Genomic DNA, 57,671 nt, shown 5'->3' with positions numbered 1-57,671 from the left:
GCAATTACCACGACATCGCGGAGCCGGCCCGGGCCCTGGTCGAGCTCAAGCGAATCCTCAAGCCCGGCGGCATCCTCGGCATCGTCGACTCACGGACCGCGGCGGGGCGCGACGACAAGACGCACCGGATCGCGGACGACGTCATCATCCGGGAGGTGACCGCCGCCGGGTTCACTCTGGCCGGCGTGTCGCAGATGCTCTCGAACCCCCGGGACGACGCCGCGAAGGGGTTCTGGGAGGAACGCTTCATCGTCGATCAGTCGTGTCTGAAGTTCACGAAGTAACGGAAGTCCGGGCCCGGCGCGCGGAGCGCCGGGCCCGCTGGAATCAGTACTGGTCGAGGTACCGATCGGTCTCCCACGGCTGCACGCGGGAGATGTACTCCGCCCACTCGCCGCGCTTCGCCTCGACGAAGTGCGTCAGGATGTGCTCGCCGAGGCTCCCCGAGACGACCTCGTCCTTCTCGAGGTTGTCGAGCGCCTCGGAGAGGTTCGCCGGGAGCTGATCGATTTTCAGGCGGCGCTTCTCCCTCTCGCTCATCTTGAAGACGTTCTTGTCGACGGGCTCGCCCGGGTTGAGGTTCCGCTTCACCCCGTCGAGCCCGGAGGCGAGCATCACCGAGAAGGCGAGGTAAGGGTTGCACGAGGGATCCGGCATCCTCACCTCGATGCGCGTCCCCATGCCGCGGCGCGCCGGCACCCGCACGAGCGGAGACCGATTCCGCATCGACCAGGCGACGTTGACCGGCGCCTCGTACCCCGGCACCAGGCGCTTGTAGGAGTTCACGAGCGGGTTGGTGACGGCCACGAACGCGGTCGCGTGCATGAGGATGCCGCCGGTGTAGGCGAGCGCCGTCTTCGAGAGCTGGTACTTCGCCTTCGGGTCGTAGAACACGTTGCTCCCCTTCCTGTCGAGGAAGGACTGGTGCACGTGCATGCCGGAGCCGTTCACGCCGAAGATCGGCTTGGGCATGAACGTGGCGTGCAGCCCGTGATCCATCGCGACCTTCTTCACGATGAAGCGGAAGGTCGAGACCCGGTCGGCGGTCGTCACCGCGCCGGCGTACTTGAAGTCGATCTCGTGCTGGCCGGGGGCCACCTCGTGATGCGCCGCCTCGACCTCGAAGCCCATCTGCTCGAGGGCGAGGACGATGTCGCGCCGGGCCTCCTCCCCTCGATCGACGGGGGTGAGATCGAAGTACGCCCCCTGATCGTGGGTGTCGATGACCGGGTTGCCGTTGGCGTCGCGCCGAAAGAGGAAGAACTCGGCCTCCGGGCCCGTCACCAGCGTGTACCCCAGAGCCGCCGCCTTCTCCATCTGCTTCTTCAGCGTCATGCGGGGGCACCCGGGGAAGGGGTTCCCGTCGGGGTTGTACACGTCGCAGATCAGCCGGCCGACTTTCTCCCCGTTGTTGTGCGCCCACGGGTAGATGGCGAACGAGTTCAGGTCGGGGACGAGGTTCATGTCCGATTCTTCGATCCGCGTGAACCCCTCGATCGACGACCCGTCGAACTGGATCTCCCCCTCGAGGGCCTTGCCGAACTGGGAGCGGGGGACTTCGACGTTCTTGATGATGCCGAGGATGTCGGTGAACTGGAGCCTCATGAAACGGACGTTTTCCGCGTCGCAGACCTTCAGGATCTCGGGCTTGCTGAGACCCGGGCCGGCGGCGTCGAACTTCAGGACCTTCGCCCTGGCTGTCTTCGCCATCTTTGCCTCCGGAATGGGTTTTTTTGGGGTGACGGGGCTTCCGTGCGGGTTCGGCGCTATCTTAACGTCATTTTGCCGGAGCGCAAGCGTTATTTGCGGAGTGATTCGAGTCTGCTGCACATTCTGCAGAATTTCGTCGTCACTTCGACTACCCGGGCGGTCCGGGCCTCGGACGGCCCCTCAGCGCCGGAAGGGGTCGTCCAGGAGGAGCGCGGGAAGCTCCGCGCCCGCCGCGACGTCGCCCGCCGTCTCGTGGACGATGACCAGGGCGTTGGCGCGGCTCAGGGCCACGAGGTCGGCCGAGCCCATCGAAGGGAGGGGGCGGGCCGCGAGCCGGCCGGCGCCGGTGACGGCGACCCGCGCCGGGAGGTACGCCCGCCTCCCCGGCCTCCGGCGGATCGGGTCGAGAAGCTCGACGGAGACCGCGGGGTCGACCGGCTGGAGCGCCCCCATCATGAGGCGGAGCGCCGGGCGGGCGAAGACCAGGAAGTCGACGATCGACGAGATGGGGTTTCCCGGCAGGCCGAAGACGACGACGCGGCGCGCCCGACCCTCGACGAGGCCGAAGAAGAGGGGCTTCCCGGGCTGGATCGCGACGCGCTCGAAGATCGGGCGGCACCCCGCGCGACCGAGGGCGGCGCCGACGAGATCGAAGTCCCCCATCGAGACGCCGCCGGTCAGAAGGAGGACGTCCGACCCGAGGGCGCGCGCGATGAGCGCGTCGAGGGCGGCCGGATCGTCCTTCGCGATCCCGGGCCTCACGGGGTCGATGCCCATCCGGCGCAGCAGGGCGAGGAGCGACCACGAGTTGGTCTCGCGGATGCAGCTGCCGGTGGGGGTCTCACCGACCGGCACCAGCTCGTCGCCGGTCGAGATCACGGTCACGGACGGCAGAGAGCCGACGCGGAGGCGCGACCTCCCCTCGGAGGCGAGCAGCGCGATCTCGGGGGCCCCGACGAAGGCCCCCGCGGGAAGGAGAAGCGAGCCGCCGGCCAGATCCTCGCCGCGGCGCCGGATGTGCTGCCCGGGCTCGGCGCGATCGAGAATCCGAACCCTCCTCCCGCCGTCGAGGGGCTCCGTGCGCTCCACCATCACGATCGCGTCGGCGCCGCGCGGGATCGCCGCCCCTGTCATGATCTTCGCCGCCTGCCCCGGCCCGATCGTCGCCCGCGGGTCGCGCCCCGCCGCGATCGTCTCGACGACCTCGAGCTCGGCGGGGGGCGCGGCGGCGTCCGCGGCGCGAAGGGCGTAGCCGTCCATCGCGGTGCGATCGAACGGCGGCGCGTCGAGGGACGAGACCATCGCATCCGCAAGACAACGCCCCGGGGAATCCTCGAGCGCGATCTCCTCCGAAGGAAGAGGCGCCACCGCGGCGAGAACCGCCTGAAGCGCCTCGTCCACGCCGAGCATCCGGAGATCGAGCCTCCGGTCGCGCGGGGAGGCGGTGCTCACGGGTGGATCCCGGTCCGGCGCGCCGAGACGACCCGGGCGCGGCCGGCGAGATCGGGGACGATCTTCACGTCGGTCCAGAAGAGCGCCCCCGCGCCGCTTCCGAGGAAGCCCCTCACGGCGCGCTCCCGCGCCGGGGAGATCTCGAGCACGAGGTGGCCGCCGGGGGCCAGCGCCTTCGCGGCCTGCGGCACGAGCCGCTCGATGACCTCGCTTCCCTCGCGCCCTCCGAAGATCGCCTCCTTCGGCTCCGCGGCGGCGACCTCGGGGTCGACGGGCTCGTCGAGGCCCACGTAGGGAGGGTTCGACACGACGAGATCGACGCGCGGGGAGCTCCGGGCGAGGAGCGGCGCCAGGAGATCGCCTCGGTGGAAGTGGATGCGCGAGGCGACGCCGTGACGCTCCGCGTTGGCGCGCGCGACGGCGAGGGCGGCCTCGGAGAGATCGATGGCGAGGACCTCGAGATCGGGCCTCTCGTGCAGGAGCGAGACGGCGATGGGCCCCGCCCCGGTCCCGACATCGACCGCCACGGGCTTCGGGGAGGCGGTGGAGGCGAGCGCGCGCAGCGCCTCCTCGACGACCGTCTCGGTCTCGGGGCGCGGGATGAGGACGGCCGGGTTCACCGCGAAGTCGAGCGACCAGAACTCCTTCGAGCCGACGATGTAGGCGACCGGCACGCGCGCCGCGCGGCGCGTCACCATCTCCTCGAACCGCGCGGCCTCCTCGTCTTCGACGCTCGCCTCGGCGCGCGCGAGGATCGCCGCGCGGCGGACGTTGAGGATGTGGGCCAGGAGGAGCTCCGCGTCGAGGCGGTGGCTGGCGATGCCGGCCGAGGAGAGGCGCGCCGCGGCGTTCTCGAGCAGGCGGCCGATCGCGGGCACGGGGAGTCCCTCCGTCAGACCTGGATCTCTTCGTTGAGGCGCTCGGCCTCGTAGTGCGTGGCGAGGGCGTCGACGATCTCGTCGAGATCGCCGTCCATCACGCTCTGGATCTGGTGCACGGTCAGCTTGATGCGATGATCCGACACGCGCCCCTGCGGGAAGTTGTAGGTGCGGATCTTCTCGCTGCGGTCCCCCGAGCCGACCATCCCCTTGCGCGCGGCCGCGCGCTTCTCCGCCTGCTCGGCCTCCGCGATGGCGAGGAGGCGCGACCGCAGCACGCGCATCGCCTGGGCCTTGTTCTTGTGCTGCGATTTCTCGTCCTGGCAGGAGACGACGAGGCCGGACGGGATGTGGGTGATGCGCACCGCGGAGTACGTCGTGTTGACGCTCTGGCCGCCCGGCCCCGACGAGCAGAAAGTGTCGATGCGGAGATCCTTCTCGTCGATCTTCAGCTCGACCTCCTCGGCCTCGGGAAGGACCGCGACCGTCACCGCCGACGTGTGGATGCGGCCCGAGGCCTCCGTCGCCGGAACGCGCTGCACGCGGTGCACGCCGCTCTCGTACTTGAGCCGCGAGAAGGCGCCGCGCCCCTGGATGGCGGCCGTCGCCTCCTTCAGCCCCCCCTGGCCCGCGTGGCTCGAGTCGAGGATCTCGACCTTGAACCGCAGCTTCTCGGCGTAGCGCAGGTACATCCGGAAGATCTCGGCGGCGAACAGGGCGGCCTCCTCGCCCCCGGTTCCCGCGCGGACCTCGAGGATCACGTTCTTGTCGTCGTAGGGGTCCTTCGGGATGAGGAGGCGCTTCAGCAGCGCCTCGAGCGCGGCCTTCTTCGGCGCGAGCGCGGCGAGCTCGTCCTGGGCGAGGCGCCGCATCTCCTCGTCGGCGCCGCGGAGCATCTCGCGGGCCCCCTCCTCGTCGGCCAGCAGGCGCTTGTACTCGTGGAAGCGCTCGACGACCTCCTCGAGATCGGCGTACGCCTTCGAGTGCGTGCGGAAGGCGTTCGTGTCGGCGATCTGCGCGGGATCGGCGAGCCGGCGCGCGAGGTCCTCGTGCCTGTCCTCGAGGCTCTGGAGCTTCGAGAGGAGCTGGCTGTTCTCGCTCATGGGCGCGCCACCTCGGGACGGATCATTCCCGGGAGGGCGGGTGCCGCCCGGGTGAACGGGGACGATCTAGGAGCGGCCCGGCGAAGGAATGGGCCCGGTGGGCATCCCGGGACGCTTCGCGGCGGGCTTGTCCTTCTTCTCGTAGCGCCTGGTGAAACGCTCGACGCGGCCGGCGGTGTCGATGAGCTTCTGCTTGCCCGTGAAGAACGGATGGCACTTGGAGCAGATCTCGAGACGCAGATCCTTGCGGGTCGAGCGGGTGACGAACTTCTCGCCGCAGGCGCAGCTCACCGTGACGTCGTGGTACTCGGGGTGGATGCCCTTCTTCACGTCGATCCTCTCGTTTCTCCCGGGGTCAGGCCGCCCGTCGTGATTCCGTCGCGCCGCCGCCGGGCGCGTCGTCCGGCGGGCGGTTCGGGGGCCTCTCTCGGGAATCTGTGGAAAGGGGGCGATTATAGAGGACACCGCCCCCGGCTGTCCAACCGACGCGCCGGGCCGCTAGGAGATCGCCTCCGACATCGAGTCGAGGAACTCCTTGTTCGCCTTGGTCTTGCCGATCTTGTCGATGAGCAGCTCCATCGCCTCGGGGGGTGAGAGCTGGTTGAGCACCTTGCGGAGGACCCACGAGCGATCGAGGTCCTTCTTGACCAGGAGCAGCTCCTCTTTCCGGGTTCCGCTGCGGCTGATGTCCATCGCCGGGAAGACGCGCCGGTCGGCGAGCTTCCGGTCGAGGTGCAGCTCCATGTTGCCGGTCCCCTTGAACTCCTCGAAGATGATGTCGTCCATGCGCGACCCGGTGTCGATGAGCGCGGTCGCCATGATCGTGAGGCTCCCCCCCTCCTCGATGTTGCGCGCCGCGCCGAAGAAGCGCTTCGGCTTCTGGAGCGCGTTGGCGTCGATACCGCCCGAGAGCACCTTCCCCGACGGCGGGGTGATGGTGTTGTAGGCGCGGGCGAGCCTCGTGATGGAGTCGAGGAGGATGACGACGTCCTTCTTGTGCTCGACGAGACGCTTCGCCTTCTCGATGACCATCTCGGCCACCTGGACGTGCCGGGAAGCCGGCTCGTCGAAGGTCGATGAGATGACCTCCCCCTTGACGGTGCGCTCCATGTCGGTGACCTCCTCGGGCCGCTCGTCGATGAGCAGCACGATGAGGAAGACCTCGGGATGGTTCTTGGCGACGCTGTTGGCGATCGACTGGAGGAGCATCGTCTTGCCGGTGCGCGGCGGGGAGACGATGAGCCCGCGCTGCCCCTTGCCGATCGGAGTCAGGAGATCCATGACCCGGCCCGACGTCCCTTCCCGGTCGGTCTCGAGCTTGAGCCTCTCCATCGGGTAGAGCGGCGTGAGGTTCTCGAAGAAGATCTTGTCGCGCGCCGCCTCCGGAGTCTCGAAGTTGATCGCCTCGACCTTGATCAGGGCGAAGTAGCGCTCGCCGTCCTTCGGCGGCCGCACCTGGCCGCTCACGGTGTCGCCGGTGTGCAGGTCGAAGCGGCGGATCTGGGAGGGGGAGACGTAGATGTCGTCGGGGCTGGGGAGGTAGTTGTACTGCGGGGCCCTGAGGAAACCGAACCCGTCGGGGAGGCACTCGAGGACGCCCTCGGAGAAGATCAGGCCGTTCTTCTCGGTCTGCGCCTGGAGGATCTTGAAGATGAGATCCTGCTTGCGGACGCCCGTCGCCCCCTGCACTCCCATGTCGCGGGCGACCTTGGCGAGATCGTTGATCGCCATCGCCTTGAGCGTCGCGATGTTCAGGACGGGCTTGGGTGGCCCGGCGGTCCCGGCCTGGCCGTCGGCCGCGGCCTGGGCGGCTTCGGCCTCCGCCGCCTCGGCGGCGGCGTCGATGGCGGCGTCGTCGGGGAGGCCCTGGGTGTTCATGCGGCCTTCGCGCGTGTTGCCGTCGTGGGGCGTGCCGTGGCGCTGATGCTGCTGCCCCTTGTGGCGCGGGTGACTGTGGCGGGGATGGCCCCCGCCGCCGTCACGGTTTCCGTTGCGGGCGAAGTTACCTCGCGGCGCCGCCCCACGGTTGTTCACGTCGGGCTGCTGCCCCATCCGATTCGGTGCTCGATGATCTGCCACAGCTTCTTCCTTCCCTCTCCCGTCTTCGACGAGTGGACGACGGCGTTGTCTGCGCCGAGGGCCTTGCCGGCCCTGAGGCGCGTTCCCTCCCACGCACCACGCGAAAGCTTGTCGATCTTGGTCAGTACCACCTGGTATGGCGTGCCCCGCGCCGTGAGCCAGCGGCTCAAGGCCACGTCCGATTCCATCGGCTCGTGGCGCGAGTCCACGAGCAGGAAAACCATCCTGAGCCTGTCCCGGGCCGTGAGGTACGCGTCGATGAGCCCCGAGAGCTGCTCCCGGACCTGCTCCGGCGCGCGCGCGTAGCCATAACCCGGCAAATCAACGAAAAAAAACGCCCCGTTGATGAGATAGAAGTGGACTTCCTGGGTCCGCCCCGGCGTCCGGCTGACCCTGGCGAGGCCCGTGACGCCGAGAAGGCTGTTGATAACGCTCGACTTGCCGACGTTGGAGCGCCCGATGAACGCGATCTCGTGGCGCTCTCCCGCCGGAAACCGGGAACGATCCGCCGCGCCCGCAAAAAAGGCGCTGCTCGTGACCTTCATCGAGCCGCGCGTCGCGCGGCCGGCGCGTCCCGGCCGGCGCTCAGTGCGTCAGCGGCCCTTCCTCCGTCCGGGCGTCGTCCTTGGCCGCGAAGCCATCCTTCACGACGCCGACGGTCGGGGGGCGCTCCAGAGCGAACTTGAGCACCTCGTCCATCGTATCGACGAGCTTGAACGTCAGCTCGCTCTGAATCTCCTGTGGGATGTCCGCGAGATCCTTCTCGTTGTCCTTCGGGAGCAGGATCGTCCGGATGCCGACCCGGTGCGCGGCGAGGACCTTCTCCTTTACGCCGCCGATCGGAAGCACCTTGCCGCGCAGCGTGACCTCTCCCGTCATCGCGATGTCCGAGCGGACCGGGATGTGGGTGAGGAGCGACGCGAGCGAGGTGGCGATGGTGATGCCGGCGGACGGGCCGTCCTTGGGGATGGCCCCCTCGGGCACGTGGATGTGGATGTCGTACTTGCGGTAGAAGTGCTCGTCCGTGATGCCCAGGTCGGCCGCCCTCGAGCGCACGTACGAGAGCGCGGCGCGCGCCGACTCCTGCATGACATCGCCGAGCTTGCCGGTGAGGAGGAGCGATCCCTTCCCCTTCATGAGCGTCGCCTCGGTCGTCAGGATCTCGCCGCCGACCTCGGTCCACGCCAGCCCCGTCGTCACGCCGACCTCGTTCTTGTCGCGCGTTTCCTTGGAGCGGAAGCGCGGCACGCCCAGATAGTCCGAGAGCAGCGCCGGGCTGACCGTCATCGTGTACTCGGGCCCCTCCGCGACCACCTTGCGGGCGATCTTCCGGCAGACCGACGCGACCTCGCGCTCCAGGTTCCGGACGCCGGCCTCGCGCGTGAACTTCTCGATGATGTCGCGCACCGTCAGCTCCTCGATCTTGATCTTCTCGGCGTCGAGGCCGTGCTGCTTGAGCTGCTTGGGGACGAGGAACTTCTGCGCGATGGCCGTCTTCTCGTTGAGCGTGTACCCGGGAAGGCGGATGACCTCCATGCGATCCTTCAGCGCCGCCGGCACCGTGTGGATCACGTTCGACGTGGCGATGAACATGACCTCGCTCAGGTCGAGCTCGGTGTCGAGGTAGTGATCGAGGAACGAATGATTCTGCTCCGGGTCGAGCACCTCGAGGAGCGCCGCCGACGGATCGCCGCGGAAGTCCATGGACATCTTGTCGATTTCGTCGAGCAGGAAGACGGGATTGCGCGTCCCCGCCTTCTTGATCATCTGGACGATCTGGCCCGGGAAGGCGCCGATGTACGTGCGCCGGTGGCCGCGGATCTCGGCCTCGTCGCGCACGCCGCCGAGGGAGAGGCGGACGAACTTGCGCCCCGTCGCCCGCGCAATCGACTGCGCCAGCGACGTCTTGCCGACTCCCGGCGGGCCGACGAAGCAGAGGATGGAGCCCTTCATCTTCTTGACGAGGCGGCGCACGGCGAGGAACTCGACGATGCGCTCCTTGATCTTGTCGAGGCCGAAGTGATCCTCGTTGAGGACCTTCTCGGCGCGCTCGATGTCCTTGTTTTCGACGGACTTCTTGCTCCACGGCATCGCGAGGAGCCATTCGAGGTAGTTGCGGCTGACCGTGGCCTCGGCGGAGATGGGAGGCATGACCTCGAGGCGCTTCAGCTCCTGGAGGGCCTTCTCCTTGGCCTCCTTGGGCATCTTCGCCTGCTCGATCTTCTGCTTGAATTCCTCGACCTCGTTGACGCGATCGTCCTTGCGGCCGAGCTCCTGCTGGATGGCCTTCATCTTCTCGGAGAGGTAGTACTCCTTCTGGGCCTTCTCCATCTGCTTCTTCACGCGATGGTGGATCTTGCGATCGACGCGCAGCTTCTCGATCTCGGCGTCGAGCGTCTCGACGACCATCGCGAGGCGATCCTTGGGATCGAACGTCTCGAGGAGCTTCTGCTTATCCTCGATCGAGACCTGCAGGTGCGCCGCGATGGTGTCGGTCAGGCGCCCCGGCTCGGTCACCCGGATCGTGGAGATCATCGTCTCGTACGGCAGATTCGGGCTGAGCTTGACGTACTTCTCGAAGAGGGAGACCGCCTTGTGCATCTCCTTCTCGATGTCGGGCGTCACCTCGACCTTCCGGTCGATGACCTTGACGAGGCTCGTGAAGTACCCGTTCTCCTCGCGGATCTCGAGGACGCGGCCGCGGAACCCCCCCTCGACCAGGAGCTTGATGTTCCCGTTGGGCAGCTTGAGGCTCTGGATGACGTTCGCGATCGTGCCGATGGCGTTGATGTCGTCGGCGCCCGGGTTGTCGATCTTCGCGTCCTTCTGGGACGAGAGGAAGATCTTCTTGTGCTCGTTGAGTGCCTGCTCCACGGCGAGGAGGCTGCTCTTCCTCCCCACGACGAACGGGATCATCGTGTGCGGGAAGACGACCAGCTCCCTCAGGGGAACCATCGGCAGGGATTCGACGCTGTCGTTCTTGAAGCTCGCCTGGAACATCCGGGGGCACCTGTGATTTCGGGGTGATGGGGGAATTCTAGCCGGCGGCCTTGAGCACCGCGAGGGGGTCGACCTTCGACTCCACGACCTCGCGGTTGATGATGCATTCCGCGACGTTGGTCATGGAGGGGAGCTGGTACATGATGTCGAGCATGATGTCCTCGAGGATCATTCTCAATCCCCGGGCTCCAATCTTCCTCTCGATCGCCCGATCGGCGATGGCCGCGAGCGCGTCCTCCGTGAACTTCAGCGTGATGTTCTCGTACTCGAAGATCTTCTGGTACTGCCTCACGATGGCGTTCTTCGGCTCGGTGAGGATCTTCACCAGCGCGCCCTTGTCAAGATCGCCAAGCGTCGCGGTGATCGGAAGCCGGCCCACGAACTCCGGGATCAGGCCGAACTTGATGAGGTCGATCGGCTGGACCTGCCCGAGGATCTCGTCGTAATCCTTTTCCTGACGCGTCCTGACGTCGGCCTTGAACCCGAGGGTCTTGCGGCCGATGCGCTGCTCGATGACGGAGTCTAGACCAACGAACGCCCCTCCGCATATGAAGAGGATGTTCGTCGTGTCGACCGGGATGAACTCCTGCTGCGGGTGCTTGCGGCCGCCCTGCGGCGGCACGTTGGCGACCGTCCCCTCGAGGATCTTGAGGAGGGCCTGCTGGACCCCCTCGCCCGAGACGTCCCGCGTGATGGAGGGATTCTCTCCCTTCCGGCAGATCTTGTCCACCTCGTCGATGTAGATGATGCCGCGCTGAGCCTTCTCGACGTCGTTGCCGGCCGCCTGGAGGAGCTTCAGGATGATGTTCTCGACGTCCTCGCCGACGTAGCCCGCCTCTGTGAGAGTCGTCGCGTCGACGATGGCGAAGGGGACCGACAGCAGCCGCGCCAGAGTCTGCGCGAGGAGCGTCTTCCCGGAGCCTGTCGGGCCGATCAGCAGGATGTTCGACTTCGACAGCTCGACGTCGTTCTTGCGGCGCGAGATCTCGTTGCGCTTGTAGTGGTTGTAGACCGCGACGGCGAGCTTCTTCTTGGCGCGCTCCTGGCCGATGACGTACTCGTCCAGGAAGTGCTTGATCTCGACCGGCTTGGGGAGCCGGATCTTGGCCTTGGGATCCGGCGATTCCTTCTCTTCGGAGATGATGTCGAGGCAGATGTCGACGCACTCGTCGCAGATGTAGACGGTCGGGCCCGCGATCAGCTTCTTGACGTCGCGCTGGTTCTTGTTGCAGAAAGAGCAGCGAAGAACGTCGCCGTCTCCCTTCTTTCGGGCCATCGTCAGCTCCAGCCCCGGCCTGCCCGCCTAGTCCCGGTGGTGCAGCACCTGGTCGATGATGCCGTATTCTACGGTCTGCTCGGCCGTCAGGATGAAATCCCGGTCGGTGTCGCGCTCGATCACTTCCTTGGTCTGCTTCGAGTGCTTCACGAGGATCAGATTCAGCCGATCGCGGATGCGCAGGATCTCGCGCGCGTGGATGTCGATGTCGGAGGCCTGCCCCGAGTACCCTCCCATCGGCTGGTGGATGAGGATGCGGGAATTCGGGAGCGCGAACCGCTTCTTGGGCTCCCCCGCCGCGAGGAGCACGGCGGCCATGCTCGCGGCCTGCCCGATGCAGATCGTGGAGATGTCGGGCTTCACGAACTGCATCGTGTCGTAGATGGCGAGCCCCGCCGTCACCGAGCCGCCGGGCGAGTTGATGTAGATGTGGATGTCTTTGTCCGGATCTTCGGCCTCGAGGAACAGCAACTGGGCGATGACCAGGTTCGAGAGGTGGTCGTCAATCGCGTCCCCGATGAAGATGATGTTGTCTTTGAGGAGACGGGAGTAGATGTCGTAGGCGCGCTCTCCGCGGTTGGTTTGCTCCACAACCATCGGAATCAAAGGCATTTATGGCTCCCCCGGCGCCTCAAATATTAGCCGGTGTCAGGAGGAAGTCAAGGACTTTCTCCCGTAGAATCTGACGTTTGAGCGAATCCAGCCGTCCGTCTTTCTCCCACCGCGCCCGGAGCGCCTCGGGGCTCAGTTTCCTTCGCGCGCCCTCGTGGTCCAGGGCGGCGTCGACCTCGCCTGCCGCCACCTCGAGCCCCTCGGCCTCGCCGATCGCGTCGAGAAGCAGGATTCCGCGCACGAACCGGCTGGCCGGCTCGCGGTGCTCCTTCCGGATCTCGTCCCAGTCGACCCCGGCGTCTCTCGGATCCATCCCCTGCGACGTCATCGATCGGACCGTGTCCTCGATCTCCCCCTCGATCTGATCGTCGACGAGGGATTCCGGGACCGCAACCGACGCGTTCGCCTCCAGCACGAAGTCGAGAGCCCGGCGGCGCGCCTCGTCCCGCTCGCGGAGGTTCCCGATCCTCTGCAGATCGCCGCGCACGCGCTCGCGGAACGCGGCCAGAGTGTCGGTCGAGCCGACCGTCTTCGCGAACTCGTCGTCGAGCTCCGGCAGGAGCTTCGTCTTGATCTCCTTGAGCCGGATCGAGTAGACGACGCGCTTCCCGGCGAAGCCCGTGTTGGGATGATCCTGGGGGTACAGGATGCCGAACGTCCGCTCGACGCCGGGGGTCATCCCGCGGATCTCGTCCGTCAGCTCGGGGTGCGGGCCGGCGGAGCCGATCTCGAAGAACACGTCGTCGTTGCGGAAGGGCTCGTGGTCGCTCCCCTCCACGCTGCCGGTCACGTCGGCGAGAACATGGTCGCCCGGCTCGACGCCGCGCCCTTCGATCCCCTCGAACCGCGCCGCGCGCTCCCTGAGATCCTCGAGCGCGGCCGCGACATCCGTGTCCTTCACCTCGACCGTGCGCCTCGGCACGTTGAGGTTCCGGTAGCCCGTCGCGACGATCTTCGGGCGCACCTCGAACTCGGTGACGAACGAAAGGCCGGTCTCCCGCCCGAACTTGTAGTCCTTGAGGATGGGCGCGTGGAGGGGCGCGAGCCCCGACTCTTCGAGCGCCGACGCGGAGTAGTCGCGGATGAGGTGCTCGACCACCTCCTGCTCGATCTCCTTGCCGAAGCGCTGCTCCACGACGTGCTTGGGCACCTTGCCCTTGCGGAAGCCGTCGAGGCGCACCCCGCGCGAGAAGTCGCGGAAGGCCTTCTCGTACTCGTCGCGGATCACCGCGGGCGGCAGCTCGACGGCGAGCGATTTCCGGCAGGGGCCGAGGTCGGTGACGGATACTTTCACGCTGGTCTCACGGTCCTCTCAACTCGTCCGGTGCGGGGGTCGAGGCCGTCAGGCCCCGCGGCCGTCGCGCGTGGTGCGAAAGGGGGGAGTCGAACCCCCATGGGTTGCCCCACCGGATCCTAAGTCCGGCGCGTCTGCCAGTTCCGCCACTTTCGCGGCGCGGCCGAAGCGTCCGGCGCCCTCCGCGGGATCGCGTTCATCCCCGGGGCACCGCGCCGCTTCCGGGTGTGCGGCGCGAGTATACAGCAGGATCGGCGGGGTCTGTCTTCAAGATTTCAGCGGCCGGGGGCTGGTGAGCCGAGGAGGAATCGAACCTCCAACCCGCAGATTAAGAGTCTGCTGCTCTGCCAATTGAGCTATCGGCCCGACCCACCGCAAGCGCTTTGTGACTTGAGGCGCGGATGCTAGCCCGATGGCGCGGCGGCGTCAAGACGCGGGCCGGAAGGCGCGAAGCTCGGCTACGGACAGCTCCTCCCTGGCCGCGGCGTGCCGTTGGAGTACGCCCCGAGCGTCCCCTGGCCCGACGAGCAGTTGTCCTGCGCTCGGATCAGGAAGAAGTAGGCGTGTCCCAGGGCGGGTGCCTGGCTCGTCGTCAGCGACGTCGCCGTCATGTCGGAAAAACAGCCGGCACCCGTCGTGAAGTTCGACTTCAGGTCCGAGCGGAGGACGTCGTAGAGCAGGGACGTCCCGCCCGGAAGTGCGGGCAGGCTCCAGGACAGGACCGGATTGGATCCTCCCGTGAACGTCGCGTTCTGCACCTCACCGGGCGTGGCCCAGATCTGGGCGTTCGAGTCGTCGCAGTCGTACGCGCAGCGCATGACCCCGTCTCCGTCCGAGTCGAGCGTCAGAGTCGCGGTCGACGGCCAGCTCGGATCGGAGCAATCGTGGTTGACTCCATCACAGGTCTGGCGAGCCCCCGGGTAGACCGTCGCGTTCGTGTCGTCGCAGTCACCCTCGCAGAGCTTGAGTCCGTCACCGTCGGTATCGGACTCCGTCGCGCCCACGCTCGGCCAGATAGGATCGCTGCAATTGTTGTTCAGGCCGTCGCAGATCTGGCGCGCCCCCGGATACACGCTCGCGCGACTGTCGTCGCACTCGCCGTTGCAGGCCGTGTACCCGTCGTGGTCCAGGTCGTTCGAAAGATCGAAAACGTACGTTGCCCCGGATCCGATGGGAGAAGAGGGGTCCGGGGAGCCGCCCCAGAGCAGCATCGCGCTCCCGTCCCAGACTGCGGTGTGATTCTGTCGCGGCGAAGGGGCACCGACGGTCGACGTGGGTGACCAGACGTCCGTCGAATCGACGTACCTCCCCCCGGTGTTCATGGGGCCGCCGAACCCGGGGTAGCCTCCCCACACGATCATGGCAGAGTTGGTCCATACGGCCGAATGGCGGGCCCTTCCCGTCGGAGCTGCCGCGGTCGATGTCGCGGACCACGTGTCGGCGACCGGATCGTATCTGCCGCCGCTGTTGAAAGCGCCCGTGCCGTCCCCGCCACCCCAGATGATCATCCGCGTGCCGGTCCAGATCGCGGTCGCCTCCGATCGGGCGGAAGGCGCGCCGGCGACGCTCATGGGGCTCCAGGTATTCGAGCCGGGATCGAAGCGCCCGCCGTTGTTCAACCCTGACGACGCGCCATACCCGCCCCAGATGATCATCCTCGAGCCGGACCAGACCGCGTAGTGCGATTGTCGCGGCGGCGGTGCATTGGCGCCGGAGCTGAGAGTCCAGGCGTCGGCCACCGGGTCGTAGATCCCCCCCGTGTTCATGGGGGTGGTACCGTCCCAGCCTCCCCAGACAATCATGCGGCTTCCGGTCCAGACTGCGGTATGGTTCCAGCGCGTGGCGGGCGCGTTCGCAGCGGTGGTGGCCGACCAGGAGTCGGAGATCGGATTGTACCGGCCTCCGATGTTCGAGTTGAGGACCTGGCCTCCCCAGATGACGGCCGAAGTCCCCGTCCACACGGCGGTCGCGCTCGAGCGCGGCGCGGGTTGGTTGAGCGTGGCCACCTGCGCCCACGTATCGGTGGCGGGATCGTAGAGCCCCCCTGGGTTCGACGTCACCGGATACCCACCCCAGACGAACATCCTCGATCCGGTCCATACGGAGACGTGGCTGTCCCGTGCCGTGGGCGTCAGCGGCGGCATCGCCGGCAGCCAGAGATCGGACGCGGGATCGTACCGGCCCCTGCTGCTCCCGGACGAGATGACCATGACGGAGCCCGCCCAGACCGCGCCGTGATTCGAACGCGCGGCCGGCGCATTCAGGAGCGAGGTCGGCGCCCATGAATCGGCGACCGGGTCGTAGCGGCCGCCGGTGTTCCATGAGCTCGTGCCATCCGATCCCCCCCATGCGACCATCACCGATCCCGTCCAGACGGCGCTCGGGCCGAGAATTCCCTGCGGCGCGTTGGACGTCGAGATCGGCGCCCACATGTTGGTGGCCGGATCGTATCGGCCGCCGCCGACATCCCCGCCCCAGATCAGCATGCGACTTCCAGTCCAGACGGCGCGATGGAGTTCCCTCACGGAAGGTGCTCCTCCGGTGGCGAGCGCGGTGCCCGTGTTGGTGACGGGATCGTACTGAAAGCCGGAGTTGAGGAGCGCGCTGGGGGTCGGCGCTCCCGGAATCGTGCGACCTCCCCACACGATCATCCGGCTCCCGGTCCAGATTGCGGAGTGATCGTTCCGCCCCGTGGGCACCTCGTACGATCCCGCGAACAACCCTGTCCATGTGTCTGTCTGCGGGTCGTAGATGCCGCCGGTGTTGAGGGAAGCGATGAATCGAGGGGCGTACCGGCCGCCGTAGATGATCATCCGCGTACCGGTCCAGACGGCCGTGTGGTGACTACGCGGGCTCGGAGCCCCCACCGTCGAAGTCGGCGTCCAGCTGTCCGTCAACGGGTCATACAGCGCGCCGACACTGGAATAGGGAGCCCCGTCGTACCCTCCCCAGACGATCATCCGGCTGCCCGTCCAGACGCCCGTGGGACGAGTCTGGAGTTGCAGAATGAACGTCGTGGCCATGGGCGTGGCGGTGTCGGTGGCCGGATCGTATCGCGCCCCGGTATCGCCGCCGGACCCTCCGAACTCGAGAACGAGACTGCCCGTCCAGACGATGGCCTGGTTGGATGTCGTGGGCGTCACGTACGGCGGATGGCTCAGGGAGTTCTGCACCCACGACTCATCGGGGCAGGCTGCCGGACTCGCCGGCGAGGCGGCTCCGAGCGAGGGAACCGATCCCGTCGCGGCGGATTGAACGGTCGACTCGTCGAGTTCCGCCTCGGTTCGCCGCCACCAGGAGTCCCAGGAGGCCTTCGGGATCGTGAACGTCGCGACGCGATGGCGGTCGACGGCATCGTCGAGCACGACCCGGACGACGAACGTGTAGCGGTCTTCCTCGACCGGACCGGCGAGACCAACTTGAACCGGCACGGACCGACGAAGGCGGTCGTACTCCTCGGGGCCGACGACCATCTCGTGGTCGTCCATCGCCTCGGCTGACTCCGGCGCCTCGGCGCCGCTCCGACGCACGATCGTCTCCACGCTTCTGCCGGCGCTCTCCGCAGCCGGATCGACGTGGCCATCGCGGATTCGCCCGCGGAGCGTCTCGGCCCTCGCGCGGCTGGCCGCCTGCAGGTGCGGATCCGAGGCGAAGAATCCCCTCGCCAGCCCGTGGACGAGGAGAGGCCTGATGAGGCATTCCTGAATCAACAGAGGATCCTCGTCGAGCGCCGCGAAAAGCTCACGAAGCCGCTCGGGCATTCGCGTGCTTCTCACGATCCTCGCAGTCTCCGTCCGCAACATTTCCGCCGTCACCGGAGTGTGCCAGAACTTCTCCAGCGCGAGGGATTCCTTGAGGTAGGTGCGCACCTTCTTCTCGAGCAGCTCCTGCGGCACCGCCTGATCGAACCGGAGCGTCGCGCCGATCTGGTGGGAGTAATAGACGCGCTCGATCGCGCGCTGGGCCTCGACACGCTCCTCGAACGTGAGATCGGCGGCGAATGCAGGCGCTGCGGAGACGAGAGCGATAGAGAGGATGAGGAGGCAGGGGATCCGCAAGGTGACCCTCCATTCCATGAGGCTGGCGAGACGCCCCCGTTATACCGCGATCCGCGGGTATCCGCAACGACGAATCAACGCGGGATAAAACCATGGGCGCGAACGCCGCACCATGTCCGCCGGGAGAGGGCGCGGGCCGTGAGCACGAAATTGCCGGTGTACGTCTGGTAGACAAAGTTCAACCTGTCGGACGAGGAGGTCCCCCCGCCGTTGCTCGTGATGGTGAAGACACCGCTCACCTGATCAGCGCACCCCGCCACGCCGCCGATATTGGCGTCCACCCAAGGGGACGGGACCGGATGATTGGGATCGCACGCCGTCGCGAGATGCGTCGAGCCTGCGACGAGGATCGAGACCCATACCGAGACGAGCGCGATGGATTTCGGACGCGACGTTCGCATGACCATCCCCTCCAGAATAGACATGTTCGGACTCGCGAGGCCCCTGCCTTATACCGTAGTCCCGAAGCATCCGCAAGAGTGAATCAGCGTGGGAGGAGACAATAGGCCCAAATGTCCCAAAGTGTCCGCAGGGAGGTGACAGGCGACCGGTGCGGAGGGTGAGGTTGGCGCGCCCAGAGGGATTTGAACCCCCGACCTACGGATTCGAAGTCCGGCGCTCTATCCAGCTGAGCTATGGGCGCGCGCCTCGAGAGAGCTGCGGGTGGCGCGCCTGGAGGGAATCGAACCCCCGACCCACGGCTTAGAAGGCCGTTGCTCTATCCTCTGAGCTACAGGCGCGGCGTCATGCAGGAGAACCGCGATCGCGTGACGGGACGCGCGGCGAGGTTAGACCGGCGCCCGCGCGGGAGCAAGCGGGCGACGAGCATCGCTCACGCCGTGAGCGACCACCCCTTGATCCGGAAGTACGCCATCAGCGCGATGACGAGAAGAAACCCGACCGTCTTCGCCGGCTCCATGCATCGCATCATCGCGGAGAAGCTGAACGTGCCGTGGCGCGTCGACGCGGAGCGCACTCCCGGGAAGAGCCGCGGCACCGACGCCGCGTAGCGCGTGAAGTTCTCCCCGAACTCCGAGGTGAGCCTCCCCTCCTCCCAGCGGATGATGCAGAAGTGGGAGAGGACGTACACGACGAGGAAGGCCGCGAAGACCGCAATCCACCCCGACATCCCGGCGAGGCCCGCGCCGATCAGGAGCGAGCCGAGGTACAGAGGGTTGCGCGTGTGGGCGTACGGGCCGGCGGTGACGAGCGTGCGATCCGGGCGGCCGCCGTGGATCCGCCGCCAGGTGTGGTAGCCCATCGCCCACGACCTTATCGCCCCGCCGAGCGCCACGAGGAGCGCCGAGACGCCGGCGAGCATCCACGCCTCGCGGGGATCCGGGACCGGCCGCGTGACGAGCAGGCAGACGGCGAGGAGAATCGCCTGGAGATGCTGGCGAAAACGGTACGAAAGCCGGCCGGCGGTCTTGACCCACTCCGCGGGCTCGCGCGCGACCAGCTCAGCCATGGGAGGCCCGTATCCTTATTACTACGCCCGCCGCCGGGGGGATGAGCGCGGGCACCTGTTGCCCTTGAGGGAGGCACCGGTGCCCGCGACGAGAGTGTGGTACGCCTGGAGGGATTCGAACCCCCGACCTACAGATCCGGAATCTGCCGCTCTATCCATCTGAGCTACAGGCGCATCGAGTGGCGCGATGATAAACGGGGGGCTGAGAGGGCGTCAACCGACGGAGCGGATCAGCGGGGGCGGAGGCGGGCGATCGTCGCCCCCCAGCCGCCGCGCTCCGGCGTGGCGTCCGAGTACGACGCGACGCGCGGATGGCGGGCGCATACGGTCCGCACCGCCTCGCGCTGCGAGCCGACGCCGCGGCCGTGGACCAGGCGGACCTCCGCGAAGCCCGCGGTGGACGCCTCCTCCAGGTACTCCTCCACTACCGCACGAACTTCGCGAGGCGCGAAGACGTGGAGATCGATCGCGTCTTCAACCGGAATCCGAACCGGGCGCTCTTTCTTTCCTGGAATGGGGCTCGGCATGTCGGGCACCTCTCGGCGCCGCGGGATGGCGTCGCTCTGTTTTGCTGCTGGACTGTACAGGCGTTCGGCGCGCACCGCCACCGAAAACCGGCGCGCTGGTCGGGGCGGTCAGATTCGAACTGACGGCCCCCTGCTCCCAAAGCAGGTGCGCTACCAGGCTGCGCCACGCCCCGATGGGTGCGAATCTACCACAGTCGGCGTGGACGGAAGGCTCAGCGGGACTCTGCGGACCGCGCGGCGCGGCGATCCACGAGGTAGGAGCCCTCCACGATCCGGCGCCACCACGGCTCGTGATCCTGGTACCACCGCACGGTCGAGGCGAGCCCTTCAGAGAAGGGGATCGCCGGCGCCCAGGAGAGCTCCCGCTGGAGCTTCCCGGCGTCCACGGCGTACCGCCGATCGTGCCCGGGCCGGTCGGTGACGCGCGTGAGGAGGCTCTCGGGCCGGCCGGTGAGCCTCAGGATCTCCTGCGCCACCTCGATGTTCGGCCGCTCGCTCTCGCCGCCGACGTTGTAGATCTCGCCGGGCTTCCCTCGCAGGAGCGCCGCCTCGATCGCGCGGCAGTGATCCTCCGCGTGGATCCAGTCGCGCACGTAGAGCCCGTCGCCGTAGATCGGGAGCGGCTTCCCCTGGAGCGCGTTCAGGATCATCTGCGGGAGGAACTTCTCGGGGAACTGGTACGGGCCGTAGTTGTTCGAGCAGCGCGTCACGACCACCGGCTGCCTAAAGGTCCGGAACGCCGCGAGGACGAGAAGATCCGCGGCCGCCTTGCTCGCGGCGTACGGCGAGGTGGGCGCGAGCGGGGTCGACTCGGTGAACCGGGCGGGGTCGTCGAGATCAAGGGCGCCGTACACCTCGTCGGTCGAGACCTGCAGGAAGAGCGGGACGTGGCACCTGCGGGAGGTCTCGAGCAGCACCTGCGTCCCCGCGACGTTGGTGCGGATGAAGTCGCGCGCGCTCTCGATGCTCCGATCGACGTGGCTCTCGGCGGCGAAGTTGACGACCGCGTCGAACCCCTCGGCCAGGAGGTCCATCATCAGCGGCTCGTCGGCGATGTCGGCGCGCAGCGTCCGGAGCCTGCGGCCGTCCTCGAGGTCGGCGATGTTCTCGGGGTTCCCCGCGTACGTGAGCAGATCCACGTTGCAGATCGTCGCTCCCGGATGGGCGGCGAGGATGTGCCGGATGAAGTTCGATCCGATGAAGCCGCACCCGCCCGTCACGAAGAGTCTCATCCAGGGAGAGTACCCGCGGCCCATCCCGACGATCAAGAGCAGGAAAACTCTTGTGGCGCGAATTGGCTTTTTCGTGGATGATAAGGTGTTCACCACCGGGGTGGGGTTGAATCGTCCAATACCTTTCGTGAAGGTTCATTGATGACCGGACGAGCTCGCGACGGGTCCGCTCGCGCGCTGCTGAGAGTCGTCTGTCTCTCCGCTCTCCTGCTCGTCGGCGGGCACGGCGCGCCTCGCGTGGAGTCGATCGCCGCCCCCTCCTCCCGCCCGCAGGCGCCCTCCCCGGGGGTCGGCCCCGAGATAGACCCGGCGGTCGCCCAGGCCGTGGCCGCAGGTGGGGCGGTGCGCGTCAATGTGACGCTGCGCGGATTCCGAGCGCTCCCCGCCTCCGCGACCGGCGCCGACGAATCGGCGCTCAGGCGCGAGGTCGCCGGCGCGCAGGGGCTCTTCCGGGCGGCGCTGTCGGGGCGAAGCGGCGTCCACGTCGTGCGGGAGCACTCGCACGTCCACGGCCTCGTCGCGGACGTCGACGCCCTGGGTCTCTCCGCCCTCGAGGCCAACCCCTACGTCGCGCGCGTGTACCTCGACGGACAGGTCCACGCCCTCCTCGCCGAGGGGGTGCCCCTGATGAAGGGGGACGTGCTCCAGGGACTGGGCTACAACGGGACCGGCATCGGCATCGCCATCTTGGACAGCGGCGTCGACTACACGCACGTCGCCCTCGGTGGGTGCTTCGGACCGGCGTGCCGCGTCGTCGCGGGGTACGACTTCGTCAACAACGACCCCGACCCGATGGACGACTTCGGGCACGGCACGTCGATGGCCGGGATCGCGGCCGCGAATTCCGTCACGCTGAAGGGGATGGCCCCGGCCGCGAAGATCATCGCCCTCAAGGCGCTCGGTGCGAACGGCGCCGGCAGCTTCTCGAACGTGGACGACGCGCTGAACTGGCTCGTGGCGAACCACGCGACGTACAACGTCAAGGTCGCCAACCTGAGCCTCGGCGACGACGGCCAGTACAACGACTCGAGCAATCCGCTCTGCAGCCAGTCGAACACCTCCCTCCTGATCCAGAGCCTGGTCAACGCGGGCGTCGCCGTGACGGTCGCCACCGGCAACAACGGCTACGACAACGGGGTCTCCTTCCCCGCGTGCACGGCCGCCGCGACGAGCGTGGGCGCCGTCTACGACGCGAACCTCGGCAGCACGACCTGGTGCTTCGACGCCCCGACGTGCACCGCGATCCTGTGCACGAACAGCACGACGGGGCCCGGGGTCTACCTGTGCCGCGGGAACGCCGGGCTCCCACTCGATCTCCTCGCCTCCTCGTGGAAGGCGACGACGACGGCGATGGGCGGCGGGACGCGCGACATCGGCGGCACGTCCTCCGCCGCGGCCTACGCCGCGGGCGCCTTCGCGCTCATGTTCCACGCGAAGCCCACCGCGACGCCGCAGGTGATCGAGGGGAACCTGAAGCACTACGGGGTGTCCACGCTGAACCCCGACAGCGGCATCTCCTACCCGCGCATCGACCTCCTCGCGGCGTTGAACGGGTTCGATCCGGATCTCGACTGGATCCCGACCGCCTCGGACAACTGCCCGAACACGTACAACCCGACGCAGGCGAACTCCGACGGCGACACGCTCGGCAACGCCTGCGACAACTGCCCCTTCGTCACCAACCAGAGCCAGGCGAACGCCGACGGCGACCCGGCGGGGGACGCATGCGACTGCGACCCGAACCGCGCCAATGTCTACCCCGGGGCCCCCGAGGTCTGCGACGGCTTCAACAACAATTGCAGCGCGCCGGGCTGGCCGTCGCTCTCGGTCGAGACCGACGACGACCACGACGGCCTCGCGGAGTGCGGGGGGGACTGCAACGACGCCGACGCGACGGTGCGCCTGGGGTTCCCCGAGCTGTGCGACGGCAAGGACAACGACTGCGACGGCGTCATCCCCGCGTCGGAGCTCGACGCCGACGGAGACGGAGTGCGCGGGTGCGCCGGCGATTGCGACGACACCAACGCGGCCGTGCATCCGGGAGCCCCCGAGATCTGCGACGGGCTCGACGACGACTGCGATTTCATTATCCCGGCGAACGAGGCGGACGCCGACCACGACGGGTATCGCATCTGCCAGGGTGACTGCAACGACACGCGCCCGTCGGTCCACCCGGGAGCGCCGGAGCTCTGCGACGGTCTGGACAACAACTGCGATCTGATCATCCCCGCCAACGAGGCGGACCTCGACCTCGACGGCTTCCGCGTGTGCGCGGGGGATTGCCTGGACACCTCGGCCGTCGTCTACCCGGGAGCCCCCGAGGTCTGCGACGGGCGCAACAACGATTGCAACAGCCCCATCTGGCCGTCGCTGGCGGTGGAGACCGACGACGACGGCGACGGCCTCTCCGAGTGCCAGGGGGACTGCAACGACTCGAACAACAAGGTGAAGCCCGGCCTGGCCGACGTCTGCGACGGGCTCGACAACAACTGCGACGGCGTCATCGACCCGAGCTATCCGCACGTGACGCAGGCCCCCACGTACGCGACCACGACGGACCCGAACGGCGGGCCGGGCGATGCGCTCGGCACCGCGCTCGCGACGTCGGGAGATCTCACGGGGGACTCGTTCCCCGACGTGCTCATCGGCGCGCCGGGCTACCCCGCGGGGCTGAACGCCAGCGGGAGCGTCGTGCTCGTCTCCGGCGCGACGCGCGCGATCGTGAGGCGGTACACCGATCCCGGCTCGAGCAGCACGGCCCAGCTCGGAAGCGCGGTCGCCGTCGCGGACGACGTCGACGGTGACCTTCGCAAGGACATCGTCGCCGGGGCGCCCCATCACATCGCCACGACCGGCTTCACGGATCAGGGTCGCGTCGTCCTCTTCTCGAACGTGACGGCAGCCGTCATCTGGGCCTTCGGCGACTCGATCCAGCCCTCGGGCTCGCGCCTGGGCGCGGCGGTGGCCCGCCTCGGCGACACGACCGGGGACGGCATCGGCGAGATCCTCGCCGGCGCCCCCGGCGATTGCGCGGGGGGCCCCGGCTGCAGCGGCGCCGTCTACGTCATCGACGGGCGCACAGGACAGCAGCTCCTGGTCGTCACCGATCCGTCGGACGAGGCGGGCGAGGCCTTCGGGAGCGCTGTCGTCGGGATCGGCGACGTGAACGGCGACGGCAAGGAGGATTTCGCCGTCGGGGCCCCGAACCGCGACAGCAGCGCGATCACGAACTCCGGCGCCGTCTTCCTCTTCTCCGGGGCGAGCGGCGCCCTCATCGCGGTGTACGCCGACTCGACGCCGGGGGCGCGCGATCAGCTCGGGTCCGCCATCGCGTCGGTCGCCGACGTCAACGGCGACGGGAAGACGGAGATCCTCGCCGGCGCGCCCGGGCACACGACGGGCGCTGGACTGGACGTCGGGCAGGCGCTGCTCCTCTCCGGCGCGAGCGGCGCGGTCCTCGAGCGCGTCGCGGACCCCAACGGAGCCGCGGGGGACCGCTTCGGCTCGGCCGTCGCGGCGCTGGGCGACATCGACCAGGACAAGATCGCCGACCTCGCGATCGGCGAGCCGTTCCGCGACGTCTCGGGGAACATCGACGCGGGGGCGATCCTGCTCTTCAGCGGCCGGACCGGAGCGCTCTTCGGATCGGTCGCGCACCCGGTGCCCACCGCCTCGGACTCGTTCGGCTCGAGCCTCGTTGGCATCGCCTCGCTCGACGGGGACGCCTACCCCGACGTGATCGCCGGCGTTCCGCTCCGCGACGCCGGCGTGGGAGCCGACGTGGGCTCGGCGCTCTACTTCTCACCCAAGGTTCTCGGCGACTGCGACGGCGACGGGGTGCCGAACACGACGGACACCTGCACCGACAAGGACGGGGACGGCTACGGGAACACGAGCTTCGGGGCGCCTTCCGGCTGCCCGGCCGATTGCGACGACGAGCGCGCGACCGTCCACCCCGGCGCGCCCGAGATCTGCGACGGACTCGACGACAACTGCGACGGGTCCCTCCCCGCGAACGAGCTCGACGGGGACGGCGACGGCGTCCCCCTCTGCGCGGGTGATTGCGACAACACCCGGGGGTTCGTCTACCCGGGGGCGCCCGAGGTGTGCGACGGGTTCAACGACAACTGCAGCGACCCGAGCTGGCCGGCGGTCTCCGGGAACGAGTGCTTCCAGGTGAACAACCTGCTCATCCAGAATCTCAACGGCCTCACGCAGCTCGACTGGGACGTTCCGACCGGGGGCGCGACGAAGTACCGCATCTATCACGGCACCGGGACCGACGTGCACGGCGGTCACGCCGGCGGCTTCTGCCTGACGACGGTCACGCCGAACACGGCGCAGTTCGTCGAGACGGTGGCGCTCGGAAAGGTGGAGTTCTATCTCGTCGCGGGCGTGAAGGGCGTTCTCGAGGGGTCGAGAGGGACGACGGCGGCGGGAGCGGAGCGCGAGCACTCGAACGTCTGCCCTTAGCGCGCCCGATCACATCCGGTTGGCGCCCGTCCTCGCGACCAGGTTTCCGGCGCTCAGCAGAGACTCGAAAGTGCCGGCGTCGGTCCACCAGCCGTCCAGGACCTCCCACGTGAGCTCGCCTCGCTTGATGTAGGCGTTGTTCACGTCGGTGATCTCGAGCTCCCCCCGCGACGAGGGCTTGAGCGTCTTGATGATCTCGAAGACGGCCGGGTCGTACATGTAGATGCCCGTGACGGCGTAGCGCGAGGCGGGGCTCGACGGCTTCTCGTCGATGCGCACGATCCTGTCCCCCTCGAACGCGGGCACGCCGAAGCGCTGGGGATCCGCGACCTGAGAGAGGTGGATCCTCGCCCCCTTCTTCTGCGCGAGGAACTTCTCGGCGGAGATCCGGAAGTTCGTCTCGATGATGTTGTCGCCGAGGACCACGCAGATCGGCGAGCCGGCGGCGAAGTACTCGGCGAGAGAGAGCGCCGCGGCGATCCCCCCCTCCCCCTGCTGGTACGTGTAGTTCACGTGCTTGAGCCCGAACTCGGAGCCGTTTCCCAGGAGGCGCAGGAAGTCGCCCGCGCTGTTCCCCCCGGTGACGATCAGGATGTCCTCGATCCCGGCGTTGATGAGCGCCTGGAGCGGGTAGTGGATCATGGGCCGGGTGTGGACCGGGAGGAGGTGCTTGTTGGTGATCCGCGTGAGCGGGTCGAGCCGCGTGCCGAGACCGCCGGCGAGGATGATCCCCTTCATGGCGGCGTGACTTTGCCTTCCGTCCCGGCCTGTGTCAATCGGATCCGGACTCGAGCAGCCGCTCGTATCCGCGCTCGGCCTCGGAGAGGCGGATCCGGTCCACGAACGACGAGAGGGCCGTGTGGCACGCGAGCCAGTCCTTGTTGCGGGCCCAGGGCGGAAGGTAGTGCGGGCGCACGACGAGGCCGCGGCGCTGCATCCGCCGCAGCACGGGGAGATCCTCGAGCGTGACCTTCCCGGCGAAGAGCATGTCGATCTCGCGGAACCGCTTCAGCCTCATCGCCGCGCGGAGAAACGTGAAGACGCGGATGAAGTAGAAGAGGTAGGAGGCGTCCTTCGTGAACGGCCAGCGCCCGCGCACGTCCGCCCCCCGGAAAATCCGCCGCGTCGCCTCGTACGCCTCGTCGCGGGTGTACCCCAGCGCCTGATGGTGCCGGTACAGTTCGAGGAAGTCCGCCCCCTCCTCGGCCATGCGGATGCCGACGACGCGATCCTTCAGCTTGAGGAGGCGGCGGACGGTCAGGCTCTGTCCCGCCCATTCCGAGAAGACGGCGAGCCCCTCGTTGTACCGCGTCGAGCGGGGCGACGCCTTGGCGAGGCATTTCAGGAAGGGCTGCCGCAGCCCGTTGAGCGTCGTCGCGACGTGGATGTGCCCTTCATGATGCTCGAGGTACTTCACCTCGCGCCGCGTGAAGAGTGCCCCCTTCTTCACGCGGATGCGCCGCGCCCCCGCCGCGGCGTCGACCGTGAGGCGCGAGCTCACCTCGATCGTGATCCGATCGCCCGAGAAGAATCGCGACAGCCGGCGCCTCAGGATCGCCGCGACCTCCTCGTCGCGGATCCTCCCCTCCTCGCGCGCGCCGAGCTTCGCCCGTCCCCCCCCGAGAGCGGCGGCCAGGTGGCGCGCGAGGTCGAGGCTGGTCGTGTCGCCGTCGAGGAGCGGATCGGCGGGAGCTCCGTACAGCTCGCGCGAGATCGCGTGGAATCGCGACGTCCCGCGCGCCGCGAGCATCTCCGTGACGCGGGCGTACTGGTCGCACGTCTCGCGGAGGATCGCGTGCATCGGATCCCCGGCGTCGAGCGTCGAGGTGATCTCGCGGAACCGCTGCCGGACCGCGCCCGGGTCGAACCCCAGGGGAGGGATGTCGACCTCGGGGAGCTCCCGCGCGCCGCGCGCGAGGAACCGGCGGCGCACCGCGTCGGGCCACGTGACGGCGTGGAGGATCCGGATGGGGCGCTGCGCGGTGATGATGGCGGTGGAGATGGCGGCGAGCCGCTCGGCGTACGTGTCCCGTGAGGGGATTCGGGGGCTCACTTCGACCGGGCGGCGCGCCACGTGCCGCGCGCGTTCCCGAACTCCCACCTGCCCGAAAGGCCGTCCGCGTCCGCGGCCCCCTTCATCCTGACCATCTCCCCCGCCGCGTGGCGGAAGGTGAATGAGAAGTCGACTCCGACGACCTTTCCCGACGCCACGTTCAGGCTCTCCCGCCCCACGCTGAGCGTCCCCGAGAGAAGCTCGCCCTCGACCGCGAGAGAGGCCATGATGTCCTCGTGCGCGTCGGCCAGCCCCTGAAGAGTGATCCTCCACCGCCCCGCGATCCGCTCGGCGCTCGTCGGCGGGACGTTGGGATCGGCGGCCGCCCCGAGAGCGACGACGGCGAGGAGCACCGCCGCCCTCAGCCGCACCCTGAAACCTCCCATCCCGGGAATCCTTTTCTTCTTGAACGTTGACGGCGCCGCCCGCATGATCGGGTCCGCATCAGCCCGCGGAAGGTTAGTGCAGGCCCGGAGAGCATGAAAGGCGCGAGAGCCCTCACCTCGGCGATGGTCTGGATCCTGCGCGTCGCCGCGGGGGCGGCGATCCTCGTCTGCCTCGCGGGGATTCTCCTCAAGACCGATCGCGCCGCGCAGCTCGCGTCGGCGACGCTCGTGTCCGGGCTCGAGGCGGCGACGGGCCGGCAGGCCCGCGTCGGATCCTGCGCGCTGTCGCTCTTCCCGCCGTCGGCCCGGATCCGCGAGCTGGTCGTGGCGGGCTCCGGCGGCTCCTTCGATCGTCCCCTTCTCGCGGCGCGGCGGATCTCGGCGTCCCTTTCGATGGAGGAGCTCCTCCGGGGGAAGGTCGCCGTCGACGAAGTCGACGTGGACGGCGTCGAGCTGAGGTACGAGCCGGATTCCGCGCCTCGATCGCCCGGCGCCGACCACGGGGCGGCGGGCGACCCCATCGAGGTGCGCCAGATCCTCGTGCGCCACGGCACGCTCGTCTACCTCGGCTCCGCGGCCCCCTTCTCGCTCGAGGCGGCCGGGATCGAGGCCGCCGCTTCCTCGGCGGGGTGCGGCGCCCGCAACTGCGTCGACGGATCGGTGCGCGCCGGATCGTTTCGCGCCGCGTACGGGGACCACGTCCTCGCCGGCGACGCCGTGGAGGCGATCTTCTCCCTCGATCCGAGCTTCCTCAACGTCCGTCGGTTCAGCGTCCGGGGAGCCGGACTGCGGGGCTCGGGGAGCGCCGGCTGGCGCCACGCCGAAGGGGGTGCGGCCAGGGTCAGCACGAGCGTCGCCGCGACGGGGGCGGCCGCGGAGTCCCTCCTGGGAGATCTCCCGATCAGCGCCGGGGAGATCGATCTCACCGCGACCGCGGCCGTCGTGGAGGGGGCGGTGCAGGTGAGCGGGAGCGGGACGATGACGGACGTCGCCTACGCCGGCCTCGCAACGGCGCCGCGCGCGGAGGGGAGATTCACCCTCGAGGGGGGCGCCCTCACCGTCGACGTCACGGCCCGAAGCCTCACCCCGACGATCGCAGGCCCGAGCCCCGCGAGCGCCGGCGCCCTCGTCGCCCGCATCACGCGCCGTCCCGACGGGGCGAGCGAGGCGCGCGTGAAGATCTCTCCCATCCTCTATCGCGACATGCTCGGCTTCGTCGATCGCCGCCTGCCCGTCGCCGACGTGACCGCGAGCGTCGAAGGCACCGTGACGTGGCGGGCCGGCGAGGCCGCCACGCTCGACGGGTCCCTCGCCGTCCTCCTCGAGCCGTTCGCGCCGGGCCTCGGGGCCGGGACGGGCGGCGCTCCGGGGGGCCGGCCCGCGATCGCGCTGACCGGCTCGCTCGAGGCCTGGCCGGGAGCCCGCGCCGTCGCGCTGCGGGGGGGACGCTTCACGTTTCCGGGAGGGGCGTTCCGCTTCGACGGGGAGGTCTTCCGGGATCGCCGCGGGTTCGACGCCGACGTCTCGATCGATCGCGCGGAGTCCGGGGCGGTCCTCGCCGCCCTGCGCCGATTCCCGGCGGCGGCCGATCTCGCCGACGACGAGCGCATCGCGGGGGAGGTTTCGGGGCGCGCCCGCGTCGCGATGGACGACCGGGGCGTGACGGCGAATGGCGACCTGGCAGGCGTTGCCCTCACGCTCCGTCCCGGGGCCGCCGTCCTGACGGGAGTGAGCGCACGGACGGCATGGAGATACGGCCGAGGTCGCCTGGCTCTCGAAGGCCTCGAGATCCGCGGGGCGGACTGGTCGGCGTCGGCCTCGCTGAAGATGGACTCGATCCACGCCGAGCCTCTCCGCGCGGCCGACCTTGCGCTGAAGGATGTCCCGGGCGATCCGATCTGGGCCGCCCTCGGCCTCGCCTCGATGTCGGGGGGGACGATCTCGGGCGGCGCGCGGATCGATCTCGACGCTCCGGCGCCCGCCGGGACGGGCGACGCGGGCCGCGAGATCTCCCTCACCGCCCGCGGCGCGGCGTACGCGGGGATTCCTCTCGACGAGCTGAGCGTCGCGGCCGTGGCGCGCGGGCCGGTGATCGAGATCCGCCGCGGGATCGCGGTCTCCGCCGCCGGAACGGTCCAGGCGACCGGCGACTGCGCTCCCGAATCGGGCGAGGCGACCCTTCGAATCGTCTCGAGGGATCTCGACGTGGAGCGGCTCCTCGCGGCGACGCCCGGCGGGGCCCGGGGGTCCGCAGGCCTCGTCTCGTTTCAAGGCGAAGCCGTCGCGGGCCGGGCCGGCGCGACGTTCAAGGGAACGGCGCGCGGCGCGGGCCTTGTGATTTTCGGGGTTCCCGCCGGCGAGGTGACCGCCGATCTCGAGTCGGGGCCCGACGGGACGCGGGCGAGCGTCGCCGCCGCGGAGCTCGGTCTGACCGGAACCATCGGGTGGCCCCCGTCGGCCGAGGCGGCCCGGCTGGATCTCGTCCTCGACGGGACGTCGCTCGAGCGGATCCGCCCTCTCCTTCCGGCCGGGACGCTCTCCGGGCTGGCGGGGAAGGTGTCGGGACGCATTTGGGGGACGATCCCGGCGAGCGACCCGCAGGGCGCGGATCTGACCGCGCGATTCACGGCGCTCACTCTCGACGCGGGCGGGGCCGAGCTGGGAATCGACGGCGAGAGCGAGGCGACGCTTCGCGACGGGGAGGTGTGGCTCGGCCGCACGCGCATCCGCGGCAGCGGAACGGACCTCACGATCTCCGGCGTGTACGACGTGCGCGCCGGTCTCGCCGGAGCGGGGAACGCGTCGGGGCGCTTCGACGCGGCGCTCCTCAGGCTCGCCGACCCCGAGATCGAGGCGCGCGGAACGCTCGAGATCGACCTGCACGCCAACTCCGAGGAGGGGCGGCTGGTCTACGGCGGCCGGATGGCGGCAGATCTCGCGTCGCTCGCCTTTCCCGGGGCGCCTCTCCCGCTCCAGGCTTTTCGCGCGACGGCCACCGCCGCCCCCGACGGATCGCTCGACATCGAGTCGGTCGCCTTCAACTTCGCCGGGGGAGAGGTCGCCGGGACCGGGAAGGGGCAGCTCCGCGGGATCGAGGTCGTCCGCTCCGAGCTCCACCTCCACGGATCGAACCTCCAGATGACCCCGCTCCCCGACCTGACGATCCTCTTCGACGCCTCGCTCGAGATCGTGCGGAGCGGCGGCGAGGCCGCGATGAAGGGGCGCCTCGACGTCGTCCGCGCGATCTACAACCGCGAGCTCGAGCTCGAGGCGAGCCCCGCCATCGGCCGCGTCCGCGCCGCATCCGGCGAGCGGCCCCTCAGCGCCCTCCCCTCCCCCGCGCTCGACATCGACGTCGTCGCGCCGTCGGACGTTCTCGTCCGCAACAACGCCGCCCGCCTCGAAGGCTCCGCGCGGCTCCACGTCTCGGGGACGTTCGCCCAGCCCGAGATCACCGGCCGGATCTCCGTCCTCGACGGCGGGACGTTCCGCTTCCGCGAGGTCACGTACCGGACGGAGGGGGGCGGGATCGACTTCGACGACCCCGACGTCGTCGACCCGCTCCTCGATCTGACGGCCCGGACGCAGGTCCAGGCGTACGAGATCACGCTCCGCGTCCTGGGACGCTACTCGAAGCCCCGGTTCGAGCTGACGTCTCAGCCGCAGCTTCCGACGCGCGACGTCGTGGCTCTCCTCGTGACCGGCAAGACGTATGCGGAGACGTACGGCCAGGAGACCGGCGTCGCCCTCGCGGCGGAGGAGAACGTGGGGCAGTACCTGACCGCACCGCTGACCGGCTCTCTCAGCAACACGGTCGGGCGCGTCCTCAACCTGACGAGCGTGCAGATCGAGCCCCAGTTCTTCAACGGCCGCGCGGACCCGACCGCCCGCGTCACGCTGACGAAGCGCGTCTCGCCGAAGCTTCTCTTCGTGTACTCCGACAGCCTCGGCGCCAACCAGGAGCAGATCTACCAGTTCCAGTACGACCTGAGCCGCTCCTTCCAGCTCCTCGGGACGCGCAACGCCGACGGCACGAGCTCGGGTGACGTGAGGTTCCGTCACCGGTGGGGTCTTGGAGCGCGCCGCCCGAAGATCCTCGAGGCGGCGGCCGGCTCCGCGGCGGAAGGAGCCGGCGCCGAGTTCTCCCGCGGGCGGGCCGAAGTCTCCCTTCTCGACGTCACCGGGTTCGACGGCGACGCCGAGCCGTTGAAAAAGAGCCTCGGCCTCAGGCAGGGGCGGTCCTACACGCGCGGGGACGTGCTCGAGGCGCGCGAAATGCTGCGCGCGTGGCTCACGCGCCACTCGTATCCGCTCGCCTCGGTGCGCCTGGCCTCGCGCGGCGCGGAGGGGCCCGGGGGGGAGCGCACCGTCGAGCTGACGTACGACGTGAGCGCCGGCCCGAGGGTGGACACGGAGGTGATCGGGATCCGGCGCTCCCGCGCGATCAACAAGGTCATCGCCGATGCCCTCGACGGAACGGCCGGTCGCGATCAGCTCCCGGCGGCGGGAGAGGCGGCGATCCGGACCCGGCTGGGGGGCGACGGGTACGCCACGGCCGCCGTGAAGACGTCGACGGAGGTGGAGGGGGACCGGATCCGGATCACGTACGACGTGGACCGCGGCCCGAAGGCCAGCGTGCGCACCCTCGCGTTCGAGGGAAGGACCGCGGTCCCCGAGGCGGAGCTGCGCCGGGTGATGGAGACGGTCGAGAACCGGTGGAACACGACGGGGAGGCTCCGGACGCCCGCCCTCAAGCCCGACGCCGAGGCGATCCGCTCCGTCTATCTCGCGCACGGCTTTCTCGACGCGAAGGTGGACGAGCCCCGGATTCTCATGTCCCCCGACCGGAAGCGGGCCGACGTGACGTTTCGCATCGAGGAGGGGGAGGTCTGGTCGCTTCACGAGGTCACGATCGAGGGGACGACGACGTACCCGGCCTCGAGCCTGCGGGAGGCAACCCTGCTCGTCCCCGGATCGGGGATACGCCCGTCGGCGGTGGACGCCGCGGTGGAGAGGGTGCGCGACGTCCTCGACGGCAACGGGTACAACCAGGCGAGGGTGCGCAGCCGCATCGAGGGGCCGCCGGCCGCCGCGAAGGTGATCCTCGAGGTGGACGAGGGGCCGCGCCAGGTCCTCTCCTCGATCTCCATCCGGGGGAACAGCCGGACCAACGAATCGGTGATCGCGCGCGAGATCCCCCTGAAGCCCGGAGATCCGATCAGCCGCAACGGCACCCTCATCGCGCAGCGCAAGCTCTACGCCCTCGGCATCTTCCGCTCGATTGATCTGCGCATCGTCCCCGAGCCCGGGGGCGGGGAGCTGGCCCGCCTCGTCGTCACCGTCGCCGAGGGGGATCCCCTCCTCACCGCCGTCGGCGTCGGCTACAACACCGAGCAGAGCCTTCAGGAGTTCGCGCAGATCGGGCACGACAACCTGTTCGGCACCGGGCGGTCCGCCTCCCTCTTCGTGAGCCACAGCTCGCTCCAGCGCCGGGCGCAGGTGAACCTCACGGACCGAAGGCTCTTCGGCATCCCGTTCGAGGGGCTCATCACCGCCTTCTGGGAGAAGGACGAGCGCCCGTCGTTCGAGGAGCGGCGCGAGGGGGGGACGATCCAGCTCAAGCACCAGCCCACGCGGCGGTGGACGCTGCTCGGCCGGTACTCCGTGGAGGACGTGGCGCTCCTCAACGTCGACCCGAACCTGGATCCCGGCACCGACATCGGCGCGCAGGACGTGAGGCTGGCCAATGTCGCCGGGTCCCTGGTGCACGACGCCCGCGACGACATCCTGAGCCCGGCGCGCGGATCGTTCACGACGGCCGACGCGCGCCTCTACCTCGCGGCGGTGGGCTCGCAGCAGCAGTTCTCGCGCCTGTTCGTCTCGTGGGCGTGGTTCCGCTCGATCTCGGAGCGCACCGTCTTCGCGACGTCGTTCCGCATGGGCCACGAGAAGCCGATAGGATCGACCACCGACATTCCCCTCGCGGATCGCTTCTTCGCCGGCGGCGACACGACGCTGCGAGGCTTCGGCATCGACGAGGCGGGCCCCCTCGATCTCGCGACCCTGACGCCCATCGGCGGGCAGTTCTCCATCCTCGTGAACGAGGAGCTGCGTTTCCCGATCCTCGGCGGCCTCAAGGGAGTCGTCTTCTACGACGCCGGCAACGTCTTCCTGACCCCGTCCGCGATCCGGTTCACGGGCACGGCCGTCGTCAGGCAGAGGTCCATCGTCGCGGTGCAGGACGGGTTCCGCCACACCCTCGGCACGGGAATCCGGTTCGACACGCCCCTCGGCCCGCTCCGGATCGAGTACGGGCGCAAGCTCGATCCGAAGAGCGACATGTTCTGCCTGTCTCCGGGCTGCCCCCCGATGGGATCGATCGTCCGCAGGCACGAGTCGCGCTACGAGCTGTTCCTCAGCGTCGGCCAAGCCTTCTAGCCGCGCGGCTTGGACCGCCGCCGGGGTGATGCGGTAACATCCGCGCCGACCCGGCCCGCCGGCCGGTCTTCCCATTCGGAGGTCTCTCGATGGCATCCCACGCCGGGCCCGCTCTCCGCGCGTTCCTCGCGGCCCTCTCCCCCGAAACGAAGGCGGCGATCGGCGCCGCCGAGATCGAGATCCGCGAGTTCCCCTTCCGCGTCGGGCGCGAGAACCGGAAGATGCAGTGGACCGACAAGGGGATGAGGTCGGAGCGGCGCGAGCCGGCCGCGAAGCCGAACAACGACCTCTATCTCATCGAGACGAAAGAGCCCATGAACGTGAGCCGGGAGCACTTCCAGATCGAGCGGGAAGGCGTCGGGTTCGCCCTCGTCGACCGGAAGAGCACCTGCGGCACTCTGGTGGAAGGGGACGTCGTGGGAGGGCAGAACAGGGGGGGGCGCGTCACCCTTCGCGACGGCGACGTCGTCATCGTCGGAGCCTCGATCAGCCCCTACGTCTTCAAGTTCAGGGTCCAGTAGCGCCCGCGCGGGAACCCCGGAGACGCGTTCCGCGTAGAGGGCGGGGCCTTCGGGGGGAGAACTCCATCGTGCCGAACATCGTCGAGGTGGAAGCGGTCAGCATGCGCTACGGGCGCATGACGGCCCTCGACGCCGCCACGGCCGCCTTCCCCGAGGGAGCGGTCGGGCTCCTGGGCCCCAATGGCGCCGGCAAGACCACCCTCCTCAAGGTCCTTCTCGGGTTCCTCGTTCCCACGACCGGCCGCGCCCGCGTCCTCGGCATGAACGTCCTCGAACGCCCCCTCGACGTCCGGCAGGCGATCGGGTACATGCCCGAGGTCGACTGCCACATCCCGGGGCTCAACGCGGTCGAGCTGTGCTCCTACGCGGGCGAGCTCTGCGGCATGCCGCGGGTGGAGGCGATCCAGCGGGCGCACGAGGCGCTGTACTACGCGAACCTCGGCGAGGCGCGCTACCGGCCCGTCGAGACCTATTCGACGGGGATGAAGCAGCGCGTGAAGCTGGCGCAGGCCCTCGTCCACGGGCCCCGCCTCGTCTTCCTCGACGAGCCGACGAACGGCCTCGACCCCAAGGGGCGCGTCGAGATGCTCCAGCTCATCCGCGACCTCTCCAGGAAGAAGGGAGTCAACGTCATCCTCTCGAGCCACCTCCTCAGGGACGTCGAGGAGACGTGCGCGTCGGTCGTGATGCTCGCGAAGGGGAAGGTCGTCCGCCAGGGGACGATCGCCGATCTCAAGAAGGCGGCGCTCGATCTCTACGAGGTCCGCGTGAAAGGCGACCCGGACCCCTTCACGAAGTCCGTCACCGCGTGCGGCGCGTCGTGGAAGCCGATGAACGACGGGATGCTCGAGGTCTCGCTGGCGAACGGCACGGGGAGCGAGATCCTCTTCAAGGCGGCCGCGGACTCGGGGGCGCAGATAAGGCACCTGTCGCGGCGCGCTCCCACGCTCGAGGACGTCTTCGCCCGCGCGGTCGGGGCGGAATAGGAGCGCACGATGCCGATCTACGATCAGTCGTACCGCCCCTACCGCGGCACCTTCTCCTCCCACGCGACGCGCTGGGTCACGATCACCCGGACGGGCCTGCTCCAGTTCCTGAAGCGGCGCCCCTTCGTCGTCTTCATGACGCTGACCTTCATCCCCCCCATCGTCTGCGGCTTCATCATCTACTTCGCGCACCGCTTCCCGGAGCAGACGCTGACGAAGATCGACGGGGAGTTCTTCCGCCGCCTGATGGAGATCCAGACGGTGTGGTTCCTCCTCCTCGGCATCTACCCGGGCGCGGGCCTCATCTCGAACGACCTTCGCTGGAACGCGATCCAGCTCTACCTGTCGAAGCCGCTGACGAAGCTGGACTACGTCCTCGGCAAGTTCGCGACGCTCGCGACGTTTCTCGTGGGGATCACGCTGCTCCCCGGCCTCGTGCTCTTCTTCCTCGAGCTGAGCTTCTCGTCCGACTCGAAGTTCCTCGCCGCCTACTGGTGGATCCCCCTGGCGCTCGCGGGGTACGCGGCCTGCGCGGCGACGTCCTGGGGGCTCATCGTCCTCGCCATCTCCTCGCTCAGCAAGAACAGCCGGTACGTCGGCGTGCTGCTCTTCACTCTCTCGCTCTTCACGAGCGGCTTCGCCCAGTTCATGCGCGGCGTCTTCGGCCGGGACGGCGTCATCGTGATCTCCGGCATCGACTCGCTCAAGATGCTCACGTACGTCTTCTTCGGGGGCGTGAGCGAGTACGGAGATCACCGCGTCGGCGCGCTCGTGACGCTGGCCGTGATGTCGGTCGCCGCGGGGCTCGTCCTGCGATCGCGCGTCCGCGCCGTCGAGGTGGTCACGTGAGCGTCGTGCCGCCGCACGGCGACGGGAACGGGAACGGCGCGGGGTTCATCCACGTGCCGGGGGCCGTCCTCGCCTGCCGCGGGATGTCCCGCTGGTACGGCCAGGTGATCGGCATCAACGACGTCAACCTCGATCTCGGCGCGGGGGTCACGGGGCTGCTCGGCCCGAACGGCGCCGGCAAGTCGACGCTCATGAAGCTCATCACCGGTCAGCTCCGGCCGAGCCGCGGGACCGTGACGCTCTTCGGCGAGACGGTCTGGGACAATCCGAACGTGATGCGGCGGCTCGGCTTCTGCCCCGAGCAGGACAGCTTCTACGAGGGGCTCACGGGGCTCGAGTTCGTCACAGGCCTCGCGCGGCTGAGCGGGTTCTCGCGCGGGGAGGCGACAACGCGCGCGGAGAAGGCGCTCGAGCGCGTCGACCTCCTCGCGGCGGCCGGCCGCAAGATCGGCGGCTACTCCAAGGGGATGCGGCAGCGCGTCAAGATGGCTCAGGCCCTCGTCCACGATCCGCAGATCCTCATCCTCGACGAGCCGCTCAGCGGCATGGACCCCATCGGGCGGCGCGCGAGCATCCGCCTGATCCGCGAGATGGGGGCCGCGGGGGCCACCGTCATCGTCTCGAGCCACATCCTCCACGAGATCGAGGGGATGACGCGGTCCATCCTCCTCGTCCACAATGGCCGCATCGTCGCCGAGGGGGACGTGCACGAGATCCGCGATCTCATCGACGAGCACCCGCACCGCATCTTCATGGAGACGGGCGACGCGCGGAAGCTCGCCGAGGCCCTCGTGAAGTGGAAGGACGTCCAGGGGGTGCGCGTGGACGACGGCGGCGTGCTGGTCGAGACGATCCGCCCCGACGCCTTCTACTCGAGGATCCCGTCGCTCGTCCTCGAGCAGGGGATCGCCGTCGAGTCGATGACGAGCGCGGACGACAACCTGCAGGCCGTCTTCGACTATCTGGTGGGATGATGGAACCGATCAAGGCCGTCTTCGCGCTCGCGATGCGCGTGCAGCTTCGGACGAAGCGGACGCTGGTCCTCTCGCTCGTCTCGGCTCTCCCCATCGCCGGCACCCTCCTCTTCGTCGCCGCCTCCAGGCTCAGGCTCGGGGAGGGGGCGCAGACCGTCGTCGGCGCCGCCGGCGACGTGATGACCTTCTTCTACCTCTCGTTCCTCCTTCTCGCGATCACGCTCTTCTACGCCACCGCGATCATCGGCGACGAGATCGAGGAGAAGACGATCACCTACCTCTTCGTGAGGCCCGTGCCGCGGTCGACGATCTTCCTCGGGAAGTTCCTCGCCGCGCTGACGCTCTCCTCGGCCATGATCCTCTCCTCGGCCTCCATCTCGTTCTCCGTGCTCCTCAGCGCCGATTCCCCCGCTGAGGCCGCCGGGCACGTGGGGATCTTCCTCCAGGACCTCGCCATCCTCGCCCTCGGCACGGTCGCCTACAGCGCCCTCTTTGGCTTCATCGGCGCGAGGTTCAAGCGGGCGCTCCTCATCGGCCTCGCCTTCGCGCTCACGTGGGAGACGGCGGTGACGTACCTCCCGGGCTACCTCGGCCATCTCACCGTGATGCACTACCTCCAGAGCCTCCTGCCGCATCCTTCCGGCCAGAGGGGTGTGCTCCAGTTCTTCCAGGCGCCCACGTCGACCCCGGTGGCCATCCTGACCCTGGCGGCGATCACGGCCGGCTTCGTCGCCCTCGCCTGCTACACCGTGAGCCGCAAGCAGTACGTCCTCGAGGCGTAGCGCCCCGCCTCCTGAAACACGCTGCCCTTCCGTGGCGTAAGCTCGCCTCGATTCGAGGCCGTCCACCCTGAAGGCCCTTGCCCACGGAAGGAGTCCCGATTGAGCCCATCGAACCGCCCGCGAGCCGCCAGCCCCTCCCTGGCCCTCATCGCCGCACTCGTCCTCTCCGGCGCCGCTTTCGCGGCGGATCCCCCCGCAAAGCCCGACTCGACCAAGCCATGGAAGGTGGACGGCGAGCACGGCGCCTCGAAGACCATCTCGTTCTCGACGGACGAGGGGACCTGGCTCGCTCTCGACGTCGCGCCGGACGGCCGGCGGATCGTCCTCTCGCTGCTCGGCGACCTGTACCTCCTCCCGATCGGCGGAGGGGACGCGCAGCGCATCACTTCGGGGCCGGCCTACGACGTCCAGCCGCGCTTCAGCCCCGACGGGAAGTGGATCGCCTTCGCCTCGGACCGCGGCGGCACGGAGAACCTCTGGATCTGCGATCTCGACGGGAAGAGCGCCCGCGCGATCACCACGGAGACGGAGCGACCGGTGTCGAGCCCGGCCTTCAGCCCCGACGGCGAGTACCTCGTGGGCCGCAAACGCATCATCGACGTCTCGCCGCTCGGCACCGTCGAGCTGTGGATGTGGCACGTGAAGGGGGGGAGCGGCATCCAGATCACGAGGAAGGAGGATCAGCCCGAGGCGGCCGACCCCGTCTTCTCCCCCGACGGCCGGTTCATCTACTTCTCGGCGCGCCCCACCCGCTACAACTACAACCGCAACGTGAACGACGGCATCTGGCAGATCAAGAGGTTTGACCGCAAGCTCGGCCTCTCCTCGCCGCTGACCGGCGAGTTCGGCGGCGCCGCGGCCCCGGCGATCTCGCCGGACGGCACGACGATGGCCTTCGTGCGCCGCGTCCGCGCGGTGACGCGGATCGAGCTGATGGATCTCGCCTCCGGCACGACGCGCCTCCTCGCCGACGGCGTGGAGCGCGACGGGCAGGAGGGGTTCGCCTTCCACGGCGTCTTCCCGGGGTACTCCTGGACTCCGGACGGCGCCGCGCTCGTGCTCACCGCGGAAGGAAAGATCTGGAAGTACGCCGCCGCGAGCGGCGCGCGCACGGCGATCCCCTTCGACGCGAAGGTCGAGCAGCGGGTCGCCGACGCCGTCCGCTTCCCGCAGAAGATCGAAGGGGACGTGCGGGCGCGCATCCTCCGCTGGCCGGTGGAATCCCCGGACGGGAAGCGCCTCGTCTTCTCCGCGGTCGGACACCTCTACGCGATGGACCTGCCGTCGGGGAAGCCCGCGCGGTTGACCGCGAGCGCCGACCTCGAGTACGCCCCCGCCTTCTCCCCCGACGGGAGGACGATCGCCTACGTCACCTGGAACGACGCAGAAGGCGGAGCTGTCATGACGATCCCCGCGACGGGGACGCCCGCGGGCGGCCGGCCGGTACGGCTGACCCAGGTGAAGGGGCAGTACGCGAACCCTTCGTTCTCCCGCGACGGGAAATGGATCGTCTACCTGAAGGGAAGCGGCGCCACCTTCCGCGACGAGGACCCGATCGCCGAGCTCTGGGAGGAGATCCGCCTCGTCCCGGCCACCGGGGGGACGAGCCGGTACGTGATCCAGACCGCAAACCGCGGCGCGAACCGCAGGATGGCGCGCCCCGCCTTCTCCGCCGACGGCGAGCGGATCTACTACTCGGAGGACGAGCCCGGGAAACCTGGCGAGTCGCCGAAGACGGTCCTGGTCAGCGTCAAGCTCGACGGCACGGACAAGCAGAAGCCGCTCAGATTCACGTACGCGGAGGACGTGGCCGTCTCCCCCGACGGGCGATGGATCGCGTGGAACGAGCTGCACAACGCCTACGTCGCGCCGCTCCTGCAGCTCGGCGGCTCGACCATCGACGTCGCTCTCGAGAGCGGGGCGCTCCCGGTCGCGAAGCTGACCGACGAGGGGGGGGAGTGGGTCTCGTGGGTGGACGGCGGGAAGTCGATCGCCTGGATCTTCGGCCCCGTCTACCACCGGATCGCGCTCGACAAGGCCCTGCCGGCTCCGAACCCCGAGGAGGAGACGGCCGCCGTTCCGTCGAAAGACGACAGGGCGAAGGACGACAAGGCGAAGGACAAGCCGAAGCCGCTCCCCGCGTCGGACAGCTTCGAGATCGCGCTGACGCTTCCACGCGCGCGCCCTTCGGAAACGGTCGCCTACACCGGCGCGCGCATCGTCACGATGAAGGGGGACGAGGTCCTCGAGTCCGGAACCCTCGTCGTGGAGAACGATCGGATCCGGGCGGTCGGCCCCACGGGGCGCGTCCCGATCCCCGCCGGCACCCGGACCGTCGATCTCGCGGGGAGGACGATCATCCCCGGCATGTTCGACGAGCACGCGCACCTGCACTACTCGGCGGCGGACATCATCCCGCAGCGCCCGTGGAAGTACCTCGCGAACCTCGCCTACGGCGTCACCTCCACCCACGACCCGTCGGCGAGCACCCACGAGGTCTTCTCCCAGTCCGAGATGGTGGAGGCCGGGCTGATGACGGGCCCGCGCATCTTCTCGACGGGCTACATCCTCTACGGCGCCGACGACCCGGAGCGGGCCGTCATCAAGAGCCTCGACGACGCGCGGAAGCACCTCCGGCGCCTCAAGTCCCTCGGCGCCTTCTCGGTGAAGTCGTACATGCAGCCGCGGCGCGAGCAGCGGCAGTGGATCATCCAGGCGGCGCGCGAGGAGGGGATGATGGTCGTCCCCGAGGGGGGCGGCGACCTCGAGTCGGACATGTCGATGGTCCTCGACGGCCACACGACGATCGAGCACGCGCTCCCGGTGACACCCCTCCGGAAGGACGTCGTCACGGTCCTCGCGCAGAGCGGAACGTCGTACACGCCGACGCTCCTCGTGGCGTACGGCGGCTTCTTCGGCGATCGCTGGTTCTTCCAGCACTACGAGATCTGGAAGGATCGGCAGCTCCTCAACGTGACGCCGCAGGGTGTCGTCGATCAGCTCGGGAGGATCCGCACGGTCATGGCGACCGACGAGGACTGGCACCACATCGACGTAGCCGCCTCGGCGAAGAAGGTGGTCGACGCGGGCGGCCGCGTGAACCTCGGCGGCCACGGACAGCTGCAGGGTTTGGGGCCGCACTGGGAGATGTGGGCCTTCGTGCAGGGGGGGATGACGCCGCTGCAAGCGCTGCGCGTCGCGACCCTCTCCCCCGCCGAGACCCTCGGCCTCGACCGCGATCTCGGATCGATCGAGGCGGGCAAGCTCGCCGACTTCGTCGTCCTCTCGAAGAACCCCCTCGAGAGGATCGAGAACAGCGCGTCGATCGAGCTGGTGGTGAAGAACGGGACGGCCTCGACCCTCGCCGACCTCGCCCGCGTTCGCTGAGAGGCCGTCTGCTATCGTGCGCGCGGTGACGCGCGCGCGGCTCCTCTTCGGCACGATCCTTCTCGCGACGCTCGTCGCGGGGTTGGGACGCCTTCCGCTCATCGACCCCGACGAGGGAAGGTACGCGCGCACCTCGCAGGAGATGATGCAGCGGGGGGACTACGTCGTCCCCTACCTCGACGGGGCGCCCCGCCTCAAGAAGCCGGTTCTCTCCTACTGGCTCGAGATCGCCTCGTTCACCCTCTTCGGATGGAACGAGACCGCGGCGCGCCTCCCCTCCGCGCTCGCCGCGGGCGGAATCCTCCTCTGGCTCTACCTCTTCGCGCGGCGGCGCGCCGGCGAGCGCACGGCCGTCGCCGCCTGCGCGATCCTCGCGACCACGCCGCTCTTCTTCGCGATGGCGAGGACGACCACCACCGACATGACGCTCGCCTTCTTCGTCTTCGGCGCGACGGTGAGCCTCTACGCCGGGATGGCCGAGCCGTCGCCGGCGGCGGTCCATGTCGTCGCGGGAGGAGTCTGCCTCGGCCTCGCGCTCCTCACGAAGGGGCCCGTGGCGATCGTCTTCCCCCTCCTCGGCGTGACGGCGGCCCTCCTCGCGCGGCGCCGGGCGCCGATCACGGTCGCGGGGCGCGCCGTCGCGGCCGCGTGGATCGCCGTCCTCGTCGCGGCGCCGTGGCTCACTCTCCTCTTCCACCGGATGGGCTTCGACCAGGTCCTCGAGATCTGGCGGCACGAGACGCTCGAGAGGTTCGAGGGAGGGCTCGATCACCCGGAGTCCCCCTTCTACTACCTGCTCACGTCGCCCCTCACCTTCTTCCCGTGGTCGGCCTTCGTCCCCGTCGCCCTGGTCGCGGCGTACCGCCGGCTGAAGCGCGGCGAGGGGCTGCGGCCGCTCCTGCTGTCCTGGGCCGTCGGCGCCTTCGTCTTCTTCTCCCTCGGCCGGGGAAAGCTCGACTCGTACCTCCTCCCGATCACGCCGGCCGTGGCGCTCCTCGTCGCGCTCGCGCTGACGGACGAGGTCTGGCTCTCCCGCACGGTCCGGTGGGGAGCCTGGCTCCTCGCGGCCGTCGCGGGGGCGCTTCTCCTCCCGCTCGAGGTCGGGCACACGCTGAGGGACAACTCCGCCGCGCTGGTGGTCCTCTCGCTGGTCGCGGGGATCGCGGCCGCCGTGGCAGGCGCGCTGTCCTTCGCCGGGAGGGGGCGTCTCGCGCAGCCGGCGCTCGCATGGATCGCGGGAGCCGGGCTGGTCGGCGCCGCGCTCTTCGTTCCCGAGAGCTTCGCGGAGGGTCGGAGCGCGCGGGCGCTGGTCTCGGAGTCACGCCTCGCGGAGACCTCCGAGACGGTCTACGCCTTCCGGATGAACCAGCCGAGCCTCGCCTTCTACCTGGCGCGGCCCGCCATCCCCGTCTCGTCAAAGAGCGTCCTCCTCCGCAGCGTCGAGAACGGGAGGGCGGCGTCGGTGCTGATCGCGGAGGAGCGCCGGGAGCTCGTCGGCGCCCTCCTCGAGAAAGGCTTCCGCGTCGCGAGCCGGGACCACGGGCGAGTCATCCTGCGACGGCCGTGGCGCGGCGAGACCGACGCTACGGCCGGATCCCCGGCACGTTGAGGCGCATCCGGTAGAGGCCGCCCCGCGCCGTCATGTAGAGCGTGCGCGCGTCGGCGTCCCCCCACGCGAAGTTCGCGGGAAGCTCCGGCGCGCGGATCGTGCCGAGGTGCGCGCCCGCCTCCGAGAGGATCCAGACGCCTCCTGGCCCGGACACGTACAGGTTCCCCCGCTGGTCCACCTTGAGGCCGTCGAGAGCTTCCTCCTCGGGGGCGTCCTTCATGTCGTAGAAGACCCTCCCGTTCTCGAGCCCGCCGTCGGGACGGACTTCGTAGCGCATGACGATCTTGCGGCTCGTGTCCCAGTCGTCCACGTAGAGGTACTTCTCGTCGGGGGAGAAGGCGAGGCCGTTGGGGCCGGTGAGATCCGCGGTCAGGAGCGTCAGCGCACCGTCCTTCAGGCGGTACACGCCGCTGAAAGGCAGCTCCTTCCTCCGGTCGTCGAAGAACTTCGGGAGGCCGAAGGGGGGATCGGTGAAGTAGAGGGCGCCGTCGGACTTGTAGACGAGATCGTTCGGGCTGTTGAGCCGCTTCCCCTGGTAGCTGTCGGCGAGGAGCGTCAGCCGGCCGTCCTTCTCGAGGCGCGAGATCCGGTGGTTGCCGTGCTCGCAGATCGTGAGGCGACCCTCGCGATCGAGAGTGAGGCCGTTCGAGCCGGGCTGGCCGTACTCGGCGATGTCCGCCCCCTGGTAGCCGCTCCGATCGCGGAATATCGAGAGATCGCTCCCGGGCGCCCACCTGTAGATGACGTTGCTGTTCGGCCCGCTGAAGAGGAGATGCCCCACCGGCATCCAGATCGGCCCTTCGACGAACTTGAAGCCTTCCGCGACCTTCTCGACCCTCGGCTCGCGCGGCACGATGGCATCGATCGCGGGGTCGAGCCGCACGACGGTCGCGTCGACGGTGCGCGGCGCGATGGCGCGCGGCATCCGGTAGAAATCGACCTTCGCCGATCGCACCCAGATGAAGTTCGACGGGGGATCCGAGATCGGCCCGTTGATGCCGAAGACGGCGATCTGGACCTTCTTCCCCGGACGCGCGTCGGCCGTGAGGACGACGCGGTTGGGGGCGTTGTAGCCGCGGATCAGCGACCCGCCGCTCTGCCCCAGCTCGCGGGGGAGCGCGCCGTCCACCCAGACCTCCGCGTAGTCGTCCACGACGATCTCGAAGACGGCCGTCGTCCCCGCCGTCTCGAAATCGCCGACGCGCGATGGAATCGTCACGTTCAGGCGGTACCAGGCGAAGCAGACCTTTCCGGTGGATTTCCGGAGGAAGAGCTTGGTCGAGTCGATCGTCTCCCACGCCGAGTCGTCGAAGTCGGTCCCGCCGGCGTGCGGCGTGACGTCCAGCGTCCGGTTCGGAGGGCCCGAGGGCTTGAGGTCGGCTCCCGGGGAGCGGAACTCGACCTCGGCGAGCGTCGCGTCGTGGTAGCGCCACGCGGCGCCGGCGAGGCTCGCGCCGGCCGCCGTCGTGAGATCGATCGACGCGTCGGCCGACCCCTCGGGGGCCGGCGAGGCCGCCCTCGCGGCGACGCCCCCCGAGAGCGTCGTCGCGGCGACGACGGCCGCCGCGGAGATCATTCCTCGAAGATTCATCGGCTCTCCCCCCTTCGTTTCAACGGACCTTGACGACGTAGTAGACGACGGGGCCCTGGATCTCCTTGAACCAGTGCGGCGTCCCCTTCGGCACGATCAGGACGTCCCCGGGCGAGATGGTGCGCGTCTCGCCGCCGTCGATCCGCGACCCGCGGATCTCGTCCGGAGCCGTCTCCTTCCCCTCGACGACGCGGCCGCCGGTCACGAAAGTCGACGACCCCTCGAGGACGTAGATGATGTCCGCGTCCTTCACGTGGACCTCGGCCTGCCCCGCCGCGTCGCGGCGGCTGGCGTGCACCATGTAGTTCTCGCGCTTCGCGAGGACCGCCCCCTTGAGGAAGGCCGCTTTCACATCGGCGGCCGGAAAGTACGCGACGTCCCCCGCGCCCTCCGTCCCCGCGCCGACCGCCGCGATGAACAACGAGGCCGTCAGCGCGAGGCCCGCGGCCGTGATGCCTGCGGGGACCCTCCCGGTCACTTGATCACCAGCGCCGCCGCCCGGGCGATGTCGGTGTCCTGCTGGGCGCTGTTGGCGCCGGCGACGCCGACGGCGCCGACGACCTGGCCGTCCACCACGATCGGCACCCCACCCTGGAGCGGCAGGAGCTCGGGGTTCGCGATGAGCGACGTGCGCCCGCTCTTGATGGCGTCCTCGAAGACGCTCGTCTCCTTGCGGAAGTTCGCCGCGGAACGCGCCTTGCCGATCGAGATGTTCGCGGATGCCGAGAAGGTGTTGTCGAGCCTTTCGACCAGGATCAGGTTGCCGCCGTCGTCGACGACGGCGATTGCCCCGCCGGCGTTTCCCTTCTTCGCCTCGGCCTCGGCCGCCGCGACGACCGCCTTCGCTCCTTCGAGCGTGAGGACTCTCTTGCCGGAGGTGGTCTGCGCCGCGGCGGGCGCGAGCGCGAACGCCGCAGCGAGCGCGGCCATGGCCGCCGTTCGGATGATGGTTCGCATCGTCAACTCCTTCCGAGCCTCGCGGCTCATCGGACGGCCTTCGCGAAGGTCGCCTCTCCCAGGTTGGTCTCGGCGAAGGCGCACCAGATCTGGACCTTCGCGACGTCCTTCACGTACGACGGGATCACGAGGGTGCTGTTGACCTTGTCCCCCTTGATCTTCAGCTTGTTCAGGAGGTACACGTGCCCCTTCGAGTCCACGAGCTGCCAGTGGGGATCCGGAGTGTCCGGCACGACAAAGTCGTCGGACAGGGTCAGCGTGCTCTTCCCGTTGACGATCGAGTGGCTCACCGTCCCCTTGTTCGCCTTGGCCCCGGCGAACGGGCCGCTGGTGTGCATGTCGGCGCCGAAGCCGGAGACGACGAGGATGCCGAGGGCCGTGACGAGCCCGAAGACCTGGAGCGTGAGACGGCGAAGCGTGCGATGTCGGTTCATGGAATCTCCTCCCGGAATGTCCCGGCCGCGGCGGCGACTTCATGTCGCCCCTCGCGCCGGTCCTGCCGCTGTGATGCGACCGGCGCGGGAGGCGTTTCAGCCGGAGGCGCGAAGGTGGGAGAGGGCGAGCGCGGCGATCTCGCGCACGCCCGTCACGCGGGCGCCGCGGTCCCGGTTCCGCCTCCCGATCTCGAACGCGATCCGCCACTGCGCGAAGAGGCGGCGGTACGCGTCGAGGAGGGAGTTCCGCGGATCGTAGATGTCCGTCGACTCCGACGTGACGCCGTTCAGCTCGAGGATCGTGAAGCGGCCGGCGCGGAGATCCGCCTCGCTCGTGGCGCGGACGTCGTAGCGTCCGAAGTGAAACCCCTCGTACCCCGCGCTCGCGCGATCGACGGCATCCTCGAGTTCGCCCGTCCGGAGCCGCTCTCCGTCCAGGAAGATCGACCCGAGACAGTGCGTCCCGAGCTCGGCGAGCACGACGCGCTCCCCCGCCCGGGGGATCTCGCCGAGTCGTGGCCTGAGGCGATCGAGGTAGACGCGCGCCATGCAGGCCGCGCGGCGGTCGCCGAGGATCAGCTCCTCGATGGTCCGCACCCCGTCTCCTTCGACCTCGGGCATCGTCTTCTCGGTGATCGAGAGGAGGTGGCCGCGCGGCTCCTCCGGAAGGCGGTAGTAGAAAAGGCCGTACTCGAGCCCCCCGATGTGCTCCTGGGCGACGACGTCGAACGGCGCCGACTCGAGGTACCGCGCCGCCTCGCCGACATCCCTCGCGATCGCGACCCGCGATCCGCGCTGGCCCACGTCGGGCTTGAGAACCACCGGGAAGGAGAGATCCTCGCGCGCCATGAACTCCGCGAGGAGCGCCGCCCGATCCACCGCCTCAAGGCCCGCGGGGAGGAGGCGGAACCGCGCCACGGGCGCCCCTCCCGTCGCGAGGCCTCGCAGGATCCCGATCTTCGACTCGCCGACGAACCCCGAGCTGTCGATCGCGGGATTCGCGGCCGTGAAGAGGGACGGCGAGCGATGGCGGAGGCCGAGCGCGAGAACGTACGCCACGACGGGCGGGTAGAAGAGCCACGGCGGCCAGAACTCCCACCGCGCGAGACGACGGAGCGCTCCGAGCGCCCGGCGGCGATTCGACCACGAGGAGAGCCACGCCGCGCCGCGCACGGCCATGACGAGTGCGAGGGCCGCGGCGATCGCCGCCGTCCCGCCGTGCCCGGTCGCGCCGCGCGCGGTTCCCCCGGCCGCGGCCGACGCGGCGACGAGCGCGGGGGTCCAGAGGGCGGCCCCGGCGGCGCACCAGAGGGCGAACGACGCCACCGGCATGCCGAAGAGCCCCGCGGCGAAGTAGGTCGGAAGGCGCGTCCCGGGGATCGGGCGGGACAGGAGGATCGTCGCGCCCCCCCGGCGGGCGAACCACTCGGCGCCGCGCGCGACGTCCTGCTCGGCGAGGATCCACCTGAGCGGCGCCCGCGCCAGGAACCGCCTGCCGAGGTGGCGCCCCGCGAGATGGAGCAGGAGATCGCCGGCGACGATCCCCAGGAAGCAGCCGAGCGCCGCTTCGAGGAAGCCGGCGCGTCCCGTCGCGACCATGAACCCCGCCCCGGCGCAGGTGAGATCTTCGCTCACGAGCGTCCCGGCGGCGAGCGAGAGGAGGAGCGGGAGCACGGCCCCGTCACGCCTCCCTGAGGAAGGCGCGGCCCCGGTGCCTCAGCGTCGACGGCGAGACGCCGAACGACGGTGGGGGCGAGATGCCGTGGGACCTGAGGATCACCGCGATGAGGGCGTAGTGGTGGATGGTGTGGCTCAGGACCGCATGGAGCTCGCGCGCGAGCGTCGACCGGGACCAGCTGTCCCCTGTCTCGGCGTCCTCCGACTCCTCCGACCTCACGTCGAGCCGGCGGCCGAGATCGTTCGAGCCGAGGAGCGAGAGGCGTCGCTCGATCGAGTCGAGGGCGGCGAGCGCGAGGGTGCGTGAGGTCTCGATCCCCGGATCGCGGCGGCGGCGGGAGTAGTCCACGCGTCCCGTGGGCGCGCCGAGAAGGAGCGCGAAGTAGAAGTCGAGCGCGTGACGGAGGTGCTTTCCGGCCGTCCCGCCGGGGAGGAGGCCGGTCGCCGACCGGTAGGCCCGATCGTCGATCGCCCGGAGCAGGTCCTTCGCCTGCCTCAGGAAGAGGATGTTCGGATCGGCCGGCCGGAAGCGGGGCGGGGCCGGGATCTCTACGAAGTCACGGGCTCGAACTGCCGTCGCACGGAGTGCCATAGCCTCACCGCCAGGACCTTCCGGTCCGCGTTGAAGACCCTCTCCGCGCCGAACGACAGCCGCGCGGCGAACCGCGGCAGGCGGAGAAGATCGAGAAGATGCCGTGTGAACTCCATGTCGCCCCACCAGCAGATCGCGAGACGGGCCGGCGCGTCGCCGGGCGAGGTGGCGTACGTGAGCGCCGCGCACGCGACCGGGACGCCCGCGCGCGCCGCCGCACCCAGGAGCGCCGACTTGAAAGGAAGGACCGTCGCCCCCTCGGAGCTCGTCCCCTCGGGGAAGAGGACCACGGAGCGCCCCTCGCGGAGCGCCGACTCGATCCTGGCGGCGGCTCGCGGCGCGTCGGACTTCCGCTCGCGCGAGACGAAGAGGGTCCCGGCCGTGCGGCAGAGGCGGCCCACGAGAGGCCACGAGGCGACGTCGTCCTTCGCGACGAAGACGCAGTCGAGCTGCGACGCGAGGACGAGGACGTCCACGTAGCCGAGATGGTTCGCGACGAGGAGGAAGGGCCCTTCCGGGCGCTTCCCCCGCACCTCGAGGCGGGCGCCGAGGATCCGGAGCATCGCGCGCGCCCAGAGGCGCACGACGCGGCCCCTCCGCGCGGGCGAGGCGGCCGCGAGGACCGCGTACCCCGCGGCGGTCACGGCGGCCGCGCCGGCCACCCTCAGGATCGACCGGAGCGCGCTCACGAGAAGAAGAGCCTCCGGTGCTCGGGTGCCATCGACGCGACGTCGAGGCAGGTGAAGAAGTCGATGGTCTTGAAGTCGCGATCGATCGCGGGCGGCCCCAGCACCTTCGCCCCATGGCGGAGGTACGTCCTGAACAGAATCGGGAGGCGGGTCTCCCCGGCCGGCATCGCGTCCGCGGGGGTGAGCCGGCACTCGAGGCCGGGGAGCGGCACCACGCGCAGATCGCGATCGACCGCCCCGTCCGCGGCGAGGCGCGCGAGGGCGCCGATGCCGACCGCCGGATCCTGGCTCGTCAGCGAGCAGCAGCCGAACAGGTACCGCTTCCGGTTCCACGTCATGTAGGACGCCAGCCCCTTCCAGAGGAGATACAGAGTCTGCCGATTGCGGAAGTCGGCGTGGATGCAGGCGCGCCCCACCTCGATCGCCTGATCGAGGACGGCGTCGGGGAGGAGGCCGAGGTAAAACTCGCCGGCCGAGTAGAAGCCGCGGCCGCGCGCGGCCATCGAGCTGGTCATCATCCGGTACGTTCCGACCAGCCGCCCGGTCGCCGCCTCCTCGACCATCAGGTGATGGCAGAGGGGATCGAACGCATCCTCGTCGCGCCCCGTCTCGAACGAGGCGTCCATTCCCTCTCCGAGCTCCAGGTTGAAGACGTCGAACCGCAGCCTGAGGACCGCGTCGAGATCGTCGGAGCTCTTCGCGAAGCGCACGCGGTAGCGCCCCTGGGCCGTCTCCGTGGTGGGTAGGGCCTCCCGGAAGGCCGGGTAGGCTTCGGGAGTCGTGAACGGCGCGGCGGGCGGAGCGTACGTGAGGCCCGGCGTGACCATCTGTCTCTGCAGCATCGTCCACCTCCCCGCGCCCGACCGGCGCCGTCGCTTCGATGCACGCGCCCTCTCCTGGTTTCGTGGGGAGCTCCTGGAGATTCATCCCGCCCGAGCCCGAAACGAAGTCCCGCCCCCGGCATCACAGCGGCGCGGTGACGAGAGGACGCGCCGGGCCACACCCGGAAGCGGCTCAGAGGAGGGGACGATGATCCAGGCGCGAACGGAACACGGGATGCCGATGGCAGTAGGGCTCCGCGGCGGCGGGCTCGCGGTGAGCTGGCTCTGCCAGCTCCTGGCCGCCGGGATCCTCGGACAGACACTCTTCTTCAAGTTCACGGGAGCCCCCGAATCGGTCTACATCTTCTCGACGCTCGGCCTCGAGCCGTGGGGGCGCATCGGGTCGGGGGTCGCCGAGCTCGTCGCGGCACTCCTCCTCCTCGCCCCCCGCACCGCGTGGCTCGGCGCCCTGATGACGATGGGGGTCCTCTCGGGCGCGATCGTCGCGCACCTCACCCGCCTCGGCATCGTGGTCCAGGGGGACGGCGGGCTCCTCTTCGCACTCGCCCTCGTCGCGTTCGCCTCCGCGGCCGCGGTCGCGTTCCTCAGGCGCCGCGACGTTCCGATCCTCAACCGATTCCTCGACCATGGAGATGTCCGATGAAAGCGATCGCCGTCACGCCCGGAACGAAGAAGCTCACGCTCCTCGAGACCGCGGAGCCGAAATTGAGAACCGCGACGGACGTGAAGATCCGGATGCTCGACGTGGGCATCTGCGGCACGGATCGCGAGATCTGCGCCTTCGAGTACGGCACGCCGCCGCGCGGCGATCAGAACCTCGTCATCGGACACGAGTCCCTCGGCCGCGTCATCGAGCTGGGCCCGGGCGCCACGAAGCTGAAGGTCGGCGACCTCGTCGTCCCGATGGTCCGCCGCCCGTGCCCGCACGACACGTGCGTCGCCTGCCGCAGCGGTCGCCAGGACTTCTGCTACACCGGCGACTTCACGGAGCGGGGGATCAAGGAAGCCCACGGCTTCATGACCGAGGTCGTCGTGGACGACCAGGACTACATGAACCCCGTCCCGGCCTCCCTCCGCGACGTCGCCGTCCTCGTCGAGCCCCTCACGATCGCCGAGAAGGCGCTGATGCAGCTCGAGCAGGTCCAGATGCGGATGCCCTGGGCGCAGGGTGTCTCGCTCCGAGGCTCGATGCGCTGGAAGAAGAGCGCCGTCATCCTCGGCGCCGGCCCGGTGGGGCTCCTCGGCGCGATGGCCTTCGCGAACGCGGGCTTCGACACGTACGTCTACTCCCGCTCGGGGGGGAACGCGGACAAGCCGCGGATCGTCGAGTCGTTCGGCGCGAAGTACGTCCCGGCCGAGACGACCTCGTTCGAAAAGCTGAGAGAGATCGTCGGGAACATCGATCTCGTCTACGAGGCGGTCGGCGCCTCGAAGACGGCGTTCGATCTCCTGGGCGTCCTCGGCACGAACGGCGTCTTCGTCTTCACCGGAGTCCCGGGCCGCAAGGCCCCCGTCGAGGTCGACACGGATCTCCTGATGCGGAACCTCGTCCTCAAGAATCAGGTCGTCTTCGGGACCGTCAACGCGGGAAAGGAGACCTTCGCCGCCGCCATCAAGGACCTCGGCGCGTTCGTCGAGCGGTGGCCCGGCGCGGTGAAGAGCCTCGTCACGGGACGGTTCCCGATCGAGGCGCACCGGGACCTCCTCCTCGCGCGCCCCACCGGGATCAAGAACGTCCTGGCGTTCGCCTCCTGACATGCGCAAGCACTGGCCCGAGTACCTGATGGAGGCGGCCGGGCTGGGGGTCTTCATGATCTCGGCCTGCGTGTTCGGCTCGCTCCTCGAGTACTCCGGCTCCCCGGTGCGCCAGGCGATCGGCGATCCGATGCTGAGGCGCGCCCTCATGGGCGTGTGCATGGGGCTGACGGCGGTCGCGATCATCTACTCGCCGTGGGGGCAGCGCTCAGGAGCGCACATCAACCCGGCGACGACGCTCACCTTCTGGCGCCTCGGCAAGATCGACGGCCGCGACGCCGCGCTCTACGTCCTGTCCCAGTTCGCGGGCGGCGCCGCCGGGATCTTCGTCGCCTCCCGCCTGCTGGGAGGGGCGCTCCGCAGCGCCGATGTGAACTTCGTCGCCACGCTGCCGGGGCCCGGCGGCCCGCGCGTCGCGTTCGCGGCGGAGGTCGGCATCTCGTTCCTGCTCATGCTCACGGTCCTCACCGTGAGCAACCAGCCGCGCATCGCCAGGTTCACGGGGCTCTTCGCGGGGACGCTCGTCGCGACCTACATCACGTTCGAAGCCCCGATCTCGGGCATGAGCATGAATCCCGCGCGCTCGTTCGCGTCCGCGTGGGAGGGATCGATCTGGACCTCCTTCTGGATCTACGTGACCGCGCCGCTCGCCGGAATGCTCGCGGCGGCCGAGCTCTACAAGACCATCCGGAGCTCCGCGGCCGTTCTGTGCGCGAAGCACCATCACGACAACGACCAGCGGTGCATCTTCCGCTGCAACTACATGCCGGCGGTGCGCCGTGCCAGTGGAGACAGAGATGGGTGACAACGGCCGTTACGACGTCATCATCATCGGGACCGGAGCCGGCGGCGGCACGCTGGCCTACAGGCTGGCCCCGTCGGGGAAGAAGATCCTCCTCCTCGAGCGCGGCCCCTACGTCCCGCGCGAGAAGGAGAACTGGAGCACGCGCGCCGTCAACGTCGAGGCCCGGTACAACACGAAGGAGCAGTGGCGCGACAGGGACGGCAAGCCCCTGCACCCGCACACCAATTACTTCGTCGGCGGAAACACCAAGTTCTACGGCTCCGCCCTGTTCAGGTTGAGGCGAGAGGATTTCGGCGAGCTGCGCCACCACGGCGGGCTCTCCCCCGCCTGGCCGATCACATACGACGATCTCGAGCCGTACTACATGCAGGCGGAGAGCCTCTACCACGTGCACGGCGAGCGCGGCGTCGATCCCACGGAGCCTCACGCCAGCGGGCCGTACCCGTTCCCCGCGGTGAGCCACGAGCCGCGCATCCAACGGCTCCACGACGACCTCGCGCGGCTCGGCCACAAGCCCTTCCACGTCCCCCTCGGCATCATGCTCGACGAGAAGAACCGCTCGAAGAGCCCCTGCATCCGCTGCAGCACCTGCGACGGCCACCCGTGCCTCGTGAACGCCAAGTCCGACGCCCAGGTCGTCTGCGTCGATCCGGCCCTCACGCACCCGAACGTCACGCTCCTCACCGACGCCTTCGTCTCGCGCCTGGAGACCGGGCCGTCGGGGCGCGAGGTGACGAAAGTGCACGTCGAGAGGAACGGCGAGAAGGAGACGTACTCGGCCGGGATCGTCGTCGTGTCGGGAGGGGCCATCAACTCGGCGGCGCTCCTCCTGAGGTCGGCCGACGCGAAACACCCGAACGGCCTCGCGAACGGAAGCGACGTCGTCGGACGGCACTACATGGGGCACATCAACTCGATCCTCCTCGCCATCTCGAAGACGCCGAACCCGTCGATATTCCAGAAGACGCTCGCGCTCAACGACTGGTACTTCGCCTCGAAGGACTGGGATTTCCCGATGGGGCACATCTCCTTCGTCGGCAAGCTCGACGCCGACACCCTTTCGGCCGGCGCTCCGTCGATCGTCCCGGGCATGACGCTCGATCTCATGGCGAAGCACTCCCTCGACTTCTGGATGACGTCGGAGGACCTCCCCGACCCGGACAACCGGGTCACGCTCGACCGCGAGGGGCGGATTGTCCTGTCGTACGGGCCGAACAACGAGGAGGGGCACAAGCGCCTCCAGGCGAAGCTCAAGAGCCTCCTCAAGGAGATCGACTGCCACGACCATCTCCTCCCGTGCAACTTCTTCGTCGGGCAGAGGCTTCCTCTCGCCGCTGTGGCCCATCAGAACGGCACGGTGAGGTTCGGCCGCGACCCGAAGACCTCGGCCCTCGATCCGAGCTGCCGCGCGCACGAGGTGGAGAACCTCTACGTCGTGGACGGGAGCTTCTTCCCGTCGAGCGCCGCGGTGAACCCGGCCCTCACGATCATGGCGAACGCGCTCCGCGTCGGCGATCACCTCCTCGAGAGGCTGCGGTGAGACGCCTCATTCTCCTCGCGCTTCTCACCCTTGGCGCGACCTGCGCTCTTGCAGCCGAGGCCCCTCTCGTCACCTCCGTCGAAGGGGTCGGCATGACCGTCTCGTCGATGGATCGCTCCTTGCGCTTCTTCACCGAGGTCCTCCCCTTCACGAAGGTCTCGGACGTCGAGCTCTCCGGGGACGCCTTCGAGCACCTCGACGGAGTCTTCGGCGCCCGCGCGCGCGTCGTGCGGCTGCGCCTCGGCGACGAGGCGCTCGACCTGACGGAGTACCTCGCGCCGAAGGGACGGCCGATCCCGGCCGACTCCCGGAGCGAGGACGGCTGGTTCCAGCACGTCGCGATCGTCGTCTCCGACATGGATCGGGCCTACGAGCACCTGAGGAGCCACGGCGTCGAGCACGCCTCGACCGGGCCGCAGAAACTCCCCGAGTGGAACCGCGGCGCCGCGGGGATCCGCGCCTTCTACTTCAAGGACCCGGACGGGCACGTCCTCGAGGTGATCTCGTTCCCGCCGGGAAAGGGGGACCCGAAGTGGCAGCGCCCGGGGGGTGGCCTCTTCCTCGGCATCGACCACACCGCCATCGTCGTGAGAGACACCGACGCCAGCCTGAGGCTCTACCGCGACACCCTCGGCCTTCACGTGGCCGGCGAGAGCGAGAACTACGGCGTGGAGCAGGAGCACCTCAACAACGTCTTCGGGGCGCGGCTCCGGATCACGTCTCTGAGGGCGGGCTCGGGCCCCGGAATCGAGTTCCTCGAGTACCTCGCGCCGTCGGACGGACGCCCCTATCCCCTCGACTCGAAGGCGAGCGATCTCTGGCAGTGGCAAACGCGCCTCGCGACGCGGGATGCCGATGCCGCCGCGAAGGCGGTCCGCCCCGCAGGCGGGCGTTGGATCTCGGCGGGAGCCGTGAGTGACGGCTCCGCGCGGGCCGCGCAGGTGCGCGACGCCGACGGCCATGCCCTTCTTCTGACCTCAACGAACTGACGGAGACCAACACCCATGTCGAAGCCCGGAGCGGACCACACGGCCGAGTCGCGCCGTCTCGAAGAGGACGCGCGGCGGGAGAGGAACTGGAAGCGCTGGGGCCCCTACGTGTCGGAGCGGCAGTGGGCCACCGTCCGCGAGGACTACTCCCCTTACGGGAACTGCTGGGATTATTTCTCGCACGATCACGCGCGGAGCCGCGCCTACCGGTGGGGTGAGGACGGCCTTCTGGGCATCGCCGATCGCGAGTGCCGGCTCGCCTTCGCCCTCGCGCTGTGGAACGGGAAAGACCCGATCCTCAAAGAGCGTCTCTTCGGCCTCGCAGGCCCCGAGGGGAACCACGGCGAGGACGTGAAGGAGCTCTACTACTACCTCGACTCGACGCCGACGCACAGCTACATGAAGGCACTCTACAAGTACCCTCAAATGGAGTTTCCGTACGCCCGCCTCGTCGAGGAGAACCGCCGGCGCGGACAGGGGGCCCCCGAGCTGGAGCTGGCCGACACGGGCGCCTTCGACGGGGGGCGGTACTTCGACGTCACCGCGGAGTACGCGAAAGGATCTCCCGACGACCTCCTGATCCGCATCACCGTCGCGAACCGGGGTCCCGAGGCGGCGACGCTTCATCTTCTCCCGACGCTCTGGTTCCGGAATACCTGGGTCTGGGGGGCCAAGCACGAAGCCACCACGGTGAAGCCCGCCCTCACCCGCGCCGGCGCCTCCGCGATACGCGCAGATCACGAGACGCTCGGCCGGTACACCCTGGCCGTGGGGCACGGCCCCGACGGAAAGGCCCCTGAGCTTCTCTTCACCGAGAACGAGACGAACACTCAGAAGCTCTTCGGAAGCTCCAACGCCTCTCCGCACGTTAAGGACGCCCTCCACGATCACGTCGTCTCGGGCCGGCGCGACGCCGTGAACCCCGAGGGGAAGGGTACGAAGGCCGCCGCCCACTACATCCTCACGATTCCCGCCGGCGGCGAGCACGTCGTCCACCTCCGGCTGACGTCTCACGCCGAGGCGGTCGACAGACCCCTCGGCGCCGAGTTCGCGGAGACGTTTCTGGCGCGAAAGAAAGAGGCCGACGCCTTCTACGACGCGCACGCGCCGAAGGCGATGACTCCCGACGAGCGCCTCGTCTGGCGCCAGGGGAACGCGGGGCTTCTCTGGAGCAAGCAGTTCTACCACTACGTCGTCAACGACTGGCTCGAGGGGGACTCGAAGCAGCCCGCTCCCGACGGCGCCCGGAACGGAGGGCGCAATCACGACTGGGGGCACATGTACAGCCGGGACATCATCTCGATGCCCGACAAGTGGGAGTACCCCTGGTTCGCCGCGTGGGACCTCGCGTTCCACATGATCCCCTTCGCGAAGCTCGACCCGACCTTCGCGAAAGACCAGCTCGTCCTGTTCCTCCGCGAGTGGTACATGCACCCGAACGGCCAGCTCCCCGCCTACGAGTTCGCCTTCGGCGACGTGAACCCGCCGGTCCACGCGTGGGCGGCCTGGCGCGTCTACAAGATGACCGGGGCGCGCGGCGAGCGCGACCGACACTTCCTGGCCCGCGTCTTCCAGAAGCTCCTTTTGAACTTCACCTGGTGGGTCAACCGGAAGGACGTCGACGGCCGGAACATCTTCGCGGGGGGCTTCCTCGGCCTCGACAACATCGGCGTCTTCGACAGGTCGCAGCCCCTCCCGACAGGCGGGCACCTCGAGCAGGCCGACGGCACGGCGTGGATGGCCTTCTACTGCTCGACGATGCTCTCGATGGCCCTCGAGCTGGCGGTGGACGACCCCGCGTACGAGGACATGGCCTCGAAGTTCCTCGAGCACTTCGTCGCCATCGCCGACGCGATGAACCGGCTGGGGGGCACCGGCCTGTGGGATGAATCGGATGGTTTCTACTACGACCGGCTGCACGTGGACGGGCAGTCGATCCCCCTGCGGGTGCGGTCGCTGGTCGGGGTGATTCCGTTGTTTGCGGTCGAGATCCTCGAGGACGACGTCATCGATCGCCTCCCCGGGTTCAAGAAGCGGATGGAGTGGTTCCTCGAGAACCGCACCGACCTCGCCGGAACGATCAGCGTCATGGCGCCCAATGGGTCGGGGCACGGGCATCGGCTTCTGGCGATTCCGACGCGCGAGAGGCTCGAGAAGGTCCTTCGATACCTGTTCGACGAGACGGAGTTTCTCTCGCCTCACGGGATCCGCTCGGTCTCGAAGTTCCACGAGAGGGAGCCGTACGTCTTCCACAGCATGGGGCAGGACTACCGGGTCGATTACGTCCCGGGGGAGTCGAACACGGGCCTCTTCGGTGGGAACTCGAACTGGCGCGGCCCGATCTGGTTCCCGCTCAACTTCCTCATCGTCGAGGCGCTGGAGCGCTACCACCACTTCTACGGCGACGACCTCAAGGTCGAGCTGCCGACCGGCTCGGGGCGGTGGGTCACGCTCAAGGAAGCGTCATCCGAGATTGCTTCGCGGTTGTCGGGGATCTTCCTGCCGGATGCGTCAGGGGCTCGGCCGGTGCACGGGGGAGATGCCCGTTACTCCTCGGATCCCGCGTTCAAGGATCTGGTGCTCTTCTATGAGTACTTCCACGGGGAGAGCGGCCGCGGCGTGGGGGCATCGCATCAGACGGGGTGGACGGCGC

General features: G+C 69.2%; 43 protein-coding genes and 6 tRNA genes (1 of these 49 running past the window's edge). 16 read left to right on the top strand and 33 right to left on the bottom strand.

Features of this window, described 5'->3' with window-relative positions:
• On the top strand, nucleotides 1-284 hold the 3' end of the coding sequence (locus HY049_11485; protein MBI3449521.1) for a class I SAM-dependent methyltransferase. 430 nt of this gene lie to the left of the window's left edge; 284 of the gene's 714 nt are visible here — the last part of the coding sequence; its start codon lies beyond the left edge, outside the window; it ends in the stop codon at nucleotides 282-284.
• Between the two features lie 43 nt (nucleotides 285-327).
• Here HY049_11485 and glnA read toward each other — a convergent pair whose 3' ends face one another.
• The 22 genes from glnA to rfbB all read right to left on the bottom strand — a co-directional run bounded on the left by glnA (nucleotide 328) and on the right by rfbB (nucleotide 20,689).
• Entirely contained in the window at nucleotides 328-1,710 is a 1,383-nt protein-coding gene (gene glnA / locus HY049_11480) for a type I glutamate--ammonia ligase (protein ID MBI3449520.1), read from the bottom strand.
• A 180-nt stretch (nucleotides 1,711-1,890) separates the two neighbouring features.
• A complete protein-coding gene (locus tag HY049_11475; GenBank protein MBI3449519.1) occupies nucleotides 1,891-3,162 on the bottom strand; it encodes a molybdopterin molybdotransferase MoeA in 1,272 nt (423 codons plus the stop codon).
• The gene (prmC, locus tag HY049_11470; GenBank protein ID MBI3449518.1) at nucleotides 3,159-4,040 is read right to left on the bottom strand and encodes a peptide chain release factor N(5)-glutamine methyltransferase; all 882 of its coding nucleotides are present in this window, start codon (nucleotides 4,038-4,040) and stop codon (nucleotides 3,159-3,161) included. Before prmC ends, HY049_11475 begins: the two co-directional genes overlap by 4 nt.
• A 14-nt stretch (nucleotides 4,041-4,054) precedes the next feature.
• Nucleotides 4,055-5,143, bottom strand: coding sequence for a peptide chain release factor 1 (prfA, locus tag HY049_11465; GenBank protein ID MBI3449517.1), 1,089 nt, complete (start codon nucleotides 5,141-5,143; stop codon nucleotides 4,055-4,057).
• A 66-nt stretch (nucleotides 5,144-5,209) separates the two neighbouring features.
• Entirely contained in the window at nucleotides 5,210-5,473 is a 264-nt protein-coding gene (gene rpmE / locus HY049_11460; protein ID MBI3449516.1) for a 50S ribosomal protein L31, read from the bottom strand.
• A gap of 168 nt (nucleotides 5,474-5,641) precedes the next feature.
• Complete coding sequence (gene rho, locus HY049_11455) at nucleotides 5,642-6,898, bottom strand: transcription termination factor Rho (GenBank protein MBI3449515.1); 1,257 nt, start codon at nucleotides 6,896-6,898, stop codon at nucleotides 5,642-5,644.
• Nucleotides 6,899-7,173: 275 nt separating this feature from the next.
• On the bottom strand, nucleotides 7,174-7,767 hold the full coding sequence (locus HY049_11450; protein ID MBI3449514.1) for a YihA family ribosome biogenesis GTP-binding protein: 594 nt from the start codon (nucleotides 7,765-7,767) through the stop codon (nucleotides 7,174-7,176).
• Between the two features lie 40 nt (nucleotides 7,768-7,807).
• Complete coding sequence (lon, locus tag HY049_11445; protein MBI3449513.1) at nucleotides 7,808-10,222, bottom strand: endopeptidase La; 2,415 nt, start codon at nucleotides 10,220-10,222, stop codon at nucleotides 7,808-7,810.
• Nucleotides 10,223-10,259: 37 nt separating this feature from the next.
• Nucleotides 10,260-11,498 (bottom strand): ATP-dependent Clp protease ATP-binding subunit ClpX, encoded by a 1,239-nt coding sequence (clpX, locus tag HY049_11440; GenBank protein MBI3449512.1) that lies wholly within the window; start codon nucleotides 11,496-11,498, stop codon nucleotides 10,260-10,262.
• A gap of 27 nt (nucleotides 11,499-11,525) precedes the next feature.
• Nucleotides 11,526-12,110 carry an ATP-dependent Clp endopeptidase proteolytic subunit ClpP gene (gene clpP, locus HY049_11435; GenBank protein ID MBI3449511.1) on the bottom strand — a complete coding sequence of 195 codons (585 nt, stop codon included), beginning with the start codon at nucleotides 12,108-12,110 and terminating at the stop codon, nucleotides 11,526-11,528.
• A gap of 19 nt (nucleotides 12,111-12,129) precedes the next feature.
• The gene (gene tig, locus HY049_11430; GenBank protein MBI3449510.1) at nucleotides 12,130-13,404 is read right to left on the bottom strand and encodes a trigger factor; all 1,275 of its coding nucleotides are present in this window, start codon (nucleotides 13,402-13,404) and stop codon (nucleotides 12,130-12,132) included.
• Nucleotides 13,405-13,475: 71 nt separating this feature from the next.
• Nucleotides 13,476-13,560, bottom strand: a tRNA-Leu gene (locus HY049_11425).
• A gap of 134 nt (nucleotides 13,561-13,694) precedes the next feature.
• Nucleotides 13,695-13,770 (bottom strand) — tRNA-Lys (locus HY049_11420).
• A 92-nt stretch (nucleotides 13,771-13,862) separates the two neighbouring features.
• Nucleotides 13,863-17,462 carry a hypothetical protein gene (locus HY049_11415; GenBank protein MBI3449509.1) on the bottom strand — a complete coding sequence of 1,200 codons (3,600 nt, stop codon included), beginning with the start codon at nucleotides 17,460-17,462 and terminating at the stop codon, nucleotides 13,863-13,865.
• A 74-nt stretch (nucleotides 17,463-17,536) separates the two neighbouring features.
• On the bottom strand, nucleotides 17,537-17,863 hold the full coding sequence (locus HY049_11410) for a hypothetical protein (GenBank protein ID MBI3449508.1): 327 nt from the start codon (nucleotides 17,861-17,863) through the stop codon (nucleotides 17,537-17,539).
• Between the two features lie 165 nt (nucleotides 17,864-18,028).
• Nucleotides 18,029-18,105 (bottom strand) — tRNA-Arg (locus HY049_11405).
• A 21-nt stretch (nucleotides 18,106-18,126) separates the two neighbouring features.
• A tRNA-Arg gene (locus HY049_11400) sits at nucleotides 18,127-18,202 on the bottom strand.
• 92 nt (nucleotides 18,203-18,294) lie between these two features.
• Nucleotides 18,295-18,930 carry an isoprenylcysteine carboxylmethyltransferase family protein gene (locus tag HY049_11395; protein ID MBI3449507.1) on the bottom strand — a complete coding sequence of 212 codons (636 nt, stop codon included), beginning with the start codon at nucleotides 18,928-18,930 and terminating at the stop codon, nucleotides 18,295-18,297.
• Nucleotides 18,931-19,027: 97 nt separating this feature from the next.
• Nucleotides 19,028-19,104 (bottom strand) — tRNA-Arg (locus HY049_11390).
• A gap of 56 nt (nucleotides 19,105-19,160) precedes the next feature.
• Entirely contained in the window at nucleotides 19,161-19,457 is a 297-nt protein-coding gene (locus tag HY049_11385) for a Smr/MutS family protein (GenBank protein MBI3449506.1), read from the bottom strand.
• Nucleotides 19,458-19,553: 96 nt separating this feature from the next.
• Nucleotides 19,554-19,630, bottom strand: a tRNA-Pro gene (locus tag HY049_11380).
• Between the two features lie 39 nt (nucleotides 19,631-19,669).
• Entirely contained in the window at nucleotides 19,670-20,689 is a 1,020-nt protein-coding gene (rfbB, locus tag HY049_11375) for a dTDP-glucose 4,6-dehydratase (GenBank protein MBI3449505.1), read from the bottom strand.
• A 141-nt stretch (nucleotides 20,690-20,830) separates the two neighbouring features.
• Here rfbB and HY049_11370 point away from each other — a divergent pair, with 141 nt between their 5' ends.
• A complete protein-coding gene (locus HY049_11370; protein MBI3449504.1) occupies nucleotides 20,831-25,162 on the top strand; it encodes a S8 family serine peptidase in 4,332 nt (1,443 codons plus the stop codon).
• 9 nt (nucleotides 25,163-25,171) lie between these two features.
• Here HY049_11370 and HY049_11365 read toward each other — a convergent pair whose 3' ends face one another.
• The 3 genes from HY049_11365 to HY049_11355 are packed head-to-tail and all read right to left on the bottom strand — an operon-like array spanning nucleotide 25,172 to nucleotide 27,601.
• Nucleotides 25,172-25,900, bottom strand: a complete 729-nt coding sequence (locus HY049_11365) for an NTP transferase domain-containing protein (GenBank protein ID MBI3449503.1) — start codon at nucleotides 25,898-25,900, stop codon at nucleotides 25,172-25,174.
• Nucleotides 25,901-25,934: 34 nt separating this feature from the next.
• Nucleotides 25,935-27,215: a DUF1704 domain-containing protein gene (locus HY049_11360; protein MBI3449502.1), complete on the bottom strand. Its 1,281-nt coding sequence runs from the start codon at nucleotides 27,213-27,215 to the stop codon at nucleotides 25,935-25,937.
• A complete protein-coding gene (locus HY049_11355; protein MBI3449501.1) occupies nucleotides 27,212-27,601 on the bottom strand; it encodes a hypothetical protein in 390 nt (129 codons plus the stop codon). The genes HY049_11360 and HY049_11355 overlap by 4 nt, the downstream gene beginning before the upstream one ends.
• Nucleotides 27,602-27,694: 93 nt before the next feature.
• On the opposite strand from HY049_11355, the gene bamA reads away from it, so the two are divergent.
• The 8 genes from bamA (at nucleotide 27,695) to HY049_11315 (ending at nucleotide 43,147) form a co-directional block, all read left to right on the top strand.
• On the top strand, nucleotides 27,695-34,039 hold the full coding sequence (gene bamA, locus HY049_11350; protein MBI3449500.1) for an outer membrane protein assembly factor BamA: 6,345 nt from the start codon (nucleotides 27,695-27,697) through the stop codon (nucleotides 34,037-34,039).
• A gap of 89 nt (nucleotides 34,040-34,128) precedes the next feature.
• Nucleotides 34,129-34,560, top strand: coding sequence for an FHA domain-containing protein (locus HY049_11345; protein MBI3449499.1), 432 nt, complete (start codon nucleotides 34,129-34,131; stop codon nucleotides 34,558-34,560).
• 101 nt (nucleotides 34,561-34,661) lie between these two features.
• Nucleotides 34,662-35,546, top strand: a complete 885-nt coding sequence (locus HY049_11340; GenBank protein ID MBI3449498.1) for an ABC transporter ATP-binding protein — start codon at nucleotides 34,662-34,664, stop codon at nucleotides 35,544-35,546.
• Nucleotides 35,547-35,555: 9 nt separating this feature from the next.
• Nucleotides 35,556-36,395: a hypothetical protein gene (locus tag HY049_11335; GenBank protein ID MBI3449497.1), complete on the top strand. Its 840-nt coding sequence runs from the start codon at nucleotides 35,556-35,558 to the stop codon at nucleotides 36,393-36,395.
• Between the two features lie 83 nt (nucleotides 36,396-36,478).
• Nucleotides 36,479-37,369, top strand: a complete 891-nt coding sequence (locus tag HY049_11330; protein MBI3449496.1) for an ABC transporter ATP-binding protein — start codon at nucleotides 36,479-36,481, stop codon at nucleotides 37,367-37,369.
• Entirely contained in the window at nucleotides 37,366-38,151 is a 786-nt protein-coding gene (locus tag HY049_11325; GenBank protein ID MBI3449495.1) for an ABC transporter permease, read from the top strand. Before HY049_11330 ends, HY049_11325 begins: the two co-directional genes overlap by 4 nt.
• Before the next feature lie 99 nt (nucleotides 38,152-38,250).
• Entirely contained in the window at nucleotides 38,251-41,538 is a 3,288-nt protein-coding gene (locus tag HY049_11320; GenBank protein ID MBI3449494.1) for a PD40 domain-containing protein, read from the top strand.
• A 16-nt stretch (nucleotides 41,539-41,554) separates the two neighbouring features.
• Nucleotides 41,555-43,147, top strand: coding sequence for a glycosyltransferase family 39 protein (locus tag HY049_11315; protein MBI3449493.1), 1,593 nt, complete (start codon nucleotides 41,555-41,557; stop codon nucleotides 43,145-43,147).
• Here the strand turns inward: HY049_11315 and HY049_11310 are convergent.
• The 8 genes from HY049_11310 to HY049_11275 form a co-directional block, all read right to left on the bottom strand.
• Nucleotides 43,122-44,072: an SMP-30/gluconolactonase/LRE family protein gene (locus HY049_11310; protein ID MBI3449492.1), complete on the bottom strand. Its 951-nt coding sequence runs from the start codon at nucleotides 44,070-44,072 to the stop codon at nucleotides 43,122-43,124. The genes HY049_11315 and HY049_11310 overlap by 26 nt on opposite strands.
• 685 nt (nucleotides 44,073-44,757) lie before the next feature.
• Nucleotides 44,758-45,216 carry a cupin domain-containing protein gene (locus tag HY049_11305; protein ID MBI3449491.1) on the bottom strand — a complete coding sequence of 153 codons (459 nt, stop codon included), beginning with the start codon at nucleotides 45,214-45,216 and terminating at the stop codon, nucleotides 44,758-44,760.
• On the bottom strand, nucleotides 45,213-45,668 hold the full coding sequence (locus tag HY049_11300; protein ID MBI3449490.1) for a heme-binding protein: 456 nt from the start codon (nucleotides 45,666-45,668) through the stop codon (nucleotides 45,213-45,215). Before HY049_11300 ends, HY049_11305 begins: the two co-directional genes overlap by 4 nt.
• 53 nt (nucleotides 45,669-45,721) lie before the next feature.
• Entirely contained in the window at nucleotides 45,722-46,129 is a 408-nt protein-coding gene (locus HY049_11295) for a hypothetical protein (protein ID MBI3449489.1), read from the bottom strand.
• Nucleotides 46,130-46,225: 96 nt separating this feature from the next.
• Nucleotides 46,226-47,803 (bottom strand): VTT domain-containing protein, encoded by a 1,578-nt coding sequence (locus HY049_11290; protein ID MBI3449488.1) that lies wholly within the window; start codon nucleotides 47,801-47,803, stop codon nucleotides 46,226-46,228.
• A gap of 7 nt (nucleotides 47,804-47,810) precedes the next feature.
• Nucleotides 47,811-48,398 carry a hypothetical protein gene (locus HY049_11285; GenBank protein MBI3449487.1) on the bottom strand — a complete coding sequence of 196 codons (588 nt, stop codon included), beginning with the start codon at nucleotides 48,396-48,398 and terminating at the stop codon, nucleotides 47,811-47,813.
• Nucleotides 48,356-49,087 carry a 1-acyl-sn-glycerol-3-phosphate acyltransferase gene (locus HY049_11280; protein ID MBI3449486.1) on the bottom strand — a complete coding sequence of 244 codons (732 nt, stop codon included), beginning with the start codon at nucleotides 49,085-49,087 and terminating at the stop codon, nucleotides 48,356-48,358. The genes HY049_11285 and HY049_11280 overlap by 43 nt, the downstream gene beginning before the upstream one ends.
• The gene (locus tag HY049_11275; GenBank protein ID MBI3449485.1) at nucleotides 49,084-49,929 is read right to left on the bottom strand and encodes a GNAT family N-acetyltransferase; all 846 of its coding nucleotides are present in this window, start codon (nucleotides 49,927-49,929) and stop codon (nucleotides 49,084-49,086) included. Before HY049_11275 ends, HY049_11280 begins: the two co-directional genes overlap by 4 nt.
• Nucleotides 49,930-50,149: 220 nt before the next feature.
• Between HY049_11275 and HY049_11270 the strand changes: the two genes are divergently transcribed.
• The 6 genes from HY049_11270 to HY049_11245 all read left to right on the top strand — a co-directional run.
• Nucleotides 50,150-50,572 carry a DoxX family protein gene (locus HY049_11270; protein MBI3449484.1) on the top strand — a complete coding sequence of 141 codons (423 nt, stop codon included), beginning with the start codon at nucleotides 50,150-50,152 and terminating at the stop codon, nucleotides 50,570-50,572.
• Entirely contained in the window at nucleotides 50,569-51,684 is a 1,116-nt protein-coding gene (locus tag HY049_11265; GenBank protein MBI3449483.1) for a glucose 1-dehydrogenase, read from the top strand. The genes HY049_11270 and HY049_11265 overlap by 4 nt, the downstream gene beginning before the upstream one ends.
• Before the next feature lie 28 nt (nucleotides 51,685-51,712).
• Nucleotides 51,713-52,489 carry an aquaporin gene (locus HY049_11260; protein ID MBI3449482.1) on the top strand — a complete coding sequence of 259 codons (777 nt, stop codon included), beginning with the start codon at nucleotides 51,713-51,715 and terminating at the stop codon, nucleotides 52,487-52,489.
• The gene (locus HY049_11255; GenBank protein MBI3449481.1) at nucleotides 52,482-54,029 is read left to right on the top strand and encodes a GMC family oxidoreductase; all 1,548 of its coding nucleotides are present in this window, start codon (nucleotides 52,482-52,484) and stop codon (nucleotides 54,027-54,029) included. The genes HY049_11260 and HY049_11255 overlap by 8 nt, the downstream gene beginning before the upstream one ends.
• A 92-nt stretch (nucleotides 54,030-54,121) precedes the next feature.
• Entirely contained in the window at nucleotides 54,122-55,018 is an 897-nt protein-coding gene (locus HY049_11250; GenBank protein MBI3449480.1) for a VOC family protein, read from the top strand.
• Nucleotides 55,019-55,033: 15 nt separating this feature from the next.
• Nucleotides 55,034-57,671 (top strand): glucosidase (locus HY049_11245; GenBank protein MBI3449479.1); only part of this gene is annotated, 2,638 nt, incomplete at its 3' end.

This window comes from Acidobacteriota bacterium (assembly GCA_016195325.1).
In the GTDB taxonomy this organism is placed as follows: domain Bacteria; phylum Acidobacteriota; class Polarisedimenticolia; order JACPZX01; family JACPZX01; genus JACPZX01.
This window is presented reverse-complemented; position numbering and strand designations above follow the sequence as displayed.

What these genes read in the sequence shown, in the direction of transcription:
- HY049_11395 (MBI3449507.1), bottom strand. Translation starts at nt 18,930, where the DNA reads ATGGCTGAGCTGGTCGCGCGCGAGCCCGCGGAGTGGGTCAAGACCGCC.
- prfA (MBI3449517.1), bottom strand. Translation starts at nt 5,143, where the DNA reads ATGAGCGAGAACAGCCAGCTCCTCTCGAAGCTCCAGAGCCTCGAGGAC.
- HY049_11340 (MBI3449498.1), top strand. Translation starts at nt 34,662, where the DNA reads ATGCGCTACGGGCGCATGACGGCCCTCGACGCCGCCACGGCCGCCTTC.
- HY049_11270 (MBI3449484.1), top strand. Translation starts at nt 50,150, where the DNA reads ATGGCAGTAGGGCTCCGCGGCGGCGGGCTCGCGGTGAGCTGGCTCTGC.
- HY049_11300 (MBI3449490.1), bottom strand. Translation starts at nt 45,668, where the DNA reads ATGGCCGCGCTCGCTGCGGCGTTCGCGCTCGCGCCCGCCGCGGCGCAG.
- HY049_11250 (MBI3449480.1), top strand. Translation starts at nt 54,122, where the DNA reads ATGACCGTCTCGTCGATGGATCGCTCCTTGCGCTTCTTCACCGAGGTC.
- HY049_11310 (MBI3449492.1), bottom strand. Translation starts at nt 44,072, where the DNA reads ATGCCGCGCGCCATCGCGCCGCGCACCGTCGACGCGACCGTCGTGCGG.
- HY049_11295 (MBI3449489.1), bottom strand. Translation starts at nt 46,129, where the DNA reads ATGAACCGACATCGCACGCTTCGCCGTCTCACGCTCCAGGTCTTCGGG.
- clpP (MBI3449511.1), bottom strand. Translation starts at nt 12,110, where the DNA reads ATGCCTTTGATTCCGATGGTTGTGGAGCAAACCAACCGCGGAGAGCGC.
- HY049_11355 (MBI3449501.1), bottom strand. Translation starts at nt 27,601, where the DNA reads ATGGGAGGTTTCAGGGTGCGGCTGAGGGCGGCGGTGCTCCTCGCCGTC.
- HY049_11255 (MBI3449481.1), top strand. Translation starts at nt 52,482, where the DNA reads ATGGGTGACAACGGCCGTTACGACGTCATCATCATCGGGACCGGAGCC.
- HY049_11330 (MBI3449496.1), top strand. Translation starts at nt 36,479, where the DNA reads ATGTCCCGCTGGTACGGCCAGGTGATCGGCATCAACGACGTCAACCTC.
- bamA (MBI3449500.1), top strand. Translation starts at nt 27,695, where the DNA reads ATGAAAGGCGCGAGAGCCCTCACCTCGGCGATGGTCTGGATCCTGCGC.
- HY049_11285 (MBI3449487.1), bottom strand. Translation starts at nt 48,398, where the DNA reads ATGGCACTCCGTGCGACGGCAGTTCGAGCCCGTGACTTCGTAGAGATC.
- lon (MBI3449513.1), bottom strand. Translation starts at nt 10,222, where the DNA reads ATGTTCCAGGCGAGCTTCAAGAACGACAGCGTCGAATCCCTGCCGATG.
- HY049_11450 (MBI3449514.1), bottom strand. Translation starts at nt 7,767, where the DNA reads ATGAAGGTCACGAGCAGCGCCTTTTTTGCGGGCGCGGCGGATCGTTCC.
- HY049_11370 (MBI3449504.1), top strand. Translation starts at nt 20,831, where the DNA reads ATGACCGGACGAGCTCGCGACGGGTCCGCTCGCGCGCTGCTGAGAGTC.
- HY049_11345 (MBI3449499.1), top strand. Translation starts at nt 34,129, where the DNA reads ATGGCATCCCACGCCGGGCCCGCTCTCCGCGCGTTCCTCGCGGCCCTC.
- HY049_11365 (MBI3449503.1), bottom strand. Translation starts at nt 25,900, where the DNA reads ATGAAGGGGATCATCCTCGCCGGCGGTCTCGGCACGCGGCTCGACCCG.
- HY049_11265 (MBI3449483.1), top strand. Translation starts at nt 50,569, where the DNA reads ATGAAAGCGATCGCCGTCACGCCCGGAACGAAGAAGCTCACGCTCCTC.
- HY049_11325 (MBI3449495.1), top strand. Translation starts at nt 37,366, where the DNA reads ATGATGGAACCGATCAAGGCCGTCTTCGCGCTCGCGATGCGCGTGCAG.
- HY049_11275 (MBI3449485.1), bottom strand. Translation starts at nt 49,929, where the DNA reads ATGCTGCAGAGACAGATGGTCACGCCGGGCCTCACGTACGCTCCGCCC.
- HY049_11260 (MBI3449482.1), top strand. Translation starts at nt 51,713, where the DNA reads ATGGAGGCGGCCGGGCTGGGGGTCTTCATGATCTCGGCCTGCGTGTTC.
- glnA (MBI3449520.1), bottom strand. Translation starts at nt 1,710, where the DNA reads ATGGCGAAGACAGCCAGGGCGAAGGTCCTGAAGTTCGACGCCGCCGGC.
- HY049_11385 (MBI3449506.1), bottom strand. Translation starts at nt 19,457, where the DNA reads ATGCCGAGCCCCATTCCAGGAAAGAAAGAGCGCCCGGTTCGGATTCCG.
- clpX (MBI3449512.1), bottom strand. Translation starts at nt 11,498, where the DNA reads ATGGCCCGAAAGAAGGGAGACGGCGACGTTCTTCGCTGCTCTTTCTGC.
- HY049_11335 (MBI3449497.1), top strand. Translation starts at nt 35,556, where the DNA reads ATGCCGATCTACGATCAGTCGTACCGCCCCTACCGCGGCACCTTCTCC.
- HY049_11410 (MBI3449508.1), bottom strand. Translation starts at nt 17,863, where the DNA reads ATGCGAACGTCGCGTCCGAAATCCATCGCGCTCGTCTCGGTATGGGTC.
- rfbB (MBI3449505.1), bottom strand. Translation starts at nt 20,689, where the DNA reads ATGAGACTCTTCGTGACGGGCGGGTGCGGCTTCATCGGATCGAACTTC.